Origin of the sequence: Nocardia vinacea NBRC 16497, from assembly GCF_000308835.1 — a bacterium.
Classification (GTDB): domain Bacteria; phylum Actinomycetota; class Actinomycetes; order Mycobacteriales; family Mycobacteriaceae; genus Nocardia; species Nocardia vinacea.
This window is the reverse complement of sequence record NZ_BAGN01000419.1, coordinates 1-57,671: the sequence shown is the minus strand read 5'-3', so window position 1 is coordinate 57,671 and position 57,671 is coordinate 1. Positions and strand designations below refer to the sequence as shown.

Genomic DNA, 57,671 nt, shown 5'->3' with positions numbered 1-57,671 from the left:
CCAGCCGAGTGATGCCGCACGATCGGCGTAGCCGATCGCTTCGGAGTCGCGGCCCGCCTTGTGCAGCGACCAGGCGAGCACATCGGAGGTGATGACGCTCTGTCGGCGGTCGAATTCCAGCTGTGCCAGCCGCACCGCCTCGCCCGGGTCGCCGTGTTCGGCGGCGAGCTGGGCGGCGTCGACATACTCGGTGGCACCCTGCGCCGCGAGCCTGCCGAGCTGGTCAGCGGTCTCCCGATACCTGGCGGCCGCCTCGTCGGATCGGCCCGCGGCATCGAACAGCTCACCCAACTCGATCAGGTACTCCGGCAGCGGTGCTCGTTCGGTCAGCGCCGTATATTGCGCGATCGCTTGGTCGAGGTCGCCGCGGGCGGCGTATACCTTGGCCATGCCCTGCTGCAGCGCCGCGTTGTCCGGGTTCGCGAGAAGACCAGCGCGGTAATTGATTTCGGCATCGTCGAGGTTTCCGGTGTTGAACGCCAGCTCGCCGATGTGGTAGCGGCAGAAAGCGATCTGGTCAGCCGTATTCGCCGCCGACAGCGCCATCTGCAACGCCTGTCGGGCGTCGTCGGTGCGGCCGTGCAGTTCGAGGTCGTAGGCGGCGCGGGTGATGGTGAACGCTGCCCGGGTCCGCCCACATCGGTCGATCGACCTATCCCGGCACGACTCGCCCACAGCCGACCGGATGAGTCAGGTGGAAGGCACGCCGCCGCATGATCGCCACAACTGAATCCGGTCTCGCCCGCTGACGAAACTCACCAAGCGGTTTCGGCGTCCGCCTCGAGCCGGAGTGCGCCGGTATGAATGCGCATCCACAGCGAGTGGCCGCATCGCGAGATTCGAGTAGCGAACTACCCGTGACCAGGGACGATGGCGACTGGAAAATCATGGTGCGGATCTCAGAACGACATGCGGGGGCCGGAGCCATGGCTAGTGACATCGACGTCTGGAAAAACAGGGTGCTATCGGTCCTCGACACGGTGCCCCCGGGCAAAACGGTGAACCAGAAGAAGTTGCTGACAATGGTCGCCGCGCGGTTCGCCGCCAAGTTCGAGGCAGGCGAACGCGATTCGATGGCAGGCGAACCGATGTGGTGGCTTGCGGTCTCCGCTGCGCTGAGCGGGCTTCGTGGCGAAGGACTCGTTGTGGACGGGGCATCAATCGAGCTCACCGCGGCCGGCCGGAGCGCCGCGCCCGACGCAGTCGCGAGCGCGGCTGCCTACGTGCCGGCGCAGGGGCAGATGCCGGCGAACGGCGTGCCGGGCAGGTTCCCGGTCGCGGGCGTCGTTGCTCCTCCATTGCGCACTCGTCTCGAGACACGTAGAACGGAACACGCCCGATCGGCCAAGGCGCGTACCGCGGCGCCTGCCGGATCGGACGATCCGATATCGGTCATGGTCGAGCTCAACTCGAGCTACCACCGCGGCCGCAATGCCGCGTTCAATCGGCTCAAAGAGCTCTGGAAACTCGTCGCGGGTCCCGGTGTTCCGTACCGCCTCACCGACGAGTACGCGACGGGACGGTTGTTCCCGGACCAGATCGAGGGGCTGGTGGCCGCGGATGCCGTGGCCTTGGATACCTCGGCCCGGGCAATGCACCGCATCTGGCCGGACTTCGAGATCCACGGTCAGATCGACCAGTCCTTCGCGACGATCAAGGCCGAAGCCGCACAACGATCGTTCAATGCCTACGGCGAGGGAATCGTCTGGGCAGTCGTGGATTCGGGCATAGACCAAGGCCATCCGCATTTCCGCGCCAGCGCGACCCTCAGCCACCCGTCGGTGCGCGATCTGCATCGCACGTGCCCGGGAGACGGGCCTCCCATACGTGACGGTGCGCTCCTCGACGACGAGGGACACGGCACTCATGTCGCCGGAATCATCGCCGGTGGACTCGATGGATGGACGAAAAAGGTTGTCGTCACCGAGAACCGGTACAATACCGCCGACGGCGCGGAGCTGCGCAGGCGCACCGGTGTCGAGCCCGCGCGCCTTTCCGGGATCGCGCCGCGAGCAAGGCTCGTGAGTCTCAAGGTTCTCGGCACGAAGGGCGATGAAAAGGCGCGGGTCGGGCGGGTGATCCAAGCGCTGTCATACGTGCGAAAGGTCAACGCGGCGAGCGAACAGTCGCCCCGTATCCACGGCGTAAACCTCAGTCTCGGTTACGGATTCGATCCCGAGTGGTACGCGTGCGGGAACAGCCCGTTGTGCGTCGCGGTCGACAACCTCGTCCGCAGCGGTGTCATCGTCGTCGTCGCGGCAGGCAACTCGGCGTTCGTCAAGCTCTTCGTCGAGGACGCGAACGCCCCGACCCGGTTCAGCACCGGAATGACGATCAATGATCCGGGAAACGCCAACCGTGCGGTCACGGTCGGTTCGACGCACCGCGACGCGCCGCATACCTATGGAATCTCCTACTTCTCGTCGCGGGGGCCGACCGGCGACGGGCGGATGAAGCCGGACCTGGTCGCGCCGGGCGAACGGATCACATCGGCTGCCGCGGGAAGGCTCGGTGCGGATGCGTTTCGATCGCTGGGGAGACGCGAGGAAGGCGCGGCCGTGTATATCGAGCAGAGCGGTACCAGTATGGCCGCCCCACACGTCTCGGGCGCCATCGCTGCGTTCCTCTCGGTCCGGCACGAATTCATCGGCGACCCCGAATCGGTCAAGCGGATCTTCGTCGACTCGGCCACGCCGCTGGGTCGCGATCGTTATCTCGAAGGCGGCGGACTCGTCGACCTGATGCGAGCCCTTCAATCCGTCTGAACCCAGCGACGAAGGAGTAGGAACAATGCCGGAATTTGTTGGCGACAAGCCACTTTGGATCGTTACGTTCGACAAGGACGGCGATGTCGACTCGGTCGGTGCGGATGCACTTGTCGCGGGCGTCCGCGAGCGGGACGTCACCGACCTGATGGTGTTCTCGCACGGCTGGAACAACGACCGGAGTAAAGCGGTCGATCTGTATCAGCGATGGTTCGGAAAGTTCGACGCCTTGCCGCGCGCCACGACGCGCCGGATCGGCTACGCGGGCGTGGTCTGGCCTTCCGAACGCTGGACCGACGAACCGATCGAGGACTTCGCGCCTGCCGCAGCACCCACCGGAGCCGCCGCGACAAGCCGCCGGGAATCTGTTCCCGCTGGATCACCGGCACTCGATACCGACACCCTGCAGATATTGAAGGCGACCTTTCCGGACGGGGCGCAACAGCTCGAGCGGATTGCCGAACTGCTGGAAACCGAAGGGCCGGACCGCCGCACCATCGATGAGCTGTTTCGCCAGATGCGCGAGTTCAGCATCGCCACATTTCCTGGAAATGCCGACAGCGAAGGCCCGGACGACAACACCGACACCGGGATTCCACCGATGCTCAGCACAGAAAACGATGCGTCGGACGTGTTCGAGGACTTCGCGATGGAGCTGATGAGATCGGGCGTCGACCTCGATTCGACGGCGGGTGGTGCTGCCGGATTCGGTGACAGGTTTGTCAAAGTGCTACGCGGCGCCAAGGAGGCGCTACGGGCCCTGACGTACTGGCAGATGAAGAACCGCGCCGGTGTCGTCGGCGAGAATGGCCTGGGACCGCTGCTGGCACGGCTGAATCGGGAATTCCCGAGCCTGCGGGTGAACCTGATCGGCCACAGCTTCGGCGCCCGGGTCGTGTCGTATGCCCTTGCGGGACTCGGCGACGGGCCGACTCCGTCTCCGGTGAAGTCTGTGACGCTGCTGCAGGGCGCGTTCTCGAGCTTCGCATTCGCGGATCCACTGCCGTTCGATTCGAACGATTCGCAGCGCAGCGGCGGTCTGGCCGGACGATCCAGCCGAGTGGACGGGCCGATATCGGTCTGCTACTCCAACCACGACGGAGCTTTGGGCAACTTCTACCCGCTTGCGTCGAAGGTCGCGGGAGACAACAGCGCAGGCGCGCACGGTGACAATCCGTGGACCGCGATGGGCGCAGTCGGCGCGTTCGACGCAGCCGAGGCCGAGCTAGGCGGCGTAGGCGACGACTATCCGTTCGCCACCGGCAAGCTGATCAATATCGACGCGTCCAATACCGTAATGAAGGGGAAACCACCGTTCGGCGCACACAGCGACATCGTGCACGACAATCTCGCCTGGGTTGCCGTGAAAGCGAGCAAGCTCGATACAACGTAACCACGAGCGACAGCCTGCTCGGGTCATTCGCTCGACCACGGCCATCGTGCACCATCGATCAACCAGGATGGGATTCCCGTGGAGACGAAGTTCCGCAGTGGCCGACGAGTTCAGTCGTCACCTAAAGGAATTTGCTGACGGCCCAGATCCGTTGTTGCTCAACGTGCAACAGTGTCGGTGCCAGATGCCAGTATCGGGCTATGGTGACCGTCGAGAATGTGCGCGAACTAGCGCTTACCTTGCCTCGCTCCTACGAGACGCTCGTACGAGACCGCACCAAGTTCCGCGTCGGGCGGATCGTCTATATCGCCTTCTCCCGAGACGAAACCGTGATGGGCTTCGCCTTTCCCAAAGCCGAGCGTGCGACGCTCATCGCCGCCGAACCGAAGAAATTCCGGCTGCCACGACCATCGGATCAACGCTACAACTGGGTCGAATGCTGGATGGCCGCGATCGACGAGCACGAGATGCGCGAATTGATCGTCGACGCCTGGCGGATGGTCGTACCAAGATTCCTGCACGACCATCCCAGCACATCCGTGACCACCCGCCACCAGGACTGATCGAAGCAGAGGCCCCGCGGCATCGTTGTGATCGAGCGGATGGCGTCTCTGTCCAGTCAGCTTGGTGGTGTCCGCACCGTCGTTCCCCACGCCGTAGACCTCGTTGATCTCAACTCTGTTCAGCTGCTGGAGGTTTCGTGCCTGTCCGCGGCTGGCATCGATCGACAGATGTGATGAGCCGACATGACGTTACGGCGCCGACAGCAGCACGCTACTCTCGGCGTCCATGGCTCGCGCACCGTTCCGTGCCGAAGCGTAGAAGTCGAGATGCGCTGATGCCGCTGTGTCCCAGCTGAATTCGGCTGCCAGCGCTGTGCCGCGGTTGCGGCGGGCGGTATCGGGGACAATCGCCGAGGCCATCGCTCGGGCCATTGTTTCCGGGGTCGAAGCATACTCGATCGCGTCTGCGAAGACTTCGCGAAGTACCGGGAGATCGCGGGCGACCACGGGTGTTCCGGCGGCCAGGGCCTCCATGGCCGCCAGGCCGAATCCTTCCTTGGTGGACAGGAACGGCAGCACCGAGGCGGCGGCGACCAGCGCGGGTAGTTCGGTGTGCTCGACGGTGCCGAGTATGACGGGCTCGATACCGAGTTCGGTCGCTCGTGCATCGAATTCGGCTCGATATCGGCGATAGTCGAACAAGGTTTCGCCGCCCGCGATCACCAGCTGTTGCTCGGGTGCGTCTCGTGCGAATACCGCGAATGCCTCGAGGAGGTCGAGGCTTCCTTTGCGGGGTTCGATGCCGCCGACCGCGAGCACATACGGGCCGAGCCGCTCCCGCCAGGCGGCGCGCCGCGTGGACTGGATCGCTCCTGTTCCGGCGGCCGCGGCGAATCGTTCGTATTCGACACCGTTCGGGATGACCGTCGGTTCGAAACCCCATCCGGCCCTGACCTCTTCGGCGACCGCGGCCGATACGCAGATCCGGGCGTAGGGCTGCACGATGGCCCGTTCGTGGCAGGCCGCGAGCTCGGGGGTGGTGAACTGGTCGAGATGGTGGATGGTGCGGATGCAGTGCTCGACCGCATTGGCACTGATGCAGTCTTGCGCGTGCACGATGTCGTAGTCGCCGGGCCGGAATGCCTTCCGCAGCACCTTGATCGAGCGGATGATCCGCTGCCCCACCGTTTCCGAGTCCCTCGCCTCGAACGGAACCACCTCGAGGTGCACGCTCGTGTCGACCGGACGGAAGAACGCGCTGTCGCCACCGCGTCCCAGCGTCCACACGGTCACCACCGCGCCGGCCCTGGCCAGCGCCTCGGCGAGGTTCAGGGTGTGCACGACCCCGCCGCGTGGCTTGGTGGAGTAGGTGAGCAGCGCGATGCGCATCAGCGAGTTCCCTTCTCGCGCAACAGATTGTGGTAGGTGTCGACGCGTCTCTCGTCGAGGTGCCGCAGGGTCCGGCGAGCCCGCTCCACCTCCCGCTCGATATCGATGTCGGCCACTGCCAGCCCACCCTTGGACCAGGTCTTCGCCAAGATGTCGCCGCCGGGGCCGACGACCTTCGCCTGGCCGAGGAAGCGCAGCGAGCCGGTGACACCGGTTTGGTTGGACGAGGCGAGCACGACCTGGTTTTCGGCGGCGCGGGCCATGTCGTAGAGGTCGAACAGCCGCGCCTGGCGGTCGTTGGGCATCCGCGAGGCGCGGTCGGTGACGCTGGCCGGCCAGGCCGACAGCGCGCCGATGATCTGGGCACCGTCGAGAGCGAGGGTGCGGGCCGATTCGGGGAAGGTTTTGTCGTAGTCGATCAGCATGCCCAGCCGGCCGACCGGGGTGTCGAACGCGGTGAAGGTGTCCCCCGCCGCATAGGCGAGGTGCTCGCCCGCGGGCTGATGCACCTTGCGGTGGTGTCCGAGGACGCCATCGCCGGTGAGACAGCTGGCCGCGTTGTACCGCAGCTCGCCGTCCCTCTCGGCGTATCCGACGCACACCGTCATCGGGCCCGCCATCGAGCACAGCATGCGTAACTCCGGCCCGTCGGGATCGATCGGCTCGGGCAACGGCCCCACGGTCGGGTTGCGCAGATCGCCGATATAGCCACCGAGGGTGGCATCGGGCAGCACCAGCAGGTCGACCCCGTCTTGGACGAGCCGTTCGAAGATGCCGTCGAGTTTCTCCAGCGCGCGGCCGATATCGCGGCCGAAGTGCCCGGCCAGCGCGGCAATTCGTGTGGTTCCCATCGAGGCGATCCCTACGCCGCCGCCGATTCCTGGACGCGCAACGCGATTTCGTCGGCGAGGAACTCCGCGTCCCGGGCGACGGCCGCGAATCGGCCCGACCCCCAGGTGTGCAGCCACGGCAGGCCGAGGAAGAACAGGCCGGGCGCGGTGGTGACGCCGCGGTTGTGGCACGGATGGCCCTCGCCGTCGAACACCCCGACGCGCAGCCACCGGTAGTCGGTGCGGAATCCGACCGACCACACCACCGAGGTGATGCCGGTGTCGGCGAGATCCAGTGTGGTTACCTCGCTCTCAGGTCGCCACACCGGGACGTAGCGCGGTTCCTCTGGCGCGTTGATGTTTTCGCGCGCGATGTAGGCGTCGATGGAGTCCTTGATGCTCTCGGCGACCGCGTCGGCAGAGTCCAGTGACTTCTCCAGCGTGGGCGCGAACCGCAAGGCCACACCGTCGAAGTCGAGCATCCTGCCGTAGAGCGACATACCTTCCAGGGCGAACTGGCGCAGGTCGATATCGCGGCCACCGTCGCGACCGGTCACATAGTGGTTGGTGTTCTCGCGCTTGCCGAGCCCGCCCGGCTGCTCCTCGATCGGCAGATCGTAGTGCCCCATGTCCTGCAGCCAGGCCACGCAGTCACGGCCACGGTAGAACCGCGCCACGCGCGGGGCGTCTCCAGCGACCAAATGCACCTTGCGGCCCTCCAGATGCAAATCCTCGGCGATCTGCGCGCCGGACTGGCCGGTGCCGACCACCAGCACCTCCCCCTCGGGAAGGTCTGTGCTACTGCGGTATTCGCACGAATGCAGCTGCGTGATCGATGGCGGCAGCTTCTCCGCGTAGCGCGGCACGATCGGTTCCTGATAGCCGCCGGTCGCCACGACGACCTGGCTCGCGTGTACCGGGCCGTCGGTCGTGTCGATGTCGTATCCGCTGTCCACGGCCGACCGGACGGAGGTGACCGCCACCCCCTCCCGGACCGGCGCGTTGAACACATCGGCGTAGCCACGGACGAACGCGTACACCTCGTCACGTTTCATGAACCCGTCCGGGTCGGGGCCGTCGTAGTGGTATCCGGGTAGCACGCACTGCCAGTTCGGTGTCACCAGCGTGAAGTTGTCCCAGCGGCTGTCGAGCCATTCGTGGGCGATGGTGTCGCGTTCGAGCACGATGTGGTCGATGCCACGGCGGGTCAGATGCCAGCTGATGGACAAACCGGCCTGTCCCGCGCCGATGACCACGACCTCGTGTTCGGCGATCATCGTTGCCCTCCAACGGTATTCGAGTCGACCAGCGGCGGCGTCATCGAGATGACGCGAGTGACTTGCGATGGTTGGAACTGTGCGGCCGTTCGCTCGATGGCGGCCAGCTGATCGGCCGCGGAACTGCAGTAGTAGCCGAACTTCGCGCGCACCCGCTCGCCGGCCTCGTTCAGCGCCGCACGAGTGCGCGCGACGAACTCGGCGACGGGATAGGATTTTCCGGCCTCGAGATGGTCGTGCATCACCAGTGACGGCGAATAGCATGATTGGCTGGTCCCATTCGGCCACTCGATCACGAAGGTCATCTCAGGCATGAGCCGACTCCAGGTCTGTCGAGGCCGCCGGCTGTCCGACGACGCCGTATTCACGAATAACGCTGTGGTACAGGTCAGGACGGCGGTCACGCAGGTTGTACATGCCGCCGCCACGGGCCAGCCCGAGCACCTCGGCGACGTCGACCGTCGCGGTGGCCAGGCCCGGCTCGACGCCGGTGGTGGCGAGCACATCCCCGCCGGGCCCGACGATCTTGGCGCTGCACACGAACCGCAGCGATCCGAAGGTGCCCGCCTGGTTCGAGGCCACCCACACCACCTGGTTCTCCACCGCGCGGGCCTGGTCGAAGATGTCGAAGCGCCGCTTCCATCGATCGTCTTCCAGATTCGGCACGGTCTGCGTCCGAGCGGTCGGCCAGGCCGACAGTGAGGTGATGATCTCGGCGCCATCCAGCGCGAGCGCACGCGCGGCCTCCGGGAACGCCTTGTCGTAGCAGATCTGCATACCCATCCGGCCGACCGGCGTATCGAATGCCTTGTACTCGAAACCGGCGGAATAGCACAGGTTTTCACCGAGCGGTTGATGAACCTTGCGGTAGGAGCCGAGGATTCCGTCACCGGACAGGGTTACCGCCGCGTTGTAGCGGGTTTCTCCGTCGGCCTCGCAGAAGCCCAGGGTGATCACCAGATCGCCTGCCATGTCGACGACTCGGCGCAATTCGGGACCGTCCAGCGCGAGTGCGGGCGGCAGCGCGCGCAGTCTGCGCTGCTTGGCCTCCTCGGACTCGTCCCCTCCCCCCAGACTGGGCAGATAGCCGCCGAGGCAGGCTTCGGGCAGCACCAGCAAGCGGCTGCCGCGGGCGCGGGCCTGCTCGATGAGGCGGGCGATCGTGCGATAGCCCTCTTCCATATCGCGGCCGAACTCGGCGGCGGCGACGGAGATCGTGAGGTTCATGATTCTCCCAATCCGGTCACGGTGCTGTGCACCGCGCGTGTAGTGATGCCGTCCGGCCAGCGCAGCCGGACACCGGGAGTCGAGACGAGTCGCCCGCAGACCGCCGAGGTAGCCGGTCCCGGCGGGGCGATCGGCGCACCGGGGCGATCCGCGGTGATCATCGCGAAACCCGGGAAACAGGTGAGCCATTCGGCGAATGCGACGGTGCCGGGTCGCGGGATACGCGCAACATCCAGCTCGGCTCCGAGGCCGCTGGCCTCGGCGAGCATGCCGCAAGTGCCTGCCAGCCCGGCCATGCTGACATCCTTGGCGGCCGCCGGGGTGGACCGCGCCACGAATCCGGCCAGTGCCCGCAGTTCCGCACCGCTGCGTCGCGACGTGGAATCCCATTGCTGGCCGTGGTATCCGGGCCGCCAGCCGCCCGAGAGATCGGCGGTCAGCCGCAACTCATCACCGAGCCTGCCGCTACCGCCGCGCACCGGGGCGGCGGCGCGACCGAGCGCCGTGACCGACAACGACGGCGGCACCGACACCTGTGTATGCCCGCCGAGTACCGGCACATCCCAGGCCTCGGCGGCGCGGGCGAGCCCGCGGATCACCCGGGTCAGTAGTGAGTGGGTCGGCGCCCCGACCGCGTCGAGCAGGCCGATCGGGGTGGCACCCATGGCCGACAGATCGTTGATATTGACCAGGACCGAACACCAACCCGCCCATTCCGGATCACGTTCCACCATCGACGGGAGGATGGCGTCACATGCCGCGATGAGGTCGCTGCCCGGCACCGGGACACCGTCATCCCCGCGAAACCCCTTGCCGCCGAGACCGAGCGGCGATCCGCGCAGCGGCGCCAGCGTCTGCGCGAGCAACGCCTTGGTGGCGCCCACCAACCGCTGCACCCGATCGATCGGCCACCGCATCCAGCTGTGCTCGACACCGCCGATCACCTTGTCGCCGAGCCTGACCCAGCCCAGGCGGGCAAACATGGGTTCATAGCGGGTCTGCACGGTGGCCTCGAATCGCAGCACATTGTGGCTTTCGGCGTAAGCACACGCCGCCACCACCAGGGCCGGGCCGACCCCGGCGGCGCGGCGCCGCCGATCCACCACCAGCCTGCTGCCGGTCCACCACCCCAGATCTTCGGCGGTCGCGGGAGCCAGGCGCACGCCGCCGAGGACGACGCCGTCGGGATCCAGCGCGACCAGCACCTGGGTGCGTGCATCGTCATCGCTGTCATCGGCGTCGCTGCCGGCGAACAAACCCTGATCCACCACGAATTCGGCGCGCCGCAGTACCCGGTAGGCGGCCAGCTGCCGCCGGTCGGCCGGTTGGATAAGGAAATCCGTTGCGCCGGAGTTGTTTACCGACGCACCGGCAAGCAAGCACAGGTCGGTGGCTGAGCTATCCACCTCAACCACCCGCGTTCTGCAGCACGCTGCACGCTCCGCACGCGGCGCATCCGGCGCGCTGATCTGCGCCCAGCATCCCGGCCCGCTGCAGTTCTTTGGCCACCCGGTCGGTGACGTCGGCCAGCAGTTGCGGAGTCGGCGCGCTCGCCCCATCCACGTCGACGGCGAGCGTGCCCGCCAGCGGACGGAACGGCACCACGAACGGATAGACACCGATATCGATGAGTTCGGCTGCGCCGGAGACCAATTCGTCGGGGTTCTCGCCGAGCCCGACCAGCAGGTAGGTCGAGACCTGATTGCGGCCGAACACCCGCACCGCCTCTGCCCAAGCTGCCCGATATTCGCTCAGCGGCACCGTCGCTTTCCCCGGCATCCACCGCTTGCGCACCTTGTCATCGAGCGATTCGACGTGGATGCCAATGGAATCCGCGCCCGCCTCGCGCAACTCGGTGAGTACGTGCAGATCTCCGGGCGGCTCGCACTGCACTTGAATCGGTAGTTCCGGCACGGCCGCCTTGACCGCCCGCACGCAGCGGGCCAGATGCCGGGCGCCCCGGTCTTTGGCCGCCGAGGTTCCGGTGGTCATCACCATCTGCTCGACACCGTCGAGGCGGACCGCCGCCGCCGCGACCTCGGCGAGCTGGTCGGGCCGTTTCACCGCGATGGTGCTGCCGGCGGCCAGCGAGGCCTCGATGGCGCAGAACCGGCAGCGCTGGTCCTCGCCGTAGCGGATGCAGGTCTGCACCACCGTGGTAGCCAGTACGTTCGCCCCGTGTAGTTTGGCGATCTTCTCGTAGGACACTCCGTCGGCGGTGGCCAGGTCGTAGAACCCGGGCCGGCGCACCGGCTCGATCTCGATGCCCATATCGGTGCCGGACCGCAGCAGCCGGTTTCCCGCCACCACGAAGGGGCTGTCGGAGCGGATCGGAACGGCGGCGCCGATGCCGTCGATGAGTACATGGCCGTCGTCGCTGGGACCCGCACCGGAGCGGCGCCCCACCGGCACCTCGGCGCGCACGCCGAGCAATGCCAGATCGACTCGAGTGGACAGACCTGTCATCGGGTCACCTCAGAGCTGATAGGTGGAGTTGATGATGGCGCCCTTGCGCGCGTAGTGGATCAACGCGTCCTGGACATCGAGCGGGTGTGCCGGGATGACACCCTCGATGAGGTCCTCCTCGCGGGCACCGTGCAGGGCGAGCCCGAATCGGCACGCGAACACCTTGCCGCCCTCCTTGATGAAGGTCGCCAGCGCCTCGTTGATGTTCTGCTCACCCGGGAAGCCGCTGTCGCCGGTGGTCGGAAAGCCGCGCGTGGCAACGGCATTGATAGCGCCGGGACCGTAGAAGTAGATCGCCGAATCGAAGCCCTTGCGCAACGCCCTGGTGGCCTGCAGGATCGCCACGAAACTCACCGACGACTCGTGCGCGATACCGTGCACCAGGGTGAAGTAGGTTTCGCCCGCCTCGGCCTGATAGTCGGGGAAGATCTTCGTGGCACCATAGATATTCGTGCCCTTCGGCAGCGCGGGGTGCGGGATCTCGGCGAGGGACTTCTGAATGTTCTCCTCGATGGCCTTGTCGATCTCGGCGATGGTGGGTGCGGACACGGTTCCTCCTGCGATGTGCTGACGGCGCCCCAGGCTTCGGTCTCGGGCCGACTCCCGGTTCGGGCGAAGCGCTGCTAAAGCGATATCCGATCCCCTACTTCTGCGATTCGCAGCGATCGGATACGAGAATTTCACGCGTGAACCATTGCCGAATGGTTTCTTCCAGAACAATTTGGCGTTAGCCGAACCTCACCGCACTCGCGACCGATCGTCATCGAAATACGTTTGCCTGCAACATATTTCGAACTCGAGCACGTGAGAAGGTATGGGCACTCGGCGAACGACTTAACACCGCGAAACATATGTCCGCGTTTCACCAGGCATCAATTAACCACCAGAACACGGCTCCGTTCTGCGCCGTCACGACACAGGAACTCCCTGGTAACAATGAACTCCGAGGCATTGCCGATGCCGGTCTCCGCCGCGCCCGGTCAACTGATCCGCAGCAACCACACCTCGTCGCAGTGGACGACCGCAACATCAGGACGCTTCCTCCTGGCGACCGCACGAAGCGTCGAGCACGGCAGACAGCGCCCCGCAGGGGTGTCCCACCCGCTGTGTTCATTGCCTCGACCAGGGCGAGAAAGGCCATGCCTGCCTCGATGGCGGTGCGCGCCGCGTCAGTGTGGCAGTGACGAACCGGGATGATGAACCAAAACTGGTCTGCCCCTTTGATCGGCTGGCAATCTTTTGCCTGAGGTGCCGGCCCGAAGGCGAGATCTTTCCGCGCTCGGCGGAAGCCGGTTTGTCCTCGTCATGAGCATTTAGAATCGAGAAGATCACGGCCGGTGGGTCGTGCGTCTATTTCTCAGCTTGGATGGAGCTTTCAATGACGGAATCGCTTGCCGACCTTTCTCCACGCGCAGTGGCCAATTGTGATGTGGCCGGCGACCCACGGCTGGCCGAATTGTCGATAAACGCGCACCTGCAAAAGCCGCGATCTGTCGCGGCGTGCGATATCGCTGCGGTACCGGCCAGCTTGGAGTCTGCGATGGTTTCCAGGTTGCGTAATGTGCCTGGCAAACCGGTTGTTCTGTAGTAAACACGCGACGCGCTCGGAACAACCTGGAAATGACAGTTAGACTTCTGAGCCTGCCGTGGCTCGAGCCGCGGCAGGCCCCGCTGGGCCTCGCGATTGTTCAGCGTCACATCAGTGATATACCGGTCAACAGCAAAACGTACCATCCGAACATCGATTTCCACCTCTGGATCACTGAGCGGTATGGTCCCGCCGCGGCGGAGTTTGCATATAGCCATGACGAGGTCGGGGAAATTATCTGCGGGCTGCTGTGGCGAGCGTTGTCGAGTACCGATTTCAGTCGCGCTCGGACCCGTGGCGATATACTGAGGACGATCGCCGGCCTGGATCTCAGCCCAGCGGACGATAGCATGCCGGTTATCGAGGATGCGCTGGAAGCGTCCAATTTTCCGAGGGAATTCTTCTGGGCTCTCGCGAATGAATTTCGTACATTCACTGCCGACTACTTCCGTCGGTATTTCATCGAACAGTGTGAGGTTGTCGGATTCACGCTGACGATCGCCCAGACCGCGGCATCGTTGGCGTGGGCGAAAATCATCAAAGTCCTCGCACCTGATGTCATTGTCGTTATGGGTGGAAGTCAATGTGAAGACCCTATGGGACTAGCGCTTTTCGATGCTGTCCCCGATATAGACATCATGGTTCGAGGGGAGGCCGATGCGAGCCTGACTCCCCTGTTTACGGCATTACATGAATCTAATATCCACCACCCGATCGATCTCAGTGGTATCCCCAATCTCGCATGGAGAGATCGAATGGGCACTGCTCATTCTACCCGCCAGATGGCGACCTCGATGAGTGACGCGAAATTCCCCGACTATGGCGATTTTCGTGCCGCTTACAAAATTTTCAGCTCGATCACGGGAATCCCGGCCAACTTCTACGTCGAGGGGTCGCGCGGGTGCTGGTGGGGCGAACGGCGCCAGTGCACGTTCTGCGGCATACACTCCAATGCCATTGCCTTCCGCCAGAAATCTGCTGGTGAAGTCCTGAAGGAAGTGGAACGCATACTTCGAGAGCAGCGAACCAGTCGTGTTGTTTTTGCGGACAGTATAATGTCGAATGAACACATGAGTGATCTTCTGCCTGCACTGGAGCAGCTTACGGACCGATACAATGTAGAATTCTTGACCGATGTGAAGAATAATCTACGCAAAGAAAATATTTATGCGCTCGCTCGCGCAGGCTTTGCAATGCTCCAGATCGGCATCGAAAGCTTTTCATCGAATCTGCTCAAACGCATGGAAAAGGGCAACTCTGCTCTGCAGCATATTCGTGCTATAAAGTGGTGCGCCGAGGCCGGTATCTTTCCCTATTACCATATACTGACGCATGTGATCGGTGAATCGGTTGAAGATTACGAGATATCACTGAAGTATGCCACAGCAATCAGTCATCTTCCTCCGCCAAGTGGAGTGTTCCCGATCGAGCTGAACCGATACGCACCCTACTTCGAGCAATGGAAGTCTCTCGGATTCGACAGGCCGAAACCCGCCCTGTTCTACGCGGCAATGTTCGGCGATTCAGCCCCTAACCTGGAAGAGTTCGCGTACAGATTCAGGGGCCAGCACCCCTCTACGCTGACAGAAGAGTTGGAAGCAGCGCGTACCGAATTATCGGATTACGTAAAGCGTGAGTGGCCTTCTCGATATGATGAAAATTCGTTCCTATATCGCGTAGGGCTCGACCATGTTGAAATTTTACGACGTGGACGGGACCCGTTGAACTTACTACTCGAAGGTCCGCAAGCGGATCTCTTCCTGGCTCTAGACGGAATCCGCGCCAAATCAGGTCTCCTCCGAGATTTTTCCGGGAAACTGAACGATGAGGAGCTTTCTCGTCTCCTGGGTGAGTGGGAAGACTCCGGTGTAGCACTATCGGAAGGTGGCCGATACCTCGCCCTGCCGGTGCGTGAGCTACGCCTGCGTCCGCCGCACGTGATGACTTCAATGCCTACGCTCTCGGCCACGAGGGCATAGTGGCGTCGCCTTTGCCGATATCTGCCACGGCTTACTACAGTGACCGTGCGCTGGCGGAACTGCTGAGAAAAAGCGCCGGAAAGATCCTGGACGTACCATACGATCTCGGCAAACGGATCGTCCGTATGTGCCCCACTGCAGAAGTTGGCCGCAAACGCCTGGTGTTCGCGGGCGCAACCAATCCTTTACCGCTGACCGGCGTAGCCCTGCCTGGGCTCCGTATCTTGGAACTCGACATCAACCGATTGGCCGACCTCACACAGCTACTGGCTGTAGCCCTCCCGCCCGAGCATCCGGATCATCAGGGAAACGCCCTCCGGGCGACATCGCACCTGACAGAGCTGTTATCGGGAGAAATCGTTGGCCCGCTGCACGATGCGAGCTCAATTGTGATTGATCGCAACGGCGATGTTGTCGCTGCATTCGTGGCAAATCTACGCGATTCGGTTCCAGAGCTGTCGGGGATCTGGCTGGCCTATCTTCTGCGGCACCCACGGCTGCGCGGCAGTGGTGTAGGCACCTGGTGCATGAACGAAGGGTTGAAATCGCTTCGCACTCGAGGCTTCCCTGCGATCAGGTTTGCGGTCAGCGCCGACAATCCGGGGCCGGCATCATTATTCCTCAGTCTCGGCTTCGAGCCATCGAGTCGTCGATGGACGGTGCGAATCCCGTGACCCGGGTGGTAGCCGCCCCCCGGCCGAGGCGCCACGGCCTCGTCCGGCGGTATGTCGTGTTGGCGTGTCGATTCATACGGCCCTTACGATCTCAGGCACTTGCACAGCATCGACGAGGGGGCCGACGTCATGGCTATTCCGGAACCACCATGGCCGACAGCCCTGGGGACGCGTCGGTACCTTAGCGACGACGCGGTGGTGATCGTCCCGGGCATCATGGGCACCGAGTTGATCGACGCCGAGTCGCGGCGACCGCTGTGGGGCTTGCGCAGACTCGGCTGGTACGTCCGGGCGTGGAGTCGGGGTGACGGACTCGAAGAGCTCGCCCTCACCGAGGACGAACTCGCGGGAAAGACCGGCCGGGTGCTGCCGAATGGGCTGCTCAGATTTCCGGCGTATATGCCACTCGTCTCGGGGATGGAACCGTACGGTCCGCTGACGAAGGCGATTCGGAGGGCCTCTATTCACCCCGAAGCGGTACTCGAATTCGGATACGACTGGCGATTGCCGGTACGGCACAACGCGGCTCTGCTTGCGGCGGCAGCAGCAGACCACCTCGAACGATGGCGGAAAAGAGCGGACCGGCCCGACGCTCAACTGGTGTTCGTCGCGCATTCCATGGGCGGGCTGCTGTGCCGCGCCATGCCCGAGGATGGCGAACTCGCGCGGACAATCGGCGCGACGGTCACCATGGGCACGCCCTTCGACGGGGCCGTGAAGGCCGCGGTGATTCTCGGCTCGGGCGAAGGCGCACCGGTACCCGCGCGCAGGCTGAGGGATGTCGCGCGCACGATGCCAGGAATATACGACCTGCTGCCGATGTACCGCTGCGTCCACGACGGGCTCGACGTACGACATCTGACGCCGACCGATATCGCGAACCTCGGCGGGAGCCGCGAACTCGCCGACGCCGCGTTCGACACACATCGCACGCGTCGGACACTTATCGAACATCTTCCGCTCGTCGGGCTGCGGCAGCCGACACCCAGCAGCATCACCATCGACAACGGCGTGATCACCATGCAGGGCTACACATTCCGACCGGCGCCCGACGGTGATGTGGAACGGATGGCCAACGGCATCCCCAGTCGATTCGTCGGCCTCGGCGACGGCACCGTTCCTCGCAATTCCGCCATACCTGAAAGCGCGGGCATGTTCGAACGGGTTTCGCAACAGCACGGAAGTCTCGCCAGTTGTGCCGAGGCGATCGATTTCATCCTGGATGTTGTGCGCCATCGCATCGAGGATCGGGGTCCGAGACTCGGCGGCGCCGACGGTATCGGAATCGACGTACCCGACCACGTCGAACCCGGTATCGGGTGGCGGGCCGAGATCGCTGGTGCGTCGCGACTCCAGGCGATGTGCGTCGTATCGGACGCCGACAGCGGCGAGGAATTGGACCATCCCGACCTGATGCCCGCCGACGACAAGCTCGTCGCCGATATCACCCTTCCCGCGCCGGGACTGTATCGGATCACCGTGACCGGCGGCGGGGGCTCCCCGGTCAGTCAATTGGTGATGGCCGCCGAGCCCGCGCAACCGTGATCGAGGATGAGGATGCGCTGGAATTCTTTCCCATAGCTATCGGGGAGTACCCAGGGCAGACGCATCTGGCGCTGCCGACCGCAGAAGATGAGATCGACCGTGTCGCAACGGCGCTACAGGAGTTCGGCGTCGCCGCGGTGCCGTGGGATGCGGCGATGCCCGAGCGGGGGTCCGATGCTGTGGACGACCGTCTCAGCGCATGGACGAAGTCCGGTGCGCAGCGCAGCCTGCTGCTCTGGGTCGGGCACGGCTGGCGCGTCGGAACCAAAGCGGCACTCGCGCATGCGAAGAGTCCGGACCGGGACTGGACGCGATCGATCACGCCGGACAAGCTCGCGAGTGTCATCGCCGCACGCGTGGATCCCTACGATCAGGATCAGTGGTCGATCATCGTCGTAGACGCCTGCGCGTCGGCGATTTTCGTCCAACGACTGAGCAATGAGGTGGATCTCCAGGTCCAGCTAGCGAACCGCCGTTTTCTGCTGGTCGGAGTGTCCGGCGACGGTCCGACGAATCTGGGAAAGTTCAGCGCGGCACTCGAAACCGCGCTGGAGGACACTTTCGGTGCGGAATCACGCATATCCCTGTGGGATCTGGCAGGCGAATTACGTCGGCTCCTCCCGGGCTCAGAGGTGGTCCCGAAGACCATCGTCGACGCCGCTCTCTGTCGGCGCGTTCCGGCGATAACGGGGACCATGGTCGACCTCGCGGCCGAGATCCGCAGCGCGCTCAGGAATCTCGACGATCACGAACGTCGGCATTTCGTCGCGAAAGCACAAGGCGGCGATGGAGATGACTATTCGTGGTTCTTCCAGGGGCGCGTCGCCGAGAGCAGACTGATAGTGACCTGGCTTGCCGAATCGTCCTCAGGACTCCTGGTCGTCACCGGCCGACCGGGATCCGGCAAATCGGCGTTGCTGGGGCAACTGGCCGTGCGCAGTGCACCAACGCTTCGGGAAGTCCTGATCCGGCACGGGCTGCTCGATCCTGTTCCCGACGACCAGCGCCCGCCTGACGGTACGTTCGACCTGACCGTCCACCTCACCGGCATGAACGCGGCTGATCTCGTCGACCATATCGCCATGCGGCTCGCGCTCGGGCGGCCGCCCGAGGCGGACGACTCCGATCGATCGGCGTGGTTGCTGGCACGTCTCGGCGAACGTTCCCATACGACACTGCTGATGGACGCGCTCGATGAGGCGGCCGAGCCGATTGCCGTCGCCGAAGCCGTGATTCGGCCGTTGGCACTGCTGCCAGGTGTTCGGGTCATCGTCGGCACACGGCAATCGACTCGCAGTGAGCCGGACCGGCCGGCACCAGAGGATCAGAACTTGCTCGATGCACTACACGCCGACCCTCGCAACACCTTGTGCATCCTCCCCGAACCGGCGGCTGTCGCGCGATATGTCGCGTCCCGTCTGCTCGGAAATGGCACACCGAACCACGATCCGGTGGCTGTTGCCGGCGCCGCGGCAACCATTGCGACCCATGCGCCCGGATTCCTGTTCGCGCACCTCGTCGTAGCGGAGTTGCAGGCGGACCCGGCTTTGCTCACTGACCTCGATGCACTCGAGGCCTTCGTGCGCGGGGATCATCGAGCGGTATTCCGTCGGGCCGTGACGAGATTGGCCGCAGAGGAACCGAGCGCGCAGCCGCTTCTGCACGCCCTCGCACTTGCCCACGGTCGAGGGCTGCCGATTCGGGACGGAGTCTGGAACGAGGTCGCCGGGGCCTTGGCGCCGGATGTCACGATCGGCAACGAGCAGATCCGAACGCTGTTGCGCTCGGCCGCCGCCTACCTCGTCATCGACCGGGAGCGAGAGCAGACCGTCTATCGGCTCGCCCATCGAACGTTCGCGGAATCCTTCACCGAACTGCCCGAAACCCGCAGCCACCGTGCGACAGTCGCCGATGCACTGCTGATGCTAGCCGCCCGGGAAACCACGCAGGTGAATCCGTATGTCGCCACCTATCTCGCCGCGCATATCGCCGACGGCGGCGGTGCTTCGTGGGACGCGCTCGGCGAACTCGACTACGTCATCGGCAGACTCGATATCGAATCCCTCGCTTCGGCCGCGGCGCGTGCGGCGTTCGGCCGCTTCCACCTACCTCCGCAGGTCATGGCGGTACTGGGTAGCAGGCACGTGCTGACCACGGCCGATACTGGGAACAAGAGAGGCATATTCCAGCTCGCCGCCGCCCGGCTCGGCGGCAGCCGAATCGACGCGGGACTGCCCGGCGATTGGTCGGTTCGATGGGCGATGTTAGCCCCGCAATCACCACATCTCACGCTGCGCGGTCACCGTGGCGCGGTCCACGCCCTGGCCACGGTCCGCACGGCAGGCGGGCGAATCCTGCTGAGTTCCGGCGGCTCCGACGGCATCGTGCGACTGTGGGATCCCTCGACCGGCCGGGCCTTCGGCAGGCCGATGTCGGGACACCGAGGCGGCATCTACGCGATCGTCGAAGTTCCGGCACTCGATATCCTCCTCGCGAGCGCAGGTGAGGACACGTCGGTTCGGCTGTGGAATCCGATGACCGGTCTGCCGCATGGCGCACCGCTGCGCGTACACCGCGCGCCGGTCCGCGCCATGGATGTGCTCCCCGGCCGCAGCGGCCGCGTATTGCTGGCCACCGGAGATGATCACGGCGATATTGTCCTGTGGGATGTCGGTGAGCGAGAAGCGGTCTGGGGCTTTCCCGGATTCGGCACGGGCGTTCGCGGCCTGGTGTGCACGATTACCGGCGATCACGGCACCGTGCTGTTCGCCGGATACGACGACGGAACGGTACGTGTGTGGCGCGAGGGTGTCCCGACGCCAGTGGCGGGCCCCGGCCCCAGCCCCGGACACAGTAGGGGCTTGCGCGGTTTGACTTCGTGGCAGGGAAAGCCGGCAGGCTCGGTGCTGTCGACTGGTCACGATGGCCAGCTGATCCGATGGAGCCTCACCGATGCGCAATTGGTAGGCACCTCGGTGCGGCGCGCGAAAACCGGTGTCTGCGCGATCGCTTCGGCACCGCTGTCCAGCGGGGGCTCGATCCTGGCGGCTGGGGACAATAAGGGAATAGTGCACCTGTTCCGAGCCTCGCTGGACGCGAATACTCGAACATTGACCGGTCATCGCGACCGCATCCGCGCGGCCGTCTTCGTTCCCGAAGATAACCGGCTGCTATTGGCGACCGCGGGGAACGATGCCGTGGTGCGTCTGTGGAGCACAGAGGAATCGCTGACGTCATCGGATTCGCCGCCGCGGCTCACGGCCGCGACAGTGGCCGCCGACCGGGGCGTCCTGGTCACCGGCGACGCGGACGGCGTGATCCGCTGGTACGCCGTCGGCAGTGGGACGGCGGTCGCCGCGCCATATCCGGTCCACAATCAGCTAGTGACCGTGCTCAGAGTACTGACCGAGGCGGACGGCGAAACCCTTTTGGTCAGTGCCGATACCGGCGGGAGCGTCTTCGTCACCCGCGATCACGACGTCGTCGCGACGATCGATGCGGGGCGGCCCGTCTCCGCGATCACTCATTTCATTGCCGAGAGTGGAGGTACACGAGTGGTGACCGTAACTCGGAGCGGATTGGCGTTCTGGGATCCGTTGTCCGGCGCGTCCCTCGGACATACACCCGCATCGTCACATCGTCCGCGCGTGGTCACCGATTTCGTCGGTATCGACGGCCGGATCTGGCTCGCTTCCGGCGGTTACGATGCGACAGTCTATCTGTGGGATGCCCAGACCCACACTCATCTCGGCACCATCACCGGGCTATCGGCCAAGGTGAACGGCATAGCGGTCGTCCGGTCCACTGCGGACAGGCCGGTGCTTGCGGTGGCCACCAACAACGAAGTCGTCCGGCTGTGGGACACAGTGAGCACCGATGAGACGCCGGTCGGACTGGTCGGGCATCATGGCCCGGTCCGTGCGATCGCCGCGGCTTCCACCCCGGCTGGACCGCGCCTACTGACTGCGGGCGACGATCAGACGCTGCGTATCTGGGACGCCGAAACCGGCATGCTACTGCGCACTCTCGGCATCTCCGCGGTGGCGACCGCTCTGACAGCCCTCGACGACAACTCGATCATGGTCACCTTCGACGACGGGATCGCCGTGCTCGACATCGTCACCGTCCCATGATGATCCGCAGTTCCGGCACCACATCGAAAGCCCAGTCCAGGACCGCCCCGGCATGACCGACTCGCCGCGCATCGAGCCGGCGAACCCCCTGAGCTGCCGTCGACGCGTCCGATCGCGAGAATCTGCGGATCAGGTAAATTGCCCGGCGGGCCGCGAAGCACGCGTACGCCCGCTCCCACCGATCGGAATCCACCTCGGGCAAGATAGGCGCCAAATCCGGTCTTCTACGGGACAATTCGCCGAGATAGTCGCGCGCAAGCGTGCGACGGGCGGCCAGTCCTTGCGGCGATGTATCGAAGAAGGGCACATCTTCGAGCAATTGGGCGACCTCTAGGCCGAGCGGAAGGAACTGCGACGACGCGAGATCCACCGCGACGATTTCCCCCGAATCGGTCACGAGCCAATTCTCGGTGTGCGCGTCGCGCTTTCCGACCACTGGCAGATCCGCCGGAATCAGTGCCTGCCACAGCCGTGCGCGTTCCCACGGCTCCGAGTAGCCGAGCTTCTTGAAATCGTTCAGGAGCTTGGTCTTTTCGGAGGGCAGATGGTTTTCCCGAGACGGCGGGGCGCCTCGCCAGGCATGGATAATCGCCAGGAGTTTGACCGTGCGGCCAACCGCGCGCACGGCGGAGCCGGATATCCGGCCCGACGCGGTGTCGGCCAGGCTCCACAACGGCACGCCCGCGGCACGCATGCTCGCGGCGTAGTGCGACTCGGTGCCATCCGGTGGGTTTACCACGGCGAACGGGCGTACCGCGCGGATCCACTCCGGTACTCCCGCCGAGACATACGAGTGGAACGACTCGAGACGCGCAACCTCCGCCTCTGCGGCGGTACGGCTGGTCAACGGCTTCAGGACGAGGGTGGACGACAGCAAGCCGTGCGGGTCGTCGAGAACGAAGGTTTCCCGGTTCTTCTGCCCGCCCAACGTTTTGGCTCGGAACTCTTCGGTGGAGATCGCCAGTTCGCAGCCGTGGTGGCGGAGGAAGTCGATCTCCCCTGTGCGGACGGCATGCCAGATCCGAGGGGGCGCGCTGATTCCCGTCGCATCGTCTGTCGGTGGCTCGGAGGGCAATAGCGCACGGACGGACGCGGGCGCCTCGGCATGTTGCACCAATTGCAGCAGCGGCCATGGCCATCGGGGGTCGACCGCCGCGGCGAAGGCGGCACGCTGCGCCGACGCGACGTACATCGCGGGCTCGCCATGCCGCCGCCACAGCAGATACGAGGCCGCCGCGGCAGCCGAGTAGGCTTCGCGTGCCGGTGTATTGCCTTCCGCCACACTCACTGCGCGGGATTCGTCCTTCAGAGCGAGCGCCCGTTCGATCAACGCCGAGTCACCAGTGCGGCGTCCGTAACGCAGATACGCTTCCCCTAGTTGGCTCAACTGTTCCGGGTTGCGGTTGCCGAGTTCGGAGCTGCGCTCGAACCAACGCATCGCCGCCCGCAGATCCTCCACATCGCGGCGCAGGGAGTGCCGCCGCAGATAGGCGTCGCCCATCAGACTCGTGGTCGTGATCTCCTCGGGAACGAACCATTCCGAGGTGTCGTAGGCACTGTCCTGGGTTTCGATCGATGCGAGTGTCACCCCGCCGTCACGATGCTGGGCGAGCCATATCGGCTGCGCTGACTCGGCGAGCCTTTCGAAGGCCGCGATCGCCTCGTCGTACAGCTGCAATGCCAGGCGACGGTCGTCGTCGCTGCCGCCCAGCAGAACGCCGCGCCCGTACCTGTTGGCCGCGCGTGCTGATCCGAACAGCAGACCGAGGTGTGTGGTGTCGGGAGACGCGTCGATCGCGATCCGCATCAGCATGTGGATCCGTCGCAGTACCGCCAGATCACAGGTTCCGACCGGTCCGCCACCATCGCAGCCGATCAGCAGACCGGCCGCATGACTCGCCGCGAAAACCCGGTGACCCGCCTCCGATTGCAGGGCGACCGACTCGAGATGGTCGACCACCGCTCCGATCAACTCGAGGTCGTCCGGGTCGGCTCGCGCGCACAGCGTGCGAGCCGCATATGCCACCGACGCCACCCGCACCGACGCTCGCTGATCGTCCCTGGCAAGCGCCTCGGGCAGGTGGCCGCGTAAGGCGCGAATATCGTCGTTGTGTACCGCCAGCCGCAAGCGCACATCGAGCGCGAGGGCCTCGAGCCGGTCGATCAAGATCGCGTCCGCGCTCAGATGCCGGTCGGCGTAGGCGAGCGCCTCGGCAACCGCATCCACGGCGGTCGTCAACGTTTCGGGCGTATTGCGCTCGACCAACGACCGCGCCCACATCTGGAGTGACCAGGGGAGATACGGGCCGGAGATCGGCGCGCCGGGTTCGGCGCATGCCCGCAGATCGACGATGGCGAGTGCGAGAGGGGCATCGATGGACAGGCCGAGCAGACGCCGTGAATGCGCCACCCGCTGCCACGCCTGACCTCGTTTGATGATGTGGGCACGCAGATCCCGATCGCTCGCGCCTGGCATCCCGCCGATGACGTCGTCCCACCAGAGTGCAGATGCGGTGAAAGCGCTTGCGGCCGCGCGCAGTCCGGTCTCGCCGAGCCCGATGTCGGCGTCGGGTTCTTCGTCGAGTACCTCGCCGCTGGTCATCGGAAGTCGCGCACCGGCGGCCCGAAGCCCACGAATTCCGCGGGCGAACAGCAGTCCTGCCCATCCGGCGGCCACGGCGGTGGTGTTACCGGCCGTATCGCGCGCGGCGACGAGGCAGTCGTGGGAGGCGTCGAGTTCCGCGTCGTTTTCGGTGATCATCGCCAGTCGCTGGTGCACTTCGGCTTTCAGCACGTAATGCTGTGGCGTGTGGTCGCCGTACTGTTCAGCGATGTCGAAGTCGGCCGCGGCGGCTTCGAGCAATGGTCCCGGATCATCGGCGGTGCGCGCCAGGAATTGCTGTGCCACCGCGCGCATTCCACGCCACGCGCGCCGATTGGCGTCCGTCGAGTACCTGTCCAGATGTTCGACTACCAACCAGCATTCGAGCGCAGCGTTCATGGTCGCCCGCATGGACGGTTTCGTATCGGCCCCGCTCACCTCCTGTGTGTAGCGGTACAACCTCCCCGCGAGCCGCAGGTTGACCCCATGCCAGGTACGGATCCAGTTGAACCCTGCGCCTTCCAGCGACGAGGTGAGCACGCGTGTATCGGCAGCCGCGTCGACGAATGCGGCGCGGACCAGCACTTGCCCTAGCAACTCGGCACGAGACAGTGCCCCCGAGTTCTGGCCGGCAGAAGCCAAGTCCAGCAACGATTTCCAGGCCGGGCCCGCCACCCGCGCGGAGCCGCTCGGATCGGCGAGTGCGCTCAGTCGTTCGAATCCGCCGACAGCGGTGGCCGCCTGCGCGAGATCGTCATCGGAGACGACGAATCCAATGGCCCTCAGGAAATCTGTCATCGAGACGCCGAGTAGCGGTCTGGGCGGCGGCAGCGGCGATCGCGACGCTCGGCCTGCTACCCCCGGCGTGAATTTCGGTCTCTGCTTATCCGGCACACCCGCTGTTGGTGTATTCACTAGCCGGTTGATCGGCACGGCGGCGTGAGCCGTTACCCGCGGCACCGAACTCTCCGAGGTTGGCGCCCACCTCGCCGAACCGCCGCCGTTCCCTTCACTTCCCACGCGGCCTGTGTCCACCAACTGACCAACGGCCTGCGGAATCTGTTCAAATTCGCTCGGGGCAATAGCCTTTCCGGCTTGTGCCGCATTCATGTACGCCTTCCCCGTTGATCACTGAACCGTCATCCCTGCGAGCTGCGGGCCCGGTCCAGCAGTTCTGTGATTCCGTGCTCGATTTCGTCGGCGATCAGGTCGATATCGGGGGTGGTGTCGTAGTCGCCGGTGATGCCGAAGGTCAGCCGGTCGGTGTAGCTGAGGATCGCGATGGTGGTGCGCAGTCGCATGGCGATCGGGATACAGGGCAGGATTTCCAGGACCTCACGGCCCTGTAGCGATAATTTCTGCCTCGGGCCGGGGACATTCGTGGCGAGCGCGCTGACACCGTGCTGGGGGTAATGCATGGCCAGCCGCAGGGTCCACGCGACGAATGCGAACGGGAGCCGACCCGCCATCGACAGCACGGACTTCTCGGCTTCGGCCTCACCGCGGGATCGGTGTCGTGCGATGCGCTGGTGGACGGCGGCGAGCCGCTCGACCGGATCGGAGATCTCGACCGGCAGGTACGGCAGCATCGCCGAAACTCGGTTGTCGAGAACATATTTCGCGTCCTCGCGACGCATGGACACCGGTACCAGAATGCGGATCTTATCGGCGGTCGGTTCCTCGCCGCGCTTGTGCAGCACGGTGCGGTAGGCCGAGGCGACGGCGGCGAGGGCGATATCGTTGACAGTCACACCGAACGCGGCACGGATCTCCGCGATGTCGGCCAGTGACGCGCGTGCGACGGCGTAGCGCCGCTGTCGGCCGATCGGGCCGTTGAAGGAGGATGTGCCGGTCGGCGTTACCGCGGCGTACACGACCGGAATCAGGGCCCGCGTCATGTCGAAGGCCATTCTCGGCATGGCCATCGACAGTCGAATGCTCTGGGCCGCCAATCCGAAAGCGTTGATCTGTTGACGTGTTCCGGTGGTCGGGCGCGGCGCACTCGTGCTGGAGACAGGATCGCAGAAACTCTCGAACAGGCCGATGCCGGACGCTCCGTCCACCATGGTGTGATGGGCTTTGATGATCAGCGCCCAGCGATCCTCTGCCAGATGCTCGACGACGATGCACTGCCACAGCGGGTGGTCTCGGTCGAGTCGTTCCTCGAGTTCGGTGGCGACCAGTTCGCGCAGCGCCGCCTCGTCGCCGGGCTCCGGCAGCGCCGTCCACCGCAGGTGATGTGCCAGATCGAAATTTGGGTCGTCCTCCCATACCGGGGCGGTGAGATCCGCGACGGTCCGGCGTACTCGCTGGCGGAGCCGACTATTGCGCACCAGGCTGCCTGCCATCGCGGCGGTGAACTCCTGGCGTGTCGGTACCGGACCGGCGATGATCGCGACCGCGCCGATCCCGAGACTGATGTGCCGGTCGGCGTCTTCCATCTCCATGAAACCCGAATCGAGCGGACCCAATTCGCTCATCGCAGCCACCTACCCCGGCAGCCGCCGAGGCCCGGCCATCGGCTGGGAAACTGCCTGCTATAACGGCAATTCTTCTCGGCGGGGTGCCGCGGGGGCAGATGCCCAAGGTAACCGGGGTTGGTGACGTTGGCCCCCGACACTCGGGCCAGCGCGTGGAACGGGCGCGACCGACGTCCTCTCGCCGATGTCCTGTCGCGCAGCGCGGTGCGGGCCTACTGGCCCGGGGCGATGCGGAATACCGGATAGTCCGGGGCGATGCGCTCGAAGTCGGCGACCGGGGCATCGCGTGGTACCGGGATGTGCGGTCGCGCGCCCGGTGCCAGTTGGAGGTAGCGCCGAAGGATCGGGGCTCGGCTTTCCGGATCGACCGACACCAGCCGGACCGTTTCCCGGCGACCGTGCCGCAGGATGGCTCGGCCGTCTGCGGCGGTCAGATTGCGCACCCAGTTGACGTCGGCACCGAGCATCGATACCACATAGCGCCGCCCGTCGAATTCGGTCAGCACGATCGGAAACCAGATGAGGCGACCGCTGCGCCGGCCCCGGATCCCCAATGCCGCGACCCGACGGGGCATGATTCCGGCCGCGAACGCGCGGGCTGAGAGCCGATTCTGTACGCGCGCGAACAGGTTCGGACGGCCGGTGCGATACAGCCAGCGCAGATAGTCGTGATACCACCGCATGATCCGCTCCTCCGTTGCCGCAGTGTGCTATTCGAATCCGGGCGGGCGCTAGGCGCGAGCCCGGAAGGTCCAGCCGGGGGCCAACTGTTCGATCTGTCCGCGGCATTCGATCTCGATCGGTGGCAAGTTTCCCGGCGCCGACCTGACCTCGACGTCGCCGCCGCTGATTCGGATTCTGAGTTGGTGCCCGCGGTAGGTGATCGGGAATGTCAGCGCACCGAGGGATGACGGCCAGTGCGGCGCGAATATCAAACGCTCGCCGCGGGTTTCGAGCCCGGTGAAGCAGCGTTGCAGCAAATCGATGCTGCCTGCCATAGCGCCGAGGTGGATACCCTCGGCGGTGGTGCCGCCCTGGATGTCACCGATATCGGCCTCGAGGACGCTGTCGAAGAATTCCATCGCTCGTTCCCGGTTGGCGCGGGCCAGCACCCAAGAATGGACGACGCTGCTCAGCGTCGATCCGTGCGAGGTCCGTGCGAGGTAGTAGTCGATGGTGCGGGGGATCATCGATGCGGGCAGGTCGTAGCCGAGTTCTCCCAGCAGTTCCAGCAATTCGTCGGAGGAAAGCAGGTAGAACAGCATAAGCACGTCGGCCTGTTTGGCGGCCCGGTAGCGATTGATGTCGTCGCCCTCCGCCTCGAGTATGCGGTCCAGTCGCTGGATATCGCCGTACCGCTGCCGGTAGCGTGCCCAATCCAATTCGGCCAGTTGGTCGTAGCCCTCGAACTGGCTGATGATGCCATCATGGAGTGGCACGTTCATGCGGCGGCTGACCTCAGCCCAATGCTCCGGCTCCGATGGCGCCACCCCGAGGGTTTCCAGCAGTTCGGTGCGTTCGCGCGGCGCGAGCAGGTCGAGGCCGTCGAGAGCGCGCCGGATTGTCCACACCGCCATGATGTTGGTATAGGCGTTGTCGTCGATGCCCTCGAAAGGGCGTGCCGGATAACCGGAATGGAATTCGTCCGGTCCGATCACACCCCGAATTCGGTAGCGGTCCCGGGTTGCGTCGTAGGTGGCGATGCTGGCCCAGAACCGGGCGATCTCCACCAGCATCTCGGTGCCGCATTCGCGTAGGAACTCGCGGTCGCCGGTCACCTGGTAGTACTGCCATACGTTGTGGGCGATTGCGATGCCGATGTGATTGGCTCGCTGGCTCGGGTCGGGATTCCACCGCCCGGATCGTGGATTGAGATGCATTTGCTGGCTTTCCTCGCGCCCGTCGCTGCCGGACTGCCATGGGAACATCGCTCCGGCGAGGCCGTTTTCGTGCGCCGCGCGTCGCGCCTCGGGCAGTCGCCGGTAGCGATACCGGAGCAATGATCGCGTCAAGGCGGGAAAGCGCAAGTTCAGCACCGGGAAGACGAACAGTTCATCCCAGAACACATGTCCGCGGTATGCCTCACCGTGCAGTCCGCGCGCGGGGACACCGACGTCGAGATCGGCGGTATTGGGCGAGAGCGTCTGCAGTAGATGCAGCAGATGCACGCGCAGCACGCGGGCCGCGTTCTTGCGGTCTTCGAGTTCGATGGACAGCCTATCCCACAGGCGTTCCCAGGCCGCGACATGACCGTCGAGCAGTTGCCCGAATCCGCCCTCGGCGCTGAGCCAGCGCACGACCTCCTCCTCCGGCGTCGAGGTCGCGTGATCACGCCCGGTGCAGATGGTAACGGTCTTCTCCAAGGTGACCGCTGCCCCGCCGGTTACCTCGACGGTGAAATCGTGTCCTATCACTCCATCTTGTTCGACGAAATCCCCTGCCCGGTCGATGATTTTGCCGTTCTGCAGGATCCTGCTGCGCGCCGCGAGTGCCACCGAAATTCCAGACCGGCTGGTCCGTACCGTCAGCAACACCGAATCAGCGGACACCTTTGTCCCCTGCATATCGGTGAGATGGTCACCGGACAGTCCCCGATAGCGTTGCACCAGCTCATTTCGGACAGCTCCGTCCAGGCCCGAACGGATCACCAGGCGCCCCGACCAGTTCTCGGCGACAACCGTGGTCTCCAGAGCGCAGACATGCGGTCGGTGCATAGCGACCACCCGTCGGTGCTCGACCGCGGTGATCCGGCCCGCGGCATCGCGGAACCGGAAGCGGCGGGTGAGCACGGCCCGGCGCAGGTCCAGTTCCTGCCGGTAGAACAGCAATTCTGCGGTGTCGATATCGAACCACGGGCCGTCCTCGATCCGGAACGACACCGGTAGCCAGTTCGGCAGGTTCACCAGACTCTCATTGGAGACTTGCCGCCCGGCGATTTCGTCGGTGAGCCGGTTGTAGATGCCGGCCGCATAGGTCCCTGGATAGTGGTGCTCCCCCGCCCGTGCTTCCGGCGCCGCGCCGCGCGTGGCGAAGTAGCCATTGCCGAGCGTGCACAGTGCTTCTCGGAGTTTCTCCGTCTGGGGGTCGTAGCCGTCGAAGGCCAGCGTCCAGGCCTCGGCGGTGTCCGCGTCGGATTCGCGATGCAATGTCCCGGCGAGCCGGTCGAGGACTTTCCTGACCCGGTCCGGCCCGTCCACCGCGAATCGTGCGGCCGTGCGCCGATCGCCATCCTCGCTGTGGCGCACCACGATTCCGATCCCGTGTGCGGCGACCGCATCGAAGGCGTCTTCGTCGGTGAGATCGTCGCCGAGGTAGATCGGCAGCTCCGGGCGGGCGAGCTGATCCAGGATCCAGTCGAGCGCCCGGCCCTTGTCCCAATTCGTATCGGGGCGCAACTCGGTAACCTTGCGACCGTTGGAGATACGAAGCCCGGACTGTTGCGCGACCGCGTGCACGGCGCCGATCACACTGGCCACCACCTCCGGTGCGGCGTTGCGGTAGTGCACCGCGACGGCGAATCGCTTGTGCTCCACCAGAATTCCGGGAGTTTCGGCCACTCGACGGGTCAGCTCATCCGCGGCAGCGGCAATGGCGTGCTCGGCGGTGGGTGCCGCGTCGTGTACGTGGTAGCTGCCGTCGGGACCGATCAATTCGAAACCATGGCTGCCCGCATACCAAATCCCTTCCAGCCCGACCCGTTTGCGTAGGTCGGTGAGATCGCGACCGCTGATGATCGCGACCGGGCAGATACCGGCGAGTTCGGTGATCGCGGCCGCCGCGCCGTCGACCAGGACGGCGGCGTCCGGATCGGGCACGATCTGGGCGAGCGTTCCGTCGAAGTCCATCAGCACGGCCACATTCGCGGTGTCGAGCAGAGTCGATATCCGGGGCCAGGACTCCAGCGCACCCGGAATCTCCGACATGCGTCGGAACCCGGCGCGCACCCGCACCTCGGCTAGATCGGCAACCACGACATCGGCCCCATGCGCGCGCAATTGATCGGCGTGGCCGGTTCGATCGATACCTATCACCAGCGCGAAACCGCCGCGCCGTCCGGCCGTCACCCCCGCTTCGGCGTCCTCGGCCACGACCGTCCGGCCCGGATCCGCGCCGAGCCGCCGGGCCGCCTCGACCAACATGGCCGGATCGGGTTTTCCCTGCAGCCCTAGATTTTCGGCGACGATCCCGTCGACATGTACCGCGAACAGGTCCCCGATCCCGGCAGCCTCGAGCACCTGGGCACAGTTGCGGCTGGCCGAGAAGACCGCGGCACCGATCCCCGCGTCACGCAGCTCACGGACCAAGGCGACAGTGGACTCGAAGACCGGAACGCCATCGCGGGCCAGCCGATCCTGGAACAGATGATCCTTCCGGTTGCCGAGGCCGCAGACGGTGGCGGCGTCCTCCGGATCGGACGGAACGCCCCAGGGCAGCGAAATACCGCGTGCGGCAAGGAAATCCGCCACACCGCTATATCTCGGCTTGCCGTCGACGAAGCGCTGGTAGTCCGCCGCGGTGAAGGGCGAGCGGTCCTGCCCGGGCTCGGCGGGGCGAGACGCCAGGAAGGGGTCGAACAGGTCGGTCCACGCGGCGGCGTGCATCGAGGCGCTGTCGGTGACCACACCGTCCATATCGAAGATCACCGCGTCGTATCGGCGCGCGTCGATCAATTGTGCGGCCTGCTCGCCTGTGTTCACAGCTCAAGCCTGGGGCGATTTGTCGGCCCGATCAAGAGCCGGAGGTCATGCGGAGAGCGGCCGAATGCCCCACCGCATCCAGGCGATCGGGCGGATGCCGGGAACCGACGGCTCCTGCTCGGCTGCGGCATCACACCGCACCATCGGCGTACGGCGATGGTGGGCCGCTGGCTGAAATGCAGCGCTCGCCAGCCTTCGCCAACCCACCCGCCCCGACCAGCTGCCCGATTCCTGTGTCTGCGCCGCGGCGACCGTGCGGACCGCCATCGGCGCCACACGCGGCTGATTCCTCGTTTATCGGTCGCCGCGGCGCAGCAGCGTCATCGGAACCAGATCGAAATGCATGTGCATCGCATTGCTCGCCGGGGCCCGCTTGAACACGATCCGGCCCGTACCGATGCCGAACCGGGTGAGGTCGACCCGGAATACCCACGGATCGCTGGGGTCGTCCGGATGCAGCGGCAATCCGCGCAGCAAGCTCGGAACGGGGGTCAACAGCCGCAGCACGGGCCTCCCGGAATGGATCCGGACCTGCACTCCGGCGCCGATCATGGAACGGGCACGAAGATCGGTGAGGGCGCCGGGCAGGCGGTAGTAGCCGCAGATCTCGTTCCAGATCTCCGGGTGGTGACCGACGTCGGTTCGAATCGCGTCTGCGCGCACACCCAGCAGATCGTTCATCAGCTCGGAAACCTCCGCGGGCAGCCACAGCATGGCACGGTGCGCTCCGTTGGTGCTTGCGAAGATCGCGAGCCCGTCGTCGGGCGCGACCCAGATCTGGGAGTCGAACCCGGGCAGTATGCCCTGATGTTCGACGATTCGATGACCACCCGCGACACCACGGAAGAAAGCCAGCCCCATTCCCGGTATCCGCCGATCCGGCTGATACTGCGGCTCGAACATCGTTGCCAGCGTGCTGGATTCGACAATCGCGCCGAATTCATTGGCCCCGCCGCCGGAGAGCGCCGCCAGATAACGCGCCATGTCGCGGGGCGTCGAGTAGGCCGACGCGGCTCCGGCGGTCACCATCTCGCGCAGGGCGATGGCGCGCGGTCCATTGCCTCGCAGGCGGTAGCCCGTCGCGAGGCGAGCACGCATGCTCGGCGTGAGCTCCAGGTCGGTATCGGTCATGCCGAGTGGCCGGAAGATATTCTCGCGCAAATACTGCGCCAACGAGATTCCACTGACATCCGCGATGATCTGCCCGAGCGCGGCGAACCCATGGTTGGAGTAGGTCCACCGAGTGCCGGGTTCGGCCCGCAGGCACAAGCCACCTCGGTAGTAGTCCGCGAGTGCTGGTATCGGCGTGCCGAGCGCCACGCTCTCGCCGAAGTCCGGCCGTAAAACCCGTGCGGGATGCGCTGTCTCGCCGATCCCGGCAGTGTGAGTCAACAAGTGGCGCACGGTGGCGGGCCGAAAACCGGGGTCGGCGGGAACGAGCGGAAAGGCGCGCAAGTACCTCTCGGCCGGGACATCGAGGTCGATCAGGCCGCGCTGCACCAGCTGCATAACCCCGATCGCGGTGAACGTCTTGGTGATCGACGCGACCCGCACCACCGTATCCACGGTCATCGGCCGATGCGCGGCGAGATCGGCGAAACCGTTGCCGGAGAAGAACTCCAACCTCCCCGCCCGCACGACCGCCAACGCCGATCCCACCATCGCCCGACGAGCCGGCAAAGCTTCGACCCGATCCCTCACACTGCTTCGTTCGATTACCGACATAGCGACTCCGATCGACTCCTGGGTGGGGCCGTTCATCACCGCCGTGACCCCGGCGGCGTGGCATGCGCGTGCAGCGTCTCGAGCCGACTCACATATTCCTTCTCATCGATCTCGCCGCGCGCGAAGCGCTCCGCGAGCAGATGCTCGGCGGTCCGCAGCGACGGACCGGTCGAGGCGGGGTGATCGGAACGGGTGATCATGCGAACCACCAGTACGAACGCGGCGATCAGCAGACCCCAGAACAACACCATCCCGACGCTCATCCAGGCGTAGCCCCACCCATTGAGGTCGTGGTCGTACCAATACATCATCTCGGGCATCTCCTCGACATCACGAACCGGGCAGACTGCGGATCGGTTCGGCAGGTAGCACCACTGTGCGCCCGCACGCACGGCGTCGGCAGGGCCGATCGCCCTGTCCTGCGGGTACCAATGACACACGCGCCGAATGACGCCTACCGACGACTTCCGGTGCCCCGGCCCAGCGCGGCATCGGCCGAGTAGGCGCCCGCACCGACGATGAGCAAGAACACGCTGCCGCATAGTTGGGCCAGGTCGACGCGGGATTCGTGCACGAAATCCCACCACCCGGACTTGCCGGTGAACAATGCGGCCGTACCCCAGAGGATGGGCAATTTGGTGATCAGCAGTGCGCCGATCATGTCCACGATCATCGGGATCGCCGCGAGCCGCGTAAGCAGACCGACCAGAATGAGTGCGCCGCAGCCGATTTCGAATACTCCGTCGAGTGGAGCAACGAATCCCGCCGCCGGGACATCAGCCTTGTCGAACCGGCCGGTGCCGAGCGTCTCGGGCCGCAGAAACTTCAGAATGCCTTCGAAGAGAAAGACCGCGCCGACATACAGGCGGATCAGCACCACCGCGCCGGGCGCGGTGGTGGCAGTGATTCGGGCGAGCCAGTTGCCGTTGGTAGACATGCGACCTGCCTTTCGAACCACAATTCTAGGAAACCCGGCACTGCGCGGCCCGATCGGGCGATGGATCGGCGGCACCGTGCCGAAAAAGATCGCGTTCCTCGTCGCGACTGGGGCGCGATCCGCATCTGGTCATCGATGATCGCGCAATCGCTGGCCGTGCCACAGCCGCATCGGAGTCGAGGTGGGGCGACTAGGTGGCGGGATCGGACGCGTTGCGACTCGCTTGTCCGTCAGACACCCACGCGATGGCGGTGCACTTTCCGCCGGTCGCACCGGGTCATCTCCACAGATGACCTTGGTCCGATTCCCCCAGGACCAACGCCCCTGCCCACACGGGACCCATGCGGGCAGGGTGATCGATGGGCCGCGACGAAACCGCCCCGCCGCGGCCCGATCCAAACCCGACACTGGAGGAAATATCGTGAGCGACAGGACATCCGGCGAGCCGTACCACAGCAAGCCCGGCGAAAGCCTCGCCGACCCATACAACATTCCCGGCATCGTGCTTTTCATCGCCGGAGTTGTGGGCCTGGCATCCACCCTCACCGCGGCAGGCTATGGATTCGCGGGCTGGACCGCTCTCGGGGCCACTGTCACCGCGCTGTGCTTCGTCACCAGCGTCACCCTGTTCGTTCTCGAGCACGAACGCCTGCGCCGACTCGCCGGTCGCGACTGATCAGGCAGTGAAAAGCCCGGCGTCGCAATGGCGCCGGGCTTTTCACTGCCTGATCAAACCGTGCGGACCACGATCATCGGGACCTCTACCGAATGCAGAAGGGCGTTGCTGGTCGAGCCGAGCAGCATACTCGAGAAACCGCCGCGCCCGTGACTACCGACGACGATCAGCTGGGCATTCCCCGATTGGTCGAGCAGGGCACGAACAGGCCTGTCCGCCAGGATGATCCGGTGCACCACGACGTCCGGATAGCGTTCGCCGAAGCCGGCGAGACTCTCCGAGAGCAAGGCCTCGCCCACGTCATGCGCCGCATTCCAGTCCAGGACGGGCAGGTCGATTCCGCTGGTGTCGCTCCAGGCGTGCACAGCGATCAGATCGACCTTGCGACGGGAGGCCTCTTCGAAGGCGATTTCGACGGCGGGCACACTGTTGGCGCTGCCGTCGACGCCGACCAGCACGGGCTGGGTCGCCGATACCGCGTCGATCGCGGAGATCCCGTGGATCACCGCGACCGGGCAATGTGCGTGGTGGGTCACCGCGGTACCGACCGAGCCGAGTAGCCCACGCTGGAACGCGCCGATGCCTCGGCTGCCGACCACCAGCATCCTGGCGTGCGCGGAGCGCTCGATCAGCGTTGCCGGAACCAGCTCGAACGTCACCTCGGTGGTGATGGCGAGATCCGCGCCCGGCGCGGCGGTACGCGCCACACGAGTCGCCTCGGTGACTACGCGCTCGCCGTCCCGACGCAGCCACTCCGTATCGTCGCCGGTCAGCAGCGCACCCGGCCCGAAACCGGTGGGAATCGCCATCGAGGTGAGGATATGCAACCGCCTGTGGTGCAACGCGGCTTCGACGGCCGCCCAAGCCGCGGCCTGATATGAGCTCGCCGACCCGTCGACTGCCACGAGGATCGGCGTGTCGAGTTCTGTTGCATGCGAAGCGGATTCGCCTATCATGTGCGTTCCTTTCCGGTTGCGCGACCGAGGTGTCGCCAACGCCGGTCCGCCGGTGTTCCGATATCAAGGCAGCAGCCATGCGCTCGACCCGACACCGGCCAGAACCGCCACGCTCGTGCCGAGACCCGCCAGTGCGTGGTGGAGCGGAGGCGGGGCGCCGTCTGAGCCGAGCCACACCGGCGCATGCTTGCCGACGCGCTACGGGCCCAAGGCTGTAGTAGCCACAGCCGGACCACCCAGATCCACGAGTCGCGGATCGGGATGGCTGCTGCACTCTCGGACATTGATTGGGGGATCACCTCTTTCGATGGCGTTGCCACCGGCTTCGAGCATCCCGCGTCGTCCGATCCTCGGGCAGAGAAGAAAGTCACCCACTGTGCGGGTCATCCGACCCCCTATCAGCGTCCGCCCGAAAGGCTTCGATGGCGGTCGGCAAGGTTGGATAGAGGTGCTGGTCGCCGATTTTTTCGGTCAATCCGAAGGAGTCCAGGTCGTCGCGCAGGTCCTGTTTGACGCGTGCCATCGCGAAGACGATGCCACGCTCCGCAAGCTCCGATCGGAGTTGTTCGACCGCGTCGAGCGCGGTGAGGTCCACCTCCACATTGGCCTCGGCGTTGAGCACGAACCAGCGCACGGGCCGTCCACCATGCTCGGCCCACGATTCGACCGCCGCGAGTGCACGGCGTCGGAAATCCTCGGCATTGGCGAAGCACAGCGGCGCGTCATAGCGGTAGATCACCAGTCCGGGAATGGGTTTCGCCTCCGGATAGTCATCCACGTCGTGCATGCCCGCGAGCCCGGGAACAAATCCGAGAATGGCGTCGTGGGCACGCGCGATCCGGCGCAGCAGGTCGAAGATCGACAGCGCGATCGCCACCAGCACGCCGTACAGCACGCCGAGCGCCAGTACCGCGATGACCGTGCCGAGCGCGAGAATCAGTTCACTGCGCCGGAACCGGGCGATCCGCCGGAATTCGACCAGATCGATCAAGCGCAATGCCGCGTAGATGACGAGCGCACCGAGCGCCGCCTTGGGAAAGGCCCCCAGAATACTTCGTGCGCCGAGCAGCACAGCTAGAAAACCGCCCAGTGCCACAACGGAATACAGCTGCGTGCGCGCGCCCATGACATCCGCGATGGTGGTTCGGCTGCCGCTACAGCTCACCGGGAAACCGTGCAGCAGTCCGGCCGCCACATTGGTCGCACCCAGTGCGGCGAGCTCGGTGTTCACCTCGACATGCGCACCGTGGCGAGCTGCGAAGGCCCGGGCGGTGAGCGCATTGTCGGAGAAGCCGACCACGGCGATGCCGACCGCGGGCAGAATCAGTTGCGCGATATCGGCGGCCGCCACACCGGACAGGCCGGGCACCGGAATCCCGGCCGGGATGGACCCGACGACCTCGATGCCGTACCGCTGCAACGAGAACATCGCCACCACCGCGGTGCCCAGCAGCACTGCCAACAGCGGTCCCGGCACGCGCGGTGCCCGCCAGGCCAGAAACAGCAGTCCGGCAAGCACCGCCGCGGCGAGCACACTGGTCTGCCAATGCCACTGCTGCAATCCTGCGGCGAACGAACGTAATTGGGCGAGGAACGACTCCCCCTCGACCGGTACACCGGTCACCCGCCCGAGCTGTCCGATGATCATCATTCCCGCGGTACCGGCCAGATATCCCACCAGCACCGGTTTGGACAGCAGATCGGCCAGCACGCCGAGCCGGGCCACCGCACCGATCAAACACAGCCCGCCGACCAGCAGCGCGAGCACCGCCGCGAGGGCGGCGTACCGGTCCGGATCGCCGACCGCGAGCGGGGCCAGTGCGACCGCGGTGAGCAAAGCGGTCGTCGACTCGGGCCCCACCGACAGCTGTCGCGAGGTAGCGAACAAGGTGTAGACAGCCAGCGGCCCGATCGCCGCCCACAGCCCGACCACCGGCGGTAAACCGGCCACGGTCGCATAAGCCATCACCTGCGGAACGAGATACGCGGCCACTGTGATACCGGCGACCACGTCGGACCGTAGCCACGCCCGCTGGTAGCCATCGAATTGCCGCAGACCAGGAAGAAAACGTGTCAGCACTGTTCCAACATTGTGCGCTGCGGACCCCCGACGCGACGGCCGAAAGTCATCGGGAACTCCCTCGGATGTCCGAAAGTCCCCCGGTAAGCGTCGGTTCGGCCCTGTTCGACGGTGGCGTCCGCCCGTAGCGTCAATTGCACCCTCCACCCAGTTTCATATCAGGAGGAGACCGACATGCTGGCGCGGGTCATCTATGAATCGATGTTCGGCAACACCGCTGCCATCGCCGCTGCCATCGCTCAGGGACTCAGCGAGTACGCCACCGTGGAACTGCTCAACGTGGCGGCCGCCGCGGAGCTGCCCCAACCGGCCGCGGATCTGTTGGTGGTGGGCGGGCCGACACATATGCTCGGGCTCAGCCGACCCCGGACCCGCCGCGATGCCGCGCAACGGACCGACGCGCTGGTCCCGGTCGAGGTCGGCATCCGGGAATGGCTCGATAAGGCGCTGCCGGTAGTAGCGGGCACCCAAGCCGCGGCTTTCGGCACGAAGGCGGTGAAGCCATCGTGGTTGCCGGGCTCAGCCGCACGCAGCGCCGGTAAACGATTGCGGCGCTTGGGTTATGAACTCGTCGACGAGCCGGTGGACTTCTTCGTCGACGGCGTGACCGGACCACTAGCCGCGGGTGCACTGGAATGCGCTCGCGCTTGGGGCGAACGCCTCGCGTATACCGGGGCCGACCGGATCGCGCATCGATTCTGAGGCCACCGACGACTGAGCTCGCAATCCGCCGGAACCGGCCGACTGTATGCTGGCATTCCCCATAGAGGTTCGATCAGTTGCAACCGCAATGGATTTCGAAGTCACTCATAGGTTGGTCGCAGTAATGAAGAATCTGTGCCGAGGTGCCGTGATGGCTGCCTCGGCCATTGCCACCGGTGCGCTTCTCACACAGTCGAATCTGCCTTCGCCGGATGATAGCAGGACCGAGAAGGAACTGGCTCAGTTGACAGACGATCAATCAACCCTGCCCGAGCAGTTGGTCGACGATGACTATGACGTCAACCTGGAAGAACCCGTCATCGACGACGCCAGGCCGAAGAGCTTGCAGGAATTCGCCGAGGACGCCCGTACGGGTGGCTCGAGCAATGCCGAGCCAATCGTCCTCGGCCCGATGGGCGAACTCGAGCCCGCTCAGCCGGGACAATCTGTGATCGAGTGGATGGGTCCTCGGTGACCGGTCCCCGGAATAGCTGATCAGCGACGCACGAACCAAGGGATAACCGGCGGCAGCATCGGGATCAGCGACTCGGTCGGCGTCTGGCCGCCGGGGTCGCTGTCGGCTTGATAGCGTCGCAGCCCTTCGTCGTACGCGTATACCCAGCGAGGCTGCGCACCGAGGTATGCCCCGGCAGCTTCATCAACACCAGCGTCGACGCTTTCTCCTCCGCGGCGTGCGTCAACCGGGAATGCCGCAGCTGGTGCAGCCTGTATCGGGGTAAGGCGCGCTCGGCCGAGCGGGTCCGTTGTGGCGGACCAAGGTCGTCGCCCCTGCTGCCGAACGACCCTGTGCCCGCCGCCGGTTTCGGAGGACCGTACGGATATGAAGACAGTGACAGCTTGCGCGATCGGAATCGGTACATACCTGGTCGGGCTGGCGGTGGGCTATGAAGTGATCCTGCGTGATCGCTGCCTCACCTGGGGCTCCAGCGCCGACGAGATCACCCGTGCGATGCCGGGTGATGACCTACTCACCGACCCGGATATCGTTGCCACCAGGTCCATTACGATCGACGCGGCTCCAGAGCGGATCTGGCCGTGGCTGGTCCAGATGGGGCCCGGCCGGGGCGGTGCCTACACCTACGACTGGATCGAGAACCTTTTCGGACTGAATATGCACAGCGCCGATACCATCCTGCCGAAGTTCCAAAACCTTGCCGTCGGTGACACTTTCGTGCTCGGTGAGACCGGCCCACGGATGCGGGTGGCTGTGCTCGAACCCGAACAGGCACTGGTGTTCGCCTCGGCGGACGGGCACTGGGTGTGGGCGTTCGGGCTCTATCCGAGCGCCGAAGGCACTCGGCTGGTCAGCCGCAACCGCATCGCGCTGCCCAAGGCGGCGCTGCCCACTCGCGTACTCAACCGGTTCATCATGGAGCCTGGCAGCTGGGTCATGGAGCGCAAGATGCTGCTCGGCATCAAACAGCGCGCCGAGCGCACCTCGGCAAAGGCCGCACCCGCCGTCACACTCTCCGACGCACCGGCCTCGGTCGGCGGGCAAGTGACCATGGACTTTCGCGAACGGGCGTAAGGCCAACATCGACTGTCGTTCCGCCGGATGACACTCGACGATATGACCGATAACGGCGCAACTGATCATGGTCGGCAGCCGCCGGCGGGCGGCTGCACCGGCCTGTTGCTCGGCCTCGCATCCAATTTTCTTGTGCAGCAACCCCATTGCCCCGTCATGGTCACCCGAACCGCGTAGCGCCGCCATCGTTCGAGCGCGGACCCCACCCGATGTCCGGCGTTGAACAGTGCTGTTCGGTCCTCGATTGGGGACCTTCGGCCCCATTCGGATCCGCCCCTGTTCAGAGATGCTCTAGAAAGCTACTCGGCTCGGAGACCACGGCATGATCACCTCGACCCAAACCTTCACCGTCCGCCCGCTCGGCCCTGCCGATGCAGCCATCGTCGCGGACCTGCACGCCGGGATGCCCGATAAGGACAGCCTCTTCCGAATTCTCGTGCCGCGTCCGACCGAGTTACCCAATGTCGCGCGCGCCCTCGCCGTGCGCGATCCTGCGCACTGTGCGCTCGGCGCTTTCGTCGACGACAAGATCGTCGGCCTGGGCAACTTCACCGTGCTCGGCACGACCAGAACGGCCGAGCTCGCCATCACCATCGCTCCCGATCAGGACGACCGGATGGGCGCCTACAGCCCCGAACTCCTGCACCGCCTGGCGAGACTCGCCCGTGAACGCGGCGTCGAACGATTTGTCGCCGAATTGATTCCAGCGAATACCAGGCTGATGCGGTTGGCCGCCGCCGCAAATCTTCCGGTGACGGCCTACCGCCAGAACGGTATCGCGCGAGTCGGCATCCAACTCTGACGGCCCGCCACCGATCCGCGGATACGACTCGGATCGGTGGCGATGATGCGTGCTTCGCTATGCCGGGCAGCCGACGATGTCGCACGTGGATGGGCCTGTGACCTCGGATGCGGGGTCACAGGACTCGACAACGCGGTGACCTTTGTCTCTGCTCCGCGACCGCGCTGAGCGAGATGCTCGAACCAGACAGTCAGCCACATAATTCATCGGGGTGGCGGCGCCGTCGAGAAGAGGTGATCCGGGTGTCGCAGTACCCGTCGCTGTCGGTCCGTATCTGGCGGACGCGACCGTGGAATACCAATCCGCTGATGCGGGCGTCGGATCGATTCGAGGCGCTGGTCCGGATGCTGGCCGCGGCGGCGGTGCTGGTCGCCATTCCGATCGCGGGTGCGGCGGGGACCGCGGGCTATACCGCGGCGGCGGCGCGGATCAGCTCTGATAATTCGGCGAAAGTCGCTGTGACGGGCACGATTTCGGGGGACTTGGAGCGGACCGCGGTGGTGTCGGTGCGGTCGGAGATGACCGAGAGCCACGCCGAAGCGCCGGTGCATTGGAATCAGGACGGCCGATCCGGCACGGCGACGATCGAGGTCCCGGCTACGGCGGTCCGCGGCGATGAGGTCACGGTGTGGCTCGCCCCGGACGGCACTCCGACCGGCCCGCCGCAGCGATCCGGTGTCGCCGTCGGCAACGGGATCGGGGTCGGTCTGGCGGTTCTGGTCGAAATCTGGGGCGCCGTCCTGGCCCTGGTCGCGTTCATCGCGTGGGCGTTGGGCGCTCGCCGTCGGGCCGGCTGGGAACGGGAATGGCGGCAGATCGGTTGGCAGACCGGCAGCGACCGGCGGTGACGACGTCGGGGCCCGACGACTCTCGCATCAGCGACACCCGGACCTATCGGGGGCGTGACCCGAACCGGAGTCTGGATAGATCGAACAGGAGGTTTTGCGATGGTGTTCAGCGATCGGCTCGATGCGTGGCGCCAACTGGGGCTGCGCCTGAGTTCCCTGCGCGGACAGGACAATGTGGTACTTGACACCGGGCGGTGTACCGGTCGCATTCGAGGTCGCACATGCGTTGAATGCGCCGCTGGATGTGATCGTGGTGCGCGAGCTCGGGGTACCGCACCAGCCGGACATCGTGTTCGGTGAGGGTGGTGTTCGGGTGATCGATCACGCCGTAGTCACTCGCACCGGAGTGACCGCAGCGCAGATGTCGGCGGTAGAACAGCAAGGTCGTTCGGTATCCGCGTCAGGTGTGATCAGCCTGCGTAACGCCATCGCCGCGGCGGTCGGCGTAGAACTCGGTGATCGCGGCGTACGCTCGAGCGCCGTAGACGGTGGCTGGGTCGCCGTTCATCAGGAAGGTGACGCCGATCGCCTCAGCGGCCTCCGCCGGGGTGGCACCATGCCGGACCGCGGCATGGGCATGCGCGGCGATGCACCCATCGCATTGCGTGCTGACCGCGATCGCCAAGGCGATCAACTCCTTGGTCTTCGCGTCCAACGCTCCTGCCGCGAGCGCGGCGTCGTGCAACTGCTTGTAACCGGCATACACATCCGGTATCGGACGCCGCAGCATGCGGGTCGGAGCACGCAACTCGTCGCGGACCGTCGTGCCGCAGCTGGCCATACTCATTCCCTCCGGCTTGTTCTGACACGTCCCACGATCCGCTGGTCTACCGGTCGACGATGCGGTCTTTGGTCCCGTTCGGGCGTGGCTTTGGTCTTGGTCCAGGCACTCGGACGGATGCGATGGGTCTGCGAGAATTCGCGGTACGAGAGCGTTCTGGTGAGACCAGGGAGGACTTTCGCCCCTTTTCCAGGGCAGCTCACATGCTCCAGCGTTGCAGCATGGGCAATTTGTCAACGACCGCGAGTTATGCGGAGGCGACGTGATCGGGGCCGTGCGTGATGAGGCGTCGGCCGGGCCGGGCTGATCATGTCGGCCAACGACTTGGCACAGCCGGAGTCGCTGGTGGCGCAGGTCGATCCGCGCGAACCGGTGGATCGGTTGGTGCGCGATCTGCGTGCTCGGCGTGATGGCCTCGACGAACGCGACGCCGCGCGGCGGCTCGAGGTGTACGGGACCAACGAGCTTCTGCGCCGGGCTGGCCGGAGCTGGCCGAGCGAACTGATCGGGCAGTTCATTCACCCGCTGGCGCTGTTGTTATGGGTGGCGGCGGGACTCTCGTGGCTCACGGGAGCCGTGGTGCTGGTGGTTACGGTAATCGCGGTGATCGTGCTCAACGCCTTGTTCGCGGTGGCCCAGGAGCGACAGGCGGAGCGGGCGGTGGAGGCGCTGGCCGCCTATCTGCCGCCGCACGCTACCGTGCTGCGAGACGGACAGCGGCGGCAAGTCGATGCCGCCCGGGTCGTGCCCGGTGATGTAGCGCTGCTGGCCGAGGGTGATCGGGTGCCCGCGGATGCCCGGTTGCTGGCGGGCTCCGTCGATATCGACCTGTCCACGCTGACCGGGGAATCCAGTCCGGTGTTCCGGACTGCCGGGCCGACCGGACATAATTCGCCGCTGCTGCAGGCGGCGGATCTCGTCTTCACCGGAACCACGGTCGTCGGCGGCGAAGCCACCGCACTGGTGTTCGCCACCGGGATGCACACCGAATTGGGACGTATCGCAGCACTGTCGCAACGAGTTCGGACCGAGCGCAGCCCGTTGGAGCGTCAGGTGCGCAAGCTCACCTGGCTCATCGCCCTGATCGCGATCGGCGCGGGCGCGGTCTTCCTGCCGATCGGCATGCTGGCGGCCGGACTGTCCGCTGCCGCCGCGGCCACATTCGCGATCGGGCTGCTGGTGGCCAATGTGCCAGAGGGACTGCTGCCCACTATCACCCTTGCCCTCGCCGTGGGGGTGCGCGAGCTGGCGCGGAGCGGCGCTCTGGTGAAGAGGCTGTCCGCGGTCGAGACGCTCGGGTCAACGACCGTCATCTGCACCGACAAGACCGGCACGCTCACCGAGAACCGGATGCGCGTCGAACGGGTGTGGACACCCGACGATGAGACGGCGGTCGATGCCCTCACGGGCACCCGGCCGGCGCTGTCCGACCTGGCCCAGACTCTCGCGGCCTGCGTCAACGCCGAACTGGCCGGCGCGCCAGCGGGTTCGGCGGATCGCGGCGATCCCACCGAAATCGCTCTGCTGCGGCTCGCCGACACTCTGGGTGCGGACTCGTCACCGACGCATCGAGCCGAACATCGGGTGGCGCTATACCATTTCGACGCGACGCTCAAACTCATGTCGACGGTGGATCGCGGGCCCGTCCCGGCGGATAGCCGAATCTGGTTGCACACCAAGGGCTCCCCGGAGGCGGTTCTGGCGCGGTGCACGTCGATCGCCGAGCCCGACGGCTCAACCCGAGCGTTGACCGGGAACGACCGCGACCATGTGACGGCTCTGGTGGACGGCTACGCCGACCGCGCCCTGCGCGTGCTGGCCGTTGCGCGACGGGAACTCCCACCCGGACCGGTTCCCGAACGCGCCGCCGCCGAGCAGCACCTGACCCTGCTCGGACTGGTAGCCCTGACCGATCCGCCGCGCCGCGAGGTGCCCGAGGCGGTCACCCAATGCCGTCGCGCGGGCATCCGCATCATTGTGATCACCGGGGACCATCAGCGCACCGCGTTGGCCATTGCCCGGCGGGTCGGAATCTGTGGCGCCGAGACGATGGTGGTCACCGGTCCCGAGCTGTCGCACATGCGCGATGCCGAGCTCGAGCGCGTGCTGGTCGACCATCCGGATGTGCTGTTCGCGCGTTCCTCGCCGGAAGACAAGCTGCGCATCGCCGAGGCCCTGCGCGTGGCCGACCACATCGTGGCCATGACCGGCGACGGAGTCAACGACGCTCCAGCCTTGCGCCGCGCGGATATCGGTGTGGCCATGGGGCGTTCGGGTACCGATGTCGCACGGGAGGCCGCGACCATGGTGCTCACCGACGATAATTTCGCCACCATCGTCACCGCGGTGCGGGCCGGGCGTCGTGTCTACGACAACGTCCGCAAATTCATCGTCTATATCTTCGTGCACCTCACGCCCGAAGTCGCGCCGTTTCTGCTGTTCGCGCTCTCCGGCGGCGCGATTCCGCTGCCGCTGACCGTGTTGCAGATTCTCGCGATCGACCTGGGCACGGAAACCTTGCCGGCCGTCGCGCTGGGTCGTGAGTCCGCCGAACCCGGCTTGATGGACAAGCCCCCGCGCCCGCCCAGCGAAAACGTCGTGCGCCCAGGGATGCTCGCACGCGGCTACGGTCTGCTCGGTGGTGCGTCCGCGGTCCTCGTGCTCGCCGGATTCTTCCTCACCCTGTATTCGGGCGGCTGGCGGCTGGGCGCGGATACCTCCGCAGGCACACCACTGCACCACGTCTACCTGCAGGCCACCACCATGACCTTCCTCGGCATCGTCGCCTGCCAGCTGGGCACCGGGTTGGCGGCGCGCACCGAGACCGCGACCCTGCGCGACATCGGGCTGTTCAGCAATCCACTGCTGTTGTGGGGCATGGTTTTCGAAATCGCCTTCTCGCTGGCCCTGGTCTACATCGCGCCCCTGGCCGCAGTGTTCTCACTCGCCGCACCGCCGCCTGGGCAACTCGCGGTCCTACTGGCATACCCGCCGCTGGTGTGGGGTGTGGACGAACTCCGCAAGGCGCGCCACCGCGCGAAGTACCGCTGATACCAATAACTTTCGGCTCTGTCGCACGCGGAGGGATCAAAGCTGGACGCCGACTCGGGCGACGCTGCCGTGCCGTTGTGCGATCACCGGGAAGTCGGAATCGATGATCAGTCGCATCATGGCTATGGCCGCGGCGACCTTGCCGAGGTCTTTGGGTGCGGTCCCGAAGAGGTCACGACCGATCGGTCACGCGCACGGCCTGCAATTCGATGTGTCGGTGCTCGGCCACGATCGATGCGGTGACGGCATCGGTCCATGCGGCGATCGCGGGCCAGTCGCGCAAATCCCCGAACCCGCAGCCGAGCAGCCACATGATCACCCGGGTTGCGAGGTTATGGGGGTGTGGGACTTCGCCCGCGAACTGCCCGAATTCCCACGGGCACAGTTGCTTCCGCACTCGAAGGATCGCACCCGGAGTGTAGTGCCGCAGGACGAAACCGAGGGGACCGCGCATCGCCGGGCCCAAGCCCACGCTGAACAGCCACGCCGGGCGCACTCGCAGTGCCAGACAGTGCCGATCGATGTAGTCGGGGAATCCGGGGAGGAATGCGCGATTGTGAATCGCGCTGCCGAGTACCACCGCGGCGAATCGGGTCGGGTCGGGATCCTCGTCCACCGACACGACGCGCACGTACAAGCCCTTGTCCCGCATTCGTGTCGCGATGAAATCGGCGATCTCGGCGGTGCAGCCATGGACGGTGGCGTAGACGATGAGCACCGTCTTTACAGCGCGGTCGGAGCCGTCAGTGGTCATAACAATAACGGTCCGCAGAATCCGCTCGGCCCGACAGGGTCTTCCGACGCCTACCGAATCGACCTTCGTCATGCGATAGGCAAAGGATCGCGCGGGTGTGACATTTTCGGCCATAGCCAGCGCGTCCTCGAAGGACTGGCGACTCAGGGCTCGTCAGAGCCGACCGAGAGGACACCAGGCCATCGGCTTGTGGTCTTTCGGCTCTTCGGCGGCGGGGACACCGGGTGGGAGCGTAGGGCCATGAGCAGTAAGCATCCCGATTCCGACACCGTGCGGGCCGCGTTGGCGCTGGCCGTGCGGGCACCGTCGGTACACAACACTCAGCCATGGCAGTGGCGTGTCGGCGACCGCACGGTGCATCTGTACGCCGACGCCAGTCGCCAGCTGCCGGTGGCCGATCCGGATCAGCGCGATCTGCTGCTCAGCTGTGGGGCAGCACTGCATCACTTCCGGGTGGCGGCGCGGTCTGTCGGCTGGCACACCGTCGTGCACCGGTTGCCGAATCCGGCCGAGCCGCAGCACCTCGCCTCCATCGAGTTCACCGCGACCACACCCACCGCTGATGTCGTCGCCGCGGCCAGGGCCATCAGCCTGCGCCGCACAGATCGACGACACCTCACCTCGTGGGAAGTCCCGCCCGGGCATATCGAGCGGATCATCGAGGCCGGGCACGCGGAGGGTGCGCTGGTCCGAGAGATCCCGGGCGGCACCCGGACCCGACTGGTGCGAGCCTTCCAGGAAGCCACCCGCCGACATCACGACGACCCCGCGTACCAGACCGAACTCGCGCTCTGGAGCGGGCGGCATATCGCGCCTGAAGGGGTGCCGGCCCGCAACACCGTAATCGCCGCCGATCCCCTGACCCGCGAGTTCCACAACCCCACCCTGACCGAGGCGGTGCTCCACGACCTCGAGGACAGCGGCGCCCTGGTGCTGGTGCACACCGCCTCCGATGATCCGATGTCACGGTTGCGCGCAGGCGAAGCCACGAGCGCGGTGCTGCTGGCCGCCACCACCTTCGGGTTGGCCACCTGTCCGCTCACCGAACCGCTGGAACTGCCTGACACCCGCGCTCTGGTGCGCGCTGATGTTTTGTCCGACAGCGGTTTTCCGCAGTTGATCGTTCGAATCGGCTGGGCGGCGACGAGTGCGGAGCAGGTGCCGCAAACCCCGCGCCGTCCGATGGACGAAGTTGTGCGTCCGCTGTAGGTGATGGCATCAGTGGAGGTGACCATGGCACCGACCATTCGAACCGTGGGGTTGACCAAGTGCTTCGGCAGCAAGTCAGCGCTGGTGGACCTGACTCTCGAGGTCCCGGCCGGGGTTATCTTCGGCTACCTCGGGCCCAATGGCGCCGGCAAGACGACCACTATTCGACTACTGGCCGGGCTGCTGCGGCCGACGCGTGGGTCCGCGGCGATCATCGGCGCGGACACGGTCCGCAATCGGGCCGCCGCCCAACGCCACATCGGCTATCTCCCAGGCGAATTCGTCGCCTATCCCGATCTGACCGCTGAGCAGTACCTGGGCTATCTCGCGCATCTGCGCGGCGGCGTCCAGGAAAAGGTGCGCGATCGGCTGGCCGAACGCCTCGGTCTGGACCTTTCGGAACGCATCGGCGCGATGTCACACGGCAATCGGCAGAAGGTCGGGATCGTGCAGGCATTCATGGCCGAACCCGAACTGCTCATCCTCGACGAACCGACCGCGGGCCTGGATCCGCTGGTACAGCGTGAATTCCATACGATGCTGCGCGAGGTCAGGGCCGAAGGTCGCACGGTCTTCCTGTCCTCACATGTGCTCTCGGAGGTCCAGGAAGTGGCCGATACCGTCGGCATCCTGCGCCAGGGCCGACTGGTCGAGGTGCGCTCGATCGCCGAGCTCACCGCTCGGCCGCTGCGGCGGCTCGACCTCGTGTTCGCCCGCATGCCACCGGATCTGGACGTGCTGCGCCGTATCGACGGGGTACGGGCCGTGCACGCCAACACCAAGGCGGTGCATGTCGAGCTCGAAGGTTCGACCGCGCAACTGCTGCGGGCGGTCGCACCGTATGACGTCACCGACATCATCAGTCGCGAACCGGATCTCGAAGAGGTCTTCCTCGCCTACTACGGACAGGATTGAAACACCATGCTGCGCACAGTGTTCACGAAGTGTCTGCGCGATCAGCGACGCGGGCTGCTCGGCTGGAGCATAGGTATCGCGGCGCTGGTACTGCTGGAATCGGCCATCTGGCCGTCGTTTTCGAATATGTCCGGAATGCAGGAGTTTCTGGAAAACTATCCGGAACCGTTGCGCAAATTGTTCAACCTCGACCAATTCGTCACCGGCACCGGCTTTCTGAATGCCGAACTGTTCAGCATGCTGCTGCCGATATTGTTCCTGGTGTTCGCCATCGGTCGCGGTGCCCGCGGCGTCGCCGGTGAAGAGGCTGCCGGGACGCTGGAAGTTCTTCTGGTGAACGGTGTTTCGCCGATCCGGCTGGCGCTCGAGCAGGCGGCTGCGGTAATCACCTCGGTGGGAGTGCTCGGCATCGCGCTCTTCGGTTCGATCGTGGTGGGTTCGGCCGTTTTCGGGCTCGGGATCTCGATCGGCGCCGCCGCGACAGGGGCGCTGTCGATGGTGCTGCTCGGCAGCGAGTTCGGCTTATTCGCCACGGCGGTCGGCGCCGCGACCGGTCGACGGGTGCTGGCACTCGGCGCCGCAACAGTTCTCGCGGTCGCCGCCTATGTGCTTTACGTGGCGAGCAAGCTGGTCACGGCAGTCCGCCCATGGGGGCCGTGGTCGCCGTTCCACCAGGCGGTCGAGGGTGGGCCGCTCGGTGCGGGCCTGCCGCTGCCCTATCTGTGGCTCGCGCTCGTCGGCATCGGCTGTGTTCTGCTCGCGTTGCCGATATTCGATCGCCGCGATATCGCCTGCGTATGAGCACATCGCGTCCGGTCTGCGGCGCGGTCGCGGCATTCGGCCGCTCTGATGACATCGTCGACCGCTACACCGCGACCGAAGCCCTGCGGGTCCTCGCCCGAAGTTCGCACCGTATGTCCCGGTCTCGGGACCACCAGGGTAATTCTCGGGGGCAAAAGACTACCTGACCGGTGCCATTCGGTCCTGCCGTCGCACCATGTGACGGCAGCACGATTGACGCATGACGACCAGCACGAGCCGGTATCAGGCACCGGGGTTCGGCGCATCCGTGATGTTGTCGGCACTGCGCTCCCCGCTCGCCCGCGGACTGCGGCGCAACCTGTGCGAGCTGCGCTATCAAGCGCGGCTTTCAGGGCGTCACATCGCCCTACCAGTGTCATACGCCCGCATGGGCGATAGGTCGTAGTCCGGGTCGGTCGCGCCGACACGAAGACATGGTGGCGCAACTTCCGCACGCCTCAGCCACTTTCGGTGTGGCTCGACGGCCGGTGGTATCGCGGTACGGGCCATGTGGCACAACCGGATTCGCTGGAACACGAAGAAGCGGCAGCGGTCTACCAGGCGGAATTTCCACGCGTGCAGATGCCATCGACGGATCCGATCGTGGTGATCGAGCTGGCAGGTGCGAACGAGCCACGCCCCGACGTGGATGCTCCGACCGTGCCGCCGGGTTTGTGGCGGCGCTGGTTCACCAGCGTGACGCTGGGGGAATTGCTCGGTTTCGCGGCGCCTGCCATGACCGGCGCACTGGTGCGGGACGCCGCGCCGCTCGCCGCTGCCGTGGCGCTGATGGCCGCAGTCATGGCTGCGATCACCGGCTATTTCCTCGTCCGTATCCTGCGTGCGCAGCGCACGCAGCACTGAATTCACCAGCTACCTCGGAGGTTCCGCCTCATGCACGCACAATCCGGAGACTGGCTGATCATCGAGGGCGGCGCCAATGGCGGCCCGACTCGACGCGGTCTCATCGAAGAGGTGCATTCATCCGATGGTGCACCGCCCTACCTCGTGCACTGGACCGATACCGGACATCGCGCACTCGTCTTCCCCGGATCCGATTCCTATGTGCTGTGCAGCACGCAGCTACATGAGCGGGAACAGCTTGCGGCCACACATTTCTCGGCGAACTACGACCCCCATCGACAGAGGTGATCACCATGGCGGAGTATCCGTCGACACCTGGTCGAGTTGTTGCTGGTATTGGATGGCACGATCTGGGGCCCGAACTCGACCGTGACGTGGCCTATCGGCACGTCACCGACACCATGCAGCGGACATTGACGAAATTGGCAGCCGAACACCGGTTTCCGATACTCGGCTGATCACGACGTCGCTGGCGTGGCTCACACCTTGTCGGCCATATCCTCATCGAAGGGGCCGGAGTCGACGCCGAAGAGCACGTTGCGCAGATCGGCCGGGAATACCGCGGCGACCCGATCCAGCTGACCCGGTGCGCAAAGGTCGCGCAGCGCATCGGTCACCAGCCACGCCAGACCGGCAGCCTCGTCCTCGGTGACGCCCGCTTCCGTGGCGAATTGCGCCAAGAACTCCGAGACGCGGTGCGAGACCGGCACTTTGGTCGGTACCCAGCCCTCGAAGAAGGCCCCGCGCAGCAATTCGGGCAGCTGCGCACTCAGATGCGCGGCAGCGGCCACCTCGAGGCGGTCGCGCACGGCGTGCAGCCAAGCGCGCGTCACTCGATAGGCGAAGGCGCGGTCCTCGGTCGCCAGGTCGTCGGTGATACGGCGCAACCACACGTGCGCTGTGTCCACCACATGGACGAAGGGATCATCGGAGTGCGACATTGTCACCACCTACTCGGGATGCCACGACCATGACCGGGCACAGTGCGTGCTGGACAAGGGATCTCCCGGAGGAGCCGAACGGCAGGCCGCGGAAGCCGACCACGATCATTGCGCGGTCTTCCACATGGTTGTGGGTGCTGTTGTCGCGCGTACATATTCGCCGACCCCACCGGACTAGGGACCCCGGTCCCCATCGGATCGGGCCGCTTGTCGTCGCCGCCGGGGCGCAAGTCCGATGACGCGCCGATTTCGCGCACCACCGTCTGGGTGCGGACCTCGCCGACGAGCGCGTCGACTGTCGAACGCTGGAAGATCTCGGTGCCCGGCAGCAGCACTGTGGCGGCCGCGGCGGCCACACCGTACTCACAAGCGCGCAGACACGGGTCCCCCTCGGTCAGCCGATAGGTGAGCGCGCCGATCAGACTGTCACCCGCACAGGCGTCGCTGCGCGGCGGCAGGGGTGGTGGCGGGGCCGAAAGCTGATGGTGCGCTAGGTGATCGGAGTAGACCGCGCCCAGCGCGCCGACCGTGGTGATGGCGTGGTCGGCCGCGCCGAGACCGAGCAGATGGTCGTTGGCGGCACGAGCCGCGGCGAAGCTGTCGATCGGCCTGCCGACCAGTGCGCTGGCCTCCCGCCGGTCCAGCCGGATCAGGAACGCTCGTTCGTGCAGCACCTCCCGCAGTTGCGCGCCCGCGATATCCAGCATGATGCGGGTGTCGTAGGGCCGCATCCGGCGCACCACCTCGGCACAGAAATCCGCCCGCATTCCGGGCGGCACGCTGCCCGAGATAACCAGATACGCAAACTGCTGCGCCGCATCGCATATCGCGGTCATACAGTGCTCGCTCTCGGCCGCCGTGAGCGCAGCGCCCGCGGGCACGATGTGGAAGCTGTGGCCGCTCTGCGCCTCGGCGACCACGAAGGCCTCCCTGGTATCGGCGGCGACCTCGATGCGCCGGTGCGTCAGCTTCGACGCGGCGCAGCTCCTCGGCCGGACCGCGAGCACCATCGCGCCGTGCCTGCTGTGCACTTCGACCAGCTCGCCCGCGTCGAGGCCGAGCGCGGCAGTGTTATCGGGAGCCAGCGGTCGGCTGTTCATCGCGTCTCATTTCCCGCCCGGCCATCGGCGGCCGGTTCCAATTCCCACTGTTCCCGGATCGACACCGTCGTCGACAGAGCCGGGGTGCCCTCTATCGCCGGGACGTTGGTCCCGGGATGCAGTCCGCTCCCACCAGCCCAGCCCGATCTCGGCTGCCTGGAGAGCACAGCTCCCCCGATCCGCGGTCGGTGGATTCACGCGCGGCGGTACTCGGCCCGCCATCCGCTCGCGGCGGCGGCGTGGCAGGACATATCCCCGGCCGACCCGCGATTCGACGATCCACGGACATCCGCGCCGCTTACGCGGCCTTGTCGATGAGGCGGACGCCGGAGACTATGGAAGGCTCGATCTCGATTACGGTGTCCATGAGTTGGTCGACCCAGGGATGTAGCAGGCGCTCGTAGCGGGCGATGCGGGCGGGATCGGTGACGGTGCGGGCGAAACCGGTAACCACGACCGACCATCCGTTGCACAGGTACGGGTCGATCTCGTCGGCCTCATAGGCGACCACCACACCTGGTTTGCCGCGCACGGCGGAAGTGAGCCGGGAGGCGAGGCGAGTGCGTACGATGACGCTGCCATCCGCCTCGACGATGTGATTGACCGGGCGGATCGCCGGTAATGCGTTGCGGCTGAACACCACTCGACCGATCGAGACGGTCGCGAGCAGGTCCAGTGCCGTCGCGCGATCGAGTTCGACGACCGTGCGTCCGGGAAAGTCTTCGGCGGCGATCACGAGCGAGCGGCCTCCGCCCTTGGTATCACGATCCGGACCCGAACCCGTACAGCGGCATCGCGGAACGCCACAGTCGCCTGTACCGGCATCGGCCCATCCACACAGGGCGGTCCGGTGAGACGTACCCGGGCCGGTGCACCGACATGATGGCAACGCAGCACTCGCTCGATCGCCGGCAGCGCGCGGGTGATCTGGACCGGATCCATCGCACCGTGGGTGGTGCACACCGACGGCGCGGTCGTACTGGTCGACCACAGCTCGGATGTACTCACTCGCCAACCCCTTTTCAACAGACACAGCGGCGCAACGCTGCCAATCTCACCGTTCTGCGGCAGTGCCGAACAGGGCCGAAGGGCCCATGAATCGAGGACTTCGGCGGGATCACAGCGACAGCGCCGAACGCGATAGCCACCGCCGTTGAGTCCCCCGTCAGGGTGACTTTCGGCCCTCGCTCGCTGTTTCGACACCGTCGATGATGGACATGACGAGCACCCGACCACCCATTTCGCGAGGAGGCGGCCATGACCACCGCACAAGCCATCATGCAGCCCGATGTCGCGAGCATTACGGTCCGCGACACCATGGAGACCGCGGCGCAGCGGATGCGTCAGCTCGATATCGGCGCATTGCCGATCTGCGATGGCGAGGGACATCCGGTCGGGATCGTCACCGACCGCGACATCGTCGTCAAATGCATTGCCACCGGTGCGAATCCGCAGAAGACCACCGCGGGCGAAATGGCCCAGGGTGACGATCTGATCACCATCGACAGCAGCATCGAGGTCGAGGACGCGCTGGCTCTCATGGAGCACCACCAGATCCGGCGGCTCCCGGTGACCGCGGACGGCAAGCTGGTCGGCATCATCACCGAGGCCGACCTGTCCCGGCGCCTCCCCGAAGCCACCGTCGGCGAATTCGTCGAGGCGGTATGCGCACAACGCCTTCCGGCGGCCACCGACGCGGGTTCGCACCAGGCGCACCCGGCCTGATCCCTCCGCGCGGTCGAGCGGACCGGTTGCCGGGCGCATTGGCCGCGGTGACCACCGGAGCCCTGCTCCCGCCACACCAATCGCCCGTGACCCGGGCCCCGCTGCCCGGCGCTTTCTTCCTGACCCTTATGGTCCTGGCCTACCTGTTGCCGGCCGAACTCGGCAAGCACTACTTCTTCCGCACTCGAAACCCCTTGCCCCGCAACGCCCCCGCATCACCAGCCATCGGCTGGACCGACGCGCCGCCCGCTTCACCACAGGCCGCCGGTCCCCGTATCGCGTGGGTCCATGAACGGAACTCCCGATTTGCTCGTCGACCGAGTGCCTCACCATCGAGCACCAAGGTCCCTACCGTCGTGGAGCTGCGGCGACGAAGCTGGAGCCGTGCGAAGTGCCGCACGGCTCTCTGCTGAGGAGTGAGGATGAGTACCAGGGCCGACCACAACACGATCGTTGTCGGCGTGGACGATTCACCGACAGCATTGAACGCCGCGCGCTGGGCGGCCTATCTGGCCGGCGCACTGCACACGCCATTGCTGATCGCCACCGCACCGCCGCACGCGCAAACAGCCGCACAGCAGTTGGCCGACCGTGCCCATCAGCCGCAGTGGTACGACTCCGCACGCGAAACCGTCGCTCGGACAGTCGAACTCGTTCGCACCTGCGCCCCGGAGCTGACCGTGGGGACGGTGCTACCTCCCGGCCCACCCGCGCGCGCCCTGGTGGAATTGAGTGCGCACGCCCGCATCGTCGTGGTGGGCGCGCAGACCGCCTACGGCGCGCGACTGCTCGGGCATGTCACGATGCGGGTCGCCCAGCATGCGCACTGCCCGGTCGGGGTGTGGCGCGGTGCGAACGGCAGGCCCATTTCCCGCGACAAACCGGTGGCGGTCGGTATCGACGGAACCGAACTCAGCATCCCGGCCATAGCCCACGGCTTCGAGATCGCCGCGACGCTCGGTGTGCCGCTGACCGCCGTGCACTGCTGGCCGTCGCGCATCACCGAAGTGGGTCACCGACTCGATCGCGGCGAGCAGGAACGTACGCTGCTCGCGGAGTCCCTGGCGGGCTGGCGCACGGACTATCCGGATGTCGAGGTCATCGAACTCCCGGTCCCCGGTCTAGCCCGCTCGGTGCTGGACCAGCTTGCGGACGAGGTCCAACTGCTCGTCGTCGGCAGTCACGGCCACCCAACCGCGACAGCGCTGTTGTTCGGTTCGACGAGCCGGGACCTGCTGCACCACACCGCCTGCCCGGTACTCGTCTGCCGGAGCTGAGTGCCGAAACGACGGATATCGGCTACCCGGACCTTGGGCGTGCGGATGCATAGCGAGATGCGCGCTCGCGAGCTCGTCTCGGTGACCGATCACAGCTCGATGCCACGCGGTCCCGGCGCCGCTATTCGCCTCGTACGATGCTGATCGGGCACTGCACCGAGTGCAGCAGGGCGGTGCTGGTCGAACCGAGCAGCATGCCCGCGAAGCCGCCGCGACCGTGGCTGCCGACCACGACGAGTTGGGCGTTGTTCGACTCCTCCAGCAGCGAGTGCACAGCGTTGTCGCACACCAGGACTCGGCGTACCGAGACATCGGGATAACGGTCGGTCCAGTCTGCCAGGCTTTCGGCGAAGAGTGTGTCCTCCGCGTTCGCTACGCCGGGCCAGCTGATCTCGGGCAGCGCAAGTCCACTCGTGTCGCTCCAGGCATGCAGCGCGATGAGACTCACCTTGCGCCGAGATGCCTCGTCGAAGGCCAATTCGATGGCGGGTTCGCTATTCGGTGTGCCGTCGACACCGACCAGCACCGGCTTGCACGCCGAGATCGCGTCGGTGGCCGAGACGGTGTGCACCACCGTGACCGGGCAGTGGGCGTGCCGGGCAACCGCGGCGCTGACCGAGCCGAGCAGCACGCGGCGCACGGCGCCGAGCCCGCGGCCGCCGACAACCAGCATCCTGGCCTGCTTCGATCGGGTCAGCAGCGCCGGGATTATCGGCTCATCGATCGGTTCGGTGGAGATGGCCAGCGCCACATCGGGCGCGGCCGCCCGCGCCACCCGCGTGGCTTCGTCGAGCACCCGCTCCGCATCGCCACACAGCTGGTCGAGATTGTCCTGGGTGACCGTCGCCGATGGGCCGAACCCGAACGGGATCGCGAACGACGTCACGATCTCCAGGCGACACCGATGCAGTGCGGCATCGACCGCCGCCCATGCCACCGCCTGCTGGGATATAGCCGAACCGTCGACCGCGACCACGATCGGCGCGTCGGCCGGGACGGTGTGCGCATGGGTTTCGCTGGGCATCGTGCTCTCCTGATCAGATGTGCAATTCGATGCAACGCTCGCAGTGCGCGGTGATCCGGAGAAAGGGTCGAAAGACCTGTTCAGCGTGCCGATCGGTCCGAATCCAGCGGCCACTGTCGCCATCCCCGCCAAAAGGGGACCAGGCCCAGCCCCGGAAGTGTCTATCCCTACGGCCGATGACCATGGACCTTCGGGAACGGGCGTAAGGCCCATATCGACCGGCACGCGGTCGGACAACACTCGAAGCCATGACCGACAACGCCACTACCCCAGTTCATCCCGGGCCGGACCATCCGACGGTGCTGGCGGCCATGCGTTCGGCCGGCCGGGCACCGTCGGTGCACAACACCCAGCCATGGCGCTGGGTATTCGACGGCGTCCGCCTGCACCTCTATCGCGACAACGACCGATGGCTGACCTCGACCGACCCGCTCGGCAGACAAGTGCTGATCAGCTGTGGTGCGATGCTGCACCACGTGCGCACCGCGTTCGCCGCCACAGGGTGGCACACCGACACTACGCGGATGCCCGATGCACAACGCTCTGATTATCTGGCGGTGATCGAGTTCCGACCGTGGCCGGATCCCCCGATCGGTGTGCTGGCTCGCGCCCGCGCTATCGATGACCGACGCACCGACCGGCTGCCAATGTACGCACCCGCGAACTTGGCGCAGCTCGTGCACACTGTGCGGATGCTGGTGACGCCCCACGACCTCGACCTCGACGTCCTGGACGAGAGCGCCTATACGAAGCTCGCGGTGGCCTCCGAACATGCCACGGCCGTCCGCCGCTACGACACCGAGTATCAGACCGAATTGCATTGGTGGGCTGGCCATTCCGGCGACCCGGAGGGCATCCCGCGTGAGGCCCTGATCTCCGACGCCGAATTCGCCCGCGTCGGCGTCGGGCGCAGCTTCCCCTCCGCACCGCATTCCGCGCGCCGCGACAGCCTCGAGGACCAGGCCCGACTGCTGGTGATCAGCTCGCCCCGCGAATCCGTGACAACCTGGCTGCGTACCGGTGAGGCGCTCTCCGCCGTGCTACTGGAATGCACCACGGCCGGATCGGCGACCTGTGCGCTGACACACATCACCGAGATACCCGCGGGCCGAAAGGCTATCGCGGGCATGCTGCCCCACCCCGGAATCCCCCAGGTCGTGATCCGCGTCGGTACCGCACCCGACGACGAGCCGGAGACCCCGCCGACGCCCCGCCGCCCGCTGACCGACATCCTGACGATGAACCACGGCTGAGCCGACCGCGGCAACGCCGACGGGGCGGTCGCGGGAATTCCATCTCGCCGTGATCGGTGACGGCGCCCGCGCCGCAACCCTGACACCAAGTGGCCTGATGATCACCCCTCCAGACGAAGGTCAGCTGAGTGGTGTCGGTGCGGCGGTGACCAT

At 65.8% G+C, this 57,671-nt stretch carries 49 protein-coding genes (1 of these 49 running past the window's edge); 24 read left to right on the top strand and 25 right to left on the bottom strand.

The features are described from left to right. Positions 1–675, bottom strand: the 5' portion of a protein-coding gene (locus tag ON44_RS42355; RefSeq protein WP_051183280.1) for a tetratricopeptide repeat protein. It extends 165 nt beyond the left edge of the window; the window shows 675 of its 840 coding nt (coding positions 1–675); it begins with the start codon at positions 673–675; its stop codon lies off the left edge, out of view. A 251-nt stretch (positions 676–926) separates the two neighbouring features. Here ON44_RS42355 and ON44_RS42350 point away from each other — a divergent pair, with 251 nt between their 5' ends. The 3 genes from ON44_RS42350 (at position 927) to ON44_RS42340 (ending at position 4,721) form a co-directional block, all read left to right on the top strand. Beyond that, positions 927–2,765: a S8 family peptidase gene (locus ON44_RS42350; protein ID WP_040700726.1), complete on the top strand. Its 1,839-nt coding sequence runs from the start codon at positions 927–929 to the stop codon at positions 2,763–2,765. A gap of 25 nt (positions 2,766–2,790) precedes the next feature. After that, complete coding sequence (locus ON44_RS42345; protein ID WP_040700672.1) at positions 2,791–4,158, top strand: alpha/beta fold hydrolase; 1,368 nt, start codon at positions 2,791–2,793, stop codon at positions 4,156–4,158. A gap of 200 nt (positions 4,159–4,358) precedes the next feature. Then, positions 4,359–4,721, top strand: a complete 363-nt coding sequence (locus ON44_RS42340) for an MmcQ/YjbR family DNA-binding protein (RefSeq protein ID WP_051183279.1) — start codon at positions 4,359–4,361, stop codon at positions 4,719–4,721. A 189-nt stretch (positions 4,722–4,910) separates the two neighbouring features. Here ON44_RS42340 and ON44_RS42335 read toward each other — a convergent pair whose 3' ends face one another. The 8 genes from ON44_RS42335 to ON44_RS42300 are packed head-to-tail and all read right to left on the bottom strand — an operon-like array spanning position 4,911 to position 12,399. Further along, positions 4,911–6,050 carry an MSMEG_0565 family glycosyltransferase gene (locus ON44_RS42335; RefSeq protein ID WP_051183278.1) on the bottom strand — a complete coding sequence of 380 codons (1,140 nt, stop codon included), beginning with the start codon at positions 6,048–6,050 and terminating at the stop codon, positions 4,911–4,913. Beyond that, the gene (locus tag ON44_RS42330; protein WP_040700669.1) at positions 6,050–6,901 is read right to left on the bottom strand and encodes a carbon-nitrogen hydrolase family protein; all 852 of its coding nucleotides are present in this window, start codon (positions 6,899–6,901) and stop codon (positions 6,050–6,052) included. Before ON44_RS42330 ends, ON44_RS42335 begins: the two co-directional genes overlap by 1 nt. A gap of 11 nt (positions 6,902–6,912) precedes the next feature. Beyond that, positions 6,913–8,157, bottom strand: a complete 1,245-nt coding sequence (locus ON44_RS42325; protein WP_040700668.1) for an MSMEG_0569 family flavin-dependent oxidoreductase — start codon at positions 8,155–8,157, stop codon at positions 6,913–6,915. Next, positions 8,154–8,471 carry an MSMEG_0570 family nitrogen starvation response protein gene (locus ON44_RS42320; protein WP_040700665.1) on the bottom strand — a complete coding sequence of 106 codons (318 nt, stop codon included), beginning with the start codon at positions 8,469–8,471 and terminating at the stop codon, positions 8,154–8,156. Before ON44_RS42320 ends, ON44_RS42325 begins: the two co-directional genes overlap by 4 nt. Then, entirely contained in the window at positions 8,464–9,384 is a 921-nt protein-coding gene (locus ON44_RS42315) for a carbon-nitrogen hydrolase family protein (protein ID WP_373283298.1), read from the bottom strand. The genes ON44_RS42320 and ON44_RS42315 overlap by 8 nt, the downstream gene beginning before the upstream one ends. Beyond that, positions 9,381–10,790 (bottom strand): MSMEG_0567/sll0787 family protein, encoded by a 1,410-nt coding sequence (locus ON44_RS42310; RefSeq protein WP_083898511.1) that lies wholly within the window; start codon positions 10,788–10,790, stop codon positions 9,381–9,383. The genes ON44_RS42315 and ON44_RS42310 overlap by 4 nt, the downstream gene beginning before the upstream one ends. A 1-nt stretch (position 10,791) precedes the next feature. Continuing rightward, complete coding sequence (locus tag ON44_RS42305; protein ID WP_040700661.1) at positions 10,792–11,850, bottom strand: MSMEG_0568 family radical SAM protein; 1,059 nt, start codon at positions 11,848–11,850, stop codon at positions 10,792–10,794. Between the two features lie 9 nt (positions 11,851–11,859). Further along, positions 11,860–12,399 (bottom strand): MSMEG_0572/Sll0783 family nitrogen starvation response protein, encoded by a 540-nt coding sequence (locus tag ON44_RS42300; RefSeq protein ID WP_373283297.1) that lies wholly within the window; start codon positions 12,397–12,399, stop codon positions 11,860–11,862. Between the two features lie 1,071 nt (positions 12,400–13,470). Here ON44_RS42300 and ON44_RS42295 point away from each other — a divergent pair. From ON44_RS42295 to ON44_RS42280, 4 genes are all read left to right on the top strand, one after another. Further along, positions 13,471–15,417 carry a RiPP maturation radical SAM C-methyltransferase gene (locus tag ON44_RS42295; RefSeq protein ID WP_040700659.1) on the top strand — a complete coding sequence of 649 codons (1,947 nt, stop codon included), beginning with the start codon at positions 13,471–13,473 and terminating at the stop codon, positions 15,415–15,417. Beyond that, positions 15,417–16,091, top strand: a complete 675-nt coding sequence (locus ON44_RS42290; protein WP_040700657.1) for a GNAT family N-acetyltransferase — start codon at positions 15,417–15,419, stop codon at positions 16,089–16,091. Before ON44_RS42295 ends, ON44_RS42290 begins: the two co-directional genes overlap by 1 nt. A 195-nt stretch (positions 16,092–16,286) precedes the next feature. After that, entirely contained in the window at positions 16,287–17,636 is a 1,350-nt protein-coding gene (locus ON44_RS42285; protein ID WP_051183277.1) for an alpha/beta hydrolase, read from the top strand. Continuing rightward, the gene (locus tag ON44_RS42280) at positions 17,633–21,769 is read left to right on the top strand and encodes a WD40 repeat domain-containing protein (protein WP_040700655.1); all 4,137 of its coding nucleotides are present in this window, start codon (positions 17,633–17,635) and stop codon (positions 21,767–21,769) included. Before ON44_RS42285 ends, ON44_RS42280 begins: the two co-directional genes overlap by 4 nt. Here the strand turns inward: ON44_RS42280 and ON44_RS42275 are convergent. The 7 genes from ON44_RS42275 to ON44_RS42230 form a co-directional block, all read right to left on the bottom strand. Continuing rightward, on the bottom strand, positions 21,756–25,169 hold the full coding sequence (locus ON44_RS42275; protein WP_051183276.1) for a hypothetical protein: 3,414 nt from the start codon (positions 25,167–25,169) through the stop codon (positions 21,756–21,758). The two genes, ON44_RS42280 and ON44_RS42275, sit on opposite strands and share 14 nt — an antisense overlap. 341 nt (positions 25,170–25,510) lie before the next feature. Next, positions 25,511–26,851 carry a wax ester/triacylglycerol synthase family O-acyltransferase gene (locus tag ON44_RS42260; protein ID WP_040700715.1) on the bottom strand — a complete coding sequence of 447 codons (1,341 nt, stop codon included), beginning with the start codon at positions 26,849–26,851 and terminating at the stop codon, positions 25,511–25,513. Positions 26,852–27,063: 212 nt separating this feature from the next. After that, on the bottom strand, positions 27,064–27,534 hold the full coding sequence (locus tag ON44_RS42255; protein WP_040700648.1) for a hypothetical protein: 471 nt from the start codon (positions 27,532–27,534) through the stop codon (positions 27,064–27,066). 48 nt (positions 27,535–27,582) lie between these two features. After that, a complete protein-coding gene (gene otsB / locus ON44_RS42250) occupies positions 27,583–31,548 on the bottom strand; it encodes a trehalose-phosphatase (protein WP_281005909.1) in 3,966 nt (1,321 codons plus the stop codon). A 294-nt stretch (positions 31,549–31,842) separates the two neighbouring features. Then, on the bottom strand, positions 31,843–33,273 hold the full coding sequence (locus ON44_RS42240; protein ID WP_040700645.1) for a serine hydrolase domain-containing protein: 1,431 nt from the start codon (positions 33,271–33,273) through the stop codon (positions 31,843–31,845). A gap of 35 nt (positions 33,274–33,308) precedes the next feature. Then, entirely contained in the window at positions 33,309–33,584 is a 276-nt protein-coding gene (locus ON44_RS42235; protein ID WP_040700711.1) for an SHOCT domain-containing protein, read from the bottom strand. Positions 33,585–33,727: 143 nt separating this feature from the next. Beyond that, positions 33,728–34,210, bottom strand: coding sequence for a DoxX family protein (locus tag ON44_RS42230; protein WP_051183273.1), 483 nt, complete (start codon positions 34,208–34,210; stop codon positions 33,728–33,730). A gap of 421 nt (positions 34,211–34,631) precedes the next feature. On the opposite strand from ON44_RS42230, the gene ON44_RS42225 reads away from it, so the two are divergent. Next, positions 34,632–34,886, top strand: a complete 255-nt coding sequence (locus ON44_RS42225; RefSeq protein WP_245567548.1) for a hypothetical protein — start codon at positions 34,632–34,634, stop codon at positions 34,884–34,886. Positions 34,887–34,939: 53 nt separating this feature from the next. Here ON44_RS42225 and ON44_RS42220 read toward each other — a convergent pair whose 3' ends face one another. Both ON44_RS42220 and ON44_RS42215 read right to left on the bottom strand, forming a co-directional pair. Further along, positions 34,940–35,842, bottom strand: a complete 903-nt coding sequence (locus tag ON44_RS42220; protein WP_040700644.1) for a universal stress protein — start codon at positions 35,840–35,842, stop codon at positions 34,940–34,942. 367 nt (positions 35,843–36,209) lie between these two features. Further along, the gene (locus tag ON44_RS42215) at positions 36,210–37,922 is read right to left on the bottom strand and encodes a SulP family inorganic anion transporter (RefSeq protein ID WP_040700642.1); all 1,713 of its coding nucleotides are present in this window, start codon (positions 37,920–37,922) and stop codon (positions 36,210–36,212) included. Positions 37,923–38,096: 174 nt separating this feature from the next. On the opposite strand from ON44_RS42215, the gene ON44_RS42210 reads away from it, so the two are divergent. From ON44_RS42210 to ON44_RS42190, 5 genes are all read left to right on the top strand, one after another. Then, on the top strand, positions 38,097–38,624 hold the full coding sequence (locus ON44_RS42210; protein ID WP_040700641.1) for a flavodoxin family protein: 528 nt from the start codon (positions 38,097–38,099) through the stop codon (positions 38,622–38,624). A gap of 151 nt (positions 38,625–38,775) precedes the next feature. Next, positions 38,776–39,099 carry a hypothetical protein gene (locus tag ON44_RS42205; RefSeq protein ID WP_157187599.1) on the top strand — a complete coding sequence of 108 codons (324 nt, stop codon included), beginning with the start codon at positions 38,776–38,778 and terminating at the stop codon, positions 39,097–39,099. Between the two features lie 366 nt (positions 39,100–39,465). After that, positions 39,466–40,173, top strand: coding sequence for a hypothetical protein (locus ON44_RS42200; RefSeq protein WP_040700637.1), 708 nt, complete (start codon positions 39,466–39,468; stop codon positions 40,171–40,173). Between the two features lie 322 nt (positions 40,174–40,495). Next, a complete protein-coding gene (locus ON44_RS42195) occupies positions 40,496–40,975 on the top strand; it encodes a GNAT family N-acetyltransferase (RefSeq protein ID WP_040700634.1) in 480 nt (159 codons plus the stop codon). Positions 40,976–41,217: 242 nt separating this feature from the next. Further along, entirely contained in the window at positions 41,218–41,823 is a 606-nt protein-coding gene (locus ON44_RS42190; protein ID WP_157187598.1) for an Rv1733c family protein, read from the top strand. Between the two features lie 400 nt (positions 41,824–42,223). On the opposite strand, the gene ON44_RS42180 is transcribed toward ON44_RS42190, so the two are convergent. Next, entirely contained in the window at positions 42,224–42,604 is a 381-nt protein-coding gene (locus ON44_RS42180) for a carboxymuconolactone decarboxylase family protein (protein ID WP_040700629.1), read from the bottom strand. Positions 42,605–42,913: 309 nt separating this feature from the next. On the opposite strand from ON44_RS42180, the gene ON44_RS42175 reads away from it, so the two are divergent. Further along, positions 42,914–45,655, top strand: a complete 2,742-nt coding sequence (locus ON44_RS42175; RefSeq protein WP_051183272.1) for a cation-translocating P-type ATPase — start codon at positions 42,914–42,916, stop codon at positions 45,653–45,655. Between the two features lie 172 nt (positions 45,656–45,827). Here ON44_RS42175 and ON44_RS42170 read toward each other — a convergent pair whose 3' ends face one another. Further along, a complete protein-coding gene (locus tag ON44_RS42170) occupies positions 45,828–46,409 on the bottom strand; it encodes a flavodoxin domain-containing protein (RefSeq protein WP_063721722.1) in 582 nt (193 codons plus the stop codon). A 240-nt stretch (positions 46,410–46,649) separates the two neighbouring features. Here ON44_RS42170 and ON44_RS42165 point away from each other — a divergent pair, with 240 nt between their 5' ends. The 7 genes from ON44_RS42165 to ON44_RS51120 all read left to right on the top strand — a co-directional run bounded on the left by ON44_RS42165 (position 46,650) and on the right by ON44_RS51120 (position 50,656). Then, positions 46,650–47,618: an Acg family FMN-binding oxidoreductase gene (locus ON44_RS42165; RefSeq protein ID WP_040700626.1), complete on the top strand. Its 969-nt coding sequence runs from the start codon at positions 46,650–46,652 to the stop codon at positions 47,616–47,618. Between the two features lie 24 nt (positions 47,619–47,642). Next, the gene (locus ON44_RS42160) at positions 47,643–48,533 is read left to right on the top strand and encodes an ABC transporter ATP-binding protein (RefSeq protein ID WP_040700702.1); all 891 of its coding nucleotides are present in this window, start codon (positions 47,643–47,645) and stop codon (positions 48,531–48,533) included. A gap of 6 nt (positions 48,534–48,539) precedes the next feature. Next, on the top strand, positions 48,540–49,334 hold the full coding sequence (locus ON44_RS42155; RefSeq protein ID WP_040700624.1) for an efflux permease Rv1217c-related protein: 795 nt from the start codon (positions 48,540–48,542) through the stop codon (positions 49,332–49,334). 220 nt (positions 49,335–49,554) lie between these two features. Continuing rightward, positions 49,555–49,740, top strand: a complete 186-nt coding sequence (locus tag ON44_RS51125; protein ID WP_157187597.1) for a hypothetical protein — start codon at positions 49,555–49,557, stop codon at positions 49,738–49,740. A gap of 197 nt (positions 49,741–49,937) precedes the next feature. Further along, the gene (locus tag ON44_RS42150) at positions 49,938–50,198 is read left to right on the top strand and encodes a hypothetical protein (RefSeq protein ID WP_157187596.1); all 261 of its coding nucleotides are present in this window, start codon (positions 49,938–49,940) and stop codon (positions 50,196–50,198) included. A 30-nt stretch (positions 50,199–50,228) separates the two neighbouring features. After that, a complete protein-coding gene (locus ON44_RS42145; protein ID WP_040700618.1) occupies positions 50,229–50,486 on the top strand; it encodes a DUF1918 domain-containing protein in 258 nt (85 codons plus the stop codon). Positions 50,487–50,491: 5 nt separating this feature from the next. Further along, the gene (locus tag ON44_RS51120; RefSeq protein WP_157187595.1) at positions 50,492–50,656 is read left to right on the top strand and encodes a hypothetical protein; all 165 of its coding nucleotides are present in this window, start codon (positions 50,492–50,494) and stop codon (positions 50,654–50,656) included. Positions 50,657–50,677: 21 nt separating this feature from the next. Here ON44_RS51120 and ON44_RS42140 read toward each other — a convergent pair whose 3' ends face one another. The 4 genes from ON44_RS42140 to ON44_RS42125 all read right to left on the bottom strand — a co-directional run bounded on the left by ON44_RS42140 (position 50,678) and on the right by ON44_RS42125 (position 53,247). Then, positions 50,678–51,139, bottom strand: coding sequence for a DUF2267 domain-containing protein (locus ON44_RS42140; RefSeq protein WP_051183270.1), 462 nt, complete (start codon positions 51,137–51,139; stop codon positions 50,678–50,680). Between the two features lie 2 nt (positions 51,140–51,141). Next, complete coding sequence (locus tag ON44_RS42135) at positions 51,142–52,239, bottom strand: PfkB family carbohydrate kinase (RefSeq protein WP_051183269.1); 1,098 nt, start codon at positions 52,237–52,239, stop codon at positions 51,142–51,144. A 298-nt stretch (positions 52,240–52,537) separates the two neighbouring features. Next, a complete protein-coding gene (locus tag ON44_RS42130) occupies positions 52,538–52,975 on the bottom strand; it encodes a pyridoxamine 5'-phosphate oxidase family protein (RefSeq protein WP_051183267.1) in 438 nt (145 codons plus the stop codon). After that, a complete protein-coding gene (locus ON44_RS42125) occupies positions 52,972–53,247 on the bottom strand; it encodes a hypothetical protein (protein ID WP_051183265.1) in 276 nt (91 codons plus the stop codon). The genes ON44_RS42130 and ON44_RS42125 overlap by 4 nt, the downstream gene beginning before the upstream one ends. A 249-nt stretch (positions 53,248–53,496) precedes the next feature. Here ON44_RS42125 and ON44_RS42120 point away from each other — a divergent pair, with 249 nt between their 5' ends. Continuing rightward, positions 53,497–53,964, top strand: coding sequence for a CBS domain-containing protein (locus ON44_RS42120; RefSeq protein ID WP_040700615.1), 468 nt, complete (start codon positions 53,497–53,499; stop codon positions 53,962–53,964). Positions 53,965–54,386: 422 nt separating this feature from the next. Beyond that, positions 54,387–55,241, top strand: a complete 855-nt coding sequence (locus tag ON44_RS42115; RefSeq protein ID WP_040700613.1) for a universal stress protein — start codon at positions 54,387–54,389, stop codon at positions 55,239–55,241. 121 nt (positions 55,242–55,362) lie between these two features. On the opposite strand, the gene ON44_RS42110 is transcribed toward ON44_RS42115, so the two are convergent. Beyond that, positions 55,363–56,265, bottom strand: a complete 903-nt coding sequence (locus ON44_RS42110; RefSeq protein ID WP_040700611.1) for a universal stress protein — start codon at positions 56,263–56,265, stop codon at positions 55,363–55,365. Positions 56,266–56,513: 248 nt separating this feature from the next. Here ON44_RS42110 and ON44_RS42105 point away from each other — a divergent pair, with 248 nt between their 5' ends. Then, entirely contained in the window at positions 56,514–57,518 is a 1,005-nt protein-coding gene (locus ON44_RS42105) for an Acg family FMN-binding oxidoreductase (RefSeq protein WP_051183263.1), read from the top strand. The last annotated feature ends 153 nt before the right edge of the window (positions 57,519–57,671 follow it).

Coding starts and splice junctions, on each gene's coding strand:
- ON44_RS42165 (WP_040700626.1), top strand. CDS start 46,650: ATGAGCAGTAAGCATCCCGATTCCGACACCGTGCGGGCCGCGTTGGCG.
- ON44_RS42120 (WP_040700615.1), top strand. CDS start 53,497: ATGACCACCGCACAAGCCATCATGCAGCCCGATGTCGCGAGCATTACG.
- ON44_RS42135 (WP_051183269.1), bottom strand. CDS start 52,239: ATGAACAGCCGACCGCTGGCTCCCGATAACACTGCCGCGCTCGGCCTC.
- ON44_RS42195 (WP_040700634.1), top strand. CDS start 40,496: ATGATCACCTCGACCCAAACCTTCACCGTCCGCCCGCTCGGCCCTGCC.
- ON44_RS42330 (WP_040700669.1), bottom strand. CDS start 6,901: ATGGGAACCACACGAATTGCCGCGCTGGCCGGGCACTTCGGCCGCGAT.
- ON44_RS42220 (WP_040700644.1), bottom strand. CDS start 35,842: ATGATAGGCGAATCCGCTTCGCATGCAACAGAACTCGACACGCCGATC.
- ON44_RS42345 (WP_040700672.1), top strand. CDS start 2,791: ATGCCGGAATTTGTTGGCGACAAGCCACTTTGGATCGTTACGTTCGAC.
- ON44_RS42140 (WP_051183270.1), bottom strand. CDS start 51,139: ATGTCGCACTCCGATGATCCCTTCGTCCATGTGGTGGACACAGCGCAC.
- ON44_RS42295 (WP_040700659.1), top strand. CDS start 13,471: ATGACAGTTAGACTTCTGAGCCTGCCGTGGCTCGAGCCGCGGCAGGCC.
- ON44_RS42110 (WP_040700611.1), bottom strand. CDS start 56,265: ATGCCCAGCGAAACCCATGCGCACACCGTCCCGGCCGACGCGCCGATC.
- ON44_RS42235 (WP_040700711.1), bottom strand. CDS start 33,584: ATGATGTATTGGTACGACCACGACCTCAATGGGTGGGGCTACGCCTGG.
- ON44_RS42205 (WP_157187599.1), top strand. CDS start 38,776: ATGGCTGCCTCGGCCATTGCCACCGGTGCGCTTCTCACACAGTCGAAT.
- ON44_RS51120 (WP_157187595.1), top strand. CDS start 50,492: ATGGCGGAGTATCCGTCGACACCTGGTCGAGTTGTTGCTGGTATTGGA.
- ON44_RS42325 (WP_040700668.1), bottom strand. CDS start 8,157: ATGATCGCCGAACACGAGGTCGTGGTCATCGGCGCGGGACAGGCCGGT.
- ON44_RS42275 (WP_051183276.1), bottom strand. CDS start 25,169: ATGACAGATTTCCTGAGGGCCATTGGATTCGTCGTCTCCGATGACGAT.
- ON44_RS42305 (WP_040700661.1), bottom strand. CDS start 11,850: ATGACAGGTCTGTCCACTCGAGTCGATCTGGCATTGCTCGGCGTGCGC.
- ON44_RS42175 (WP_051183272.1), top strand. CDS start 42,914: ATGTCGGCCAACGACTTGGCACAGCCGGAGTCGCTGGTGGCGCAGGTC.
- ON44_RS42180 (WP_040700629.1), bottom strand. CDS start 42,604: ATGGCCAGCTGCGGCACGACGGTCCGCGACGAGTTGCGTGCTCCGACC.
- ON44_RS42155 (WP_040700624.1), top strand. CDS start 48,540: ATGCTGCGCACAGTGTTCACGAAGTGTCTGCGCGATCAGCGACGCGGG.
- ON44_RS42335 (WP_051183278.1), bottom strand. CDS start 6,050: ATGCGCATCGCGCTGCTCACCTACTCCACCAAGCCACGCGGCGGGGTC.
- ON44_RS42160 (WP_040700702.1), top strand. CDS start 47,643: ATGGCACCGACCATTCGAACCGTGGGGTTGACCAAGTGCTTCGGCAGC.
- ON44_RS42260 (WP_040700715.1), bottom strand. CDS start 26,851: ATGAGCGAATTGGGTCCGCTCGATTCGGGTTTCATGGAGATGGAAGAC.
- ON44_RS51125 (WP_157187597.1), top strand. CDS start 49,555: ATGACGACCAGCACGAGCCGGTATCAGGCACCGGGGTTCGGCGCATCC.
- ON44_RS42340 (WP_051183279.1), top strand. CDS start 4,359: ATGGTGACCGTCGAGAATGTGCGCGAACTAGCGCTTACCTTGCCTCGC.
- ON44_RS42240 (WP_040700645.1), bottom strand. CDS start 33,273: ATGTCGGTAATCGAACGAAGCAGTGTGAGGGATCGGGTCGAAGCTTTG.
- ON44_RS42230 (WP_051183273.1), bottom strand. CDS start 34,210: ATGTCTACCAACGGCAACTGGCTCGCCCGAATCACTGCCACCACCGCG.
- ON44_RS42350 (WP_040700726.1), top strand. CDS start 927: ATGGCTAGTGACATCGACGTCTGGAAAAACAGGGTGCTATCGGTCCTC.
- ON44_RS42210 (WP_040700641.1), top strand. CDS start 38,097: ATGCTGGCGCGGGTCATCTATGAATCGATGTTCGGCAACACCGCTGCC.
- ON44_RS42170 (WP_063721722.1), bottom strand. CDS start 46,409: ATGACCACTGACGGCTCCGACCGCGCTGTAAAGACGGTGCTCATCGTC.
- ON44_RS42115 (WP_040700613.1), top strand. CDS start 54,387: ATGAGTACCAGGGCCGACCACAACACGATCGTTGTCGGCGTGGACGAT.
- ON44_RS42145 (WP_040700618.1), top strand. CDS start 50,229: ATGCACGCACAATCCGGAGACTGGCTGATCATCGAGGGCGGCGCCAAT.
- ON44_RS42320 (WP_040700665.1), bottom strand. CDS start 8,471: ATGCCTGAGATGACCTTCGTGATCGAGTGGCCGAATGGGACCAGCCAA.
- ON44_RS42105 (WP_051183263.1), top strand. CDS start 56,514: ATGACCGACAACGCCACTACCCCAGTTCATCCCGGGCCGGACCATCCG.
- ON44_RS42315 (WP_373283298.1), bottom strand. CDS start 9,384: ATGAACCTCACGATCTCCGTCGCCGCCGCCGAGTTCGGCCGCGATATG.
- ON44_RS42200 (WP_040700637.1), top strand. CDS start 39,466: ATGAAGACAGTGACAGCTTGCGCGATCGGAATCGGTACATACCTGGTC.
- ON44_RS42255 (WP_040700648.1), bottom strand. CDS start 27,534: ATGCGGTGGTATCACGACTATCTGCGCTGGCTGTATCGCACCGGCCGT.